Annotated in this window: 46 protein-coding genes and 1 tRNA gene (1 of these 47 running past the window's edge); 33 read left to right on the top strand and 14 right to left on the bottom strand. The window is 37.7% G+C overall.

Annotated features, from left to right (window positions below; all coding sequences use genetic code 11):
- Positions 1-338 precede the first annotated feature (338 nt).
- On the bottom strand, positions 339-2,297 hold the full coding sequence (locus MWU65_RS12055) for a putative porin (RefSeq protein WP_247078268.1): 1,959 nt from the start codon (positions 2,295-2,297) through the stop codon (positions 339-341).
- A gap of 303 nt (positions 2,298-2,600) precedes the next feature.
- On the opposite strand from MWU65_RS12055, the gene MWU65_RS12060 reads away from it, so the two are divergent.
- The 6 genes from MWU65_RS12060 to MWU65_RS12085 all read left to right on the top strand — a co-directional run bounded on the left by MWU65_RS12060 (position 2,601) and on the right by MWU65_RS12085 (position 12,034).
- Positions 2,601-6,869, top strand: coding sequence for a thrombospondin type 3 repeat-containing protein (locus tag MWU65_RS12060; protein WP_247078269.1), 4,269 nt, complete (start codon positions 2,601-2,603; stop codon positions 6,867-6,869).
- 6 nt (positions 6,870-6,875) lie between these two features.
- Positions 6,876-7,589 carry a hypothetical protein gene (locus MWU65_RS12065; protein WP_247078270.1) on the top strand — a complete coding sequence of 238 codons (714 nt, stop codon included), beginning with the start codon at positions 6,876-6,878 and terminating at the stop codon, positions 7,587-7,589.
- 52 nt (positions 7,590-7,641) lie between these two features.
- Complete coding sequence (locus MWU65_RS12070; protein WP_247078271.1) at positions 7,642-8,238, top strand: ribonuclease HII; 597 nt, start codon at positions 7,642-7,644, stop codon at positions 8,236-8,238.
- 40 nt (positions 8,239-8,278) lie between these two features.
- Entirely contained in the window at positions 8,279-10,732 is a 2,454-nt protein-coding gene (locus MWU65_RS12075; protein ID WP_247078273.1) for a ribonuclease HII, read from the top strand.
- A gap of 87 nt (positions 10,733-10,819) precedes the next feature.
- Positions 10,820-11,326 carry a hypothetical protein gene (locus MWU65_RS12080; protein WP_247078275.1) on the top strand — a complete coding sequence of 169 codons (507 nt, stop codon included), beginning with the start codon at positions 10,820-10,822 and terminating at the stop codon, positions 11,324-11,326.
- A 30-nt stretch (positions 11,327-11,356) separates the two neighbouring features.
- Complete coding sequence (locus MWU65_RS12085; RefSeq protein ID WP_247078277.1) at positions 11,357-12,034, top strand: DUF3108 domain-containing protein; 678 nt, start codon at positions 11,357-11,359, stop codon at positions 12,032-12,034.
- Here the strand turns inward: MWU65_RS12085 and lipB are convergent.
- Both lipB and MWU65_RS12095 read right to left on the bottom strand, forming a co-directional pair.
- Complete coding sequence (gene lipB / locus MWU65_RS12090) at positions 12,031-12,747, bottom strand: lipoyl(octanoyl) transferase LipB (RefSeq protein ID WP_247078279.1); 717 nt, start codon at positions 12,745-12,747, stop codon at positions 12,031-12,033. The two genes, MWU65_RS12085 and lipB, sit on opposite strands and share 4 nt — an antisense overlap.
- Before the next feature lie 15 nt (positions 12,748-12,762).
- Complete coding sequence (locus MWU65_RS12095) at positions 12,763-12,921, bottom strand: YqaE/Pmp3 family membrane protein (RefSeq protein ID WP_247078281.1); 159 nt, start codon at positions 12,919-12,921, stop codon at positions 12,763-12,765.
- Positions 12,922-13,045: 124 nt separating this feature from the next.
- On the opposite strand from MWU65_RS12095, the gene MWU65_RS12100 reads away from it, so the two are divergent.
- From MWU65_RS12100 to MWU65_RS12145, 10 genes are all read left to right on the top strand, one after another.
- Entirely contained in the window at positions 13,046-13,837 is a 792-nt protein-coding gene (locus MWU65_RS12100) for an SGNH/GDSL hydrolase family protein (RefSeq protein WP_247078283.1), read from the top strand.
- Between the two features lie 37 nt (positions 13,838-13,874).
- Positions 13,875-15,569: a lysine--tRNA ligase gene (gene lysS, locus MWU65_RS12105; RefSeq protein ID WP_247078284.1), complete on the top strand. Its 1,695-nt coding sequence runs from the start codon at positions 13,875-13,877 to the stop codon at positions 15,567-15,569.
- A gap of 182 nt (positions 15,570-15,751) precedes the next feature.
- Entirely contained in the window at positions 15,752-18,487 is a 2,736-nt protein-coding gene (locus MWU65_RS12110; protein WP_247078285.1) for a PSD1 and planctomycete cytochrome C domain-containing protein, read from the top strand.
- Between the two features lie 2 nt (positions 18,488-18,489).
- A complete protein-coding gene (locus MWU65_RS12115) occupies positions 18,490-19,995 on the top strand; it encodes a DUF1501 domain-containing protein (RefSeq protein WP_247078286.1) in 1,506 nt (501 codons plus the stop codon).
- Positions 19,996-20,008: 13 nt separating this feature from the next.
- On the top strand, positions 20,009-20,887 hold the full coding sequence (locus MWU65_RS12120) for a sugar phosphate isomerase/epimerase (RefSeq protein ID WP_247078287.1): 879 nt from the start codon (positions 20,009-20,011) through the stop codon (positions 20,885-20,887).
- Between the two features lie 8 nt (positions 20,888-20,895).
- On the top strand, positions 20,896-22,290 hold the full coding sequence (locus MWU65_RS12125; protein ID WP_247078288.1) for a c-type cytochrome domain-containing protein: 1,395 nt from the start codon (positions 20,896-20,898) through the stop codon (positions 22,288-22,290).
- A gap of 8 nt (positions 22,291-22,298) precedes the next feature.
- A complete protein-coding gene (locus MWU65_RS12130; RefSeq protein WP_247078290.1) occupies positions 22,299-23,729 on the top strand; it encodes a DASS family sodium-coupled anion symporter in 1,431 nt (476 codons plus the stop codon).
- A 388-nt stretch (positions 23,730-24,117) separates the two neighbouring features.
- Entirely contained in the window at positions 24,118-26,574 is a 2,457-nt protein-coding gene (locus MWU65_RS12135) for a zinc-dependent metalloprotease (protein ID WP_247078291.1), read from the top strand.
- A 328-nt stretch (positions 26,575-26,902) separates the two neighbouring features.
- Positions 26,903-27,079, top strand: coding sequence for a hypothetical protein (locus MWU65_RS12140; protein ID WP_247078292.1), 177 nt, complete (start codon positions 26,903-26,905; stop codon positions 27,077-27,079).
- A gap of 165 nt (positions 27,080-27,244) precedes the next feature.
- Positions 27,245-27,766, top strand: coding sequence for a hypothetical protein (locus MWU65_RS12145; RefSeq protein ID WP_247078294.1), 522 nt, complete (start codon positions 27,245-27,247; stop codon positions 27,764-27,766).
- Positions 27,767-27,804: 38 nt separating this feature from the next.
- Here MWU65_RS12145 and hemL read toward each other — a convergent pair whose 3' ends face one another.
- From hemL to MWU65_RS12165, 4 genes are read right to left on the bottom strand one after another with little or no spacing between them, the layout of a single operon-like run.
- Positions 27,805-29,085: a glutamate-1-semialdehyde 2,1-aminomutase gene (hemL, locus tag MWU65_RS12150; protein WP_247078296.1), complete on the bottom strand. Its 1,281-nt coding sequence runs from the start codon at positions 29,083-29,085 to the stop codon at positions 27,805-27,807.
- A gap of 9 nt (positions 29,086-29,094) precedes the next feature.
- Positions 29,095-29,949 (bottom strand): glucosaminidase domain-containing protein, encoded by an 855-nt coding sequence (locus MWU65_RS12155; protein ID WP_247078298.1) that lies wholly within the window; start codon positions 29,947-29,949, stop codon positions 29,095-29,097.
- Entirely contained in the window at positions 29,942-30,847 is a 906-nt protein-coding gene (locus tag MWU65_RS12160; protein ID WP_247078300.1) for a pyridoxal-phosphate dependent enzyme, read from the bottom strand. Before MWU65_RS12160 ends, MWU65_RS12155 begins: the two co-directional genes overlap by 8 nt.
- Positions 30,848-30,859: 12 nt before the next feature.
- Positions 30,860-31,189 (bottom strand): hypothetical protein, encoded by a 330-nt coding sequence (locus MWU65_RS12165; protein WP_247078302.1) that lies wholly within the window; start codon positions 31,187-31,189, stop codon positions 30,860-30,862.
- Between the two features lie 167 nt (positions 31,190-31,356).
- Between MWU65_RS12165 and MWU65_RS12170 the strand changes: the two genes are divergently transcribed.
- The 3 genes from MWU65_RS12170 to MWU65_RS12180 all read left to right on the top strand — a co-directional run bounded on the left by MWU65_RS12170 (position 31,357) and on the right by MWU65_RS12180 (position 34,035).
- Positions 31,357-31,518: a DUF5522 domain-containing protein gene (locus MWU65_RS12170; protein WP_247078304.1), complete on the top strand. Its 162-nt coding sequence runs from the start codon at positions 31,357-31,359 to the stop codon at positions 31,516-31,518.
- 57 nt (positions 31,519-31,575) lie between these two features.
- A complete protein-coding gene (locus MWU65_RS12175) occupies positions 31,576-32,127 on the top strand; it encodes a DUF4136 domain-containing protein (RefSeq protein WP_247078306.1) in 552 nt (183 codons plus the stop codon).
- Between the two features lie 156 nt (positions 32,128-32,283).
- Complete coding sequence (locus tag MWU65_RS12180) at positions 32,284-34,035, top strand: aromatic amino acid hydroxylase (protein ID WP_247078307.1); 1,752 nt, start codon at positions 32,284-32,286, stop codon at positions 34,033-34,035.
- A gap of 135 nt (positions 34,036-34,170) precedes the next feature.
- Here MWU65_RS12180 and MWU65_RS12185 read toward each other — a convergent pair whose 3' ends face one another.
- Genes MWU65_RS12185 through alaS form a run of 3 tightly spaced genes read right to left on the bottom strand, consistent with a single transcriptional unit; the run spans position 34,171 to position 38,379 of the window.
- Positions 34,171-34,797, bottom strand: a complete 627-nt coding sequence (locus MWU65_RS12185) for a DUF4230 domain-containing protein (RefSeq protein ID WP_247078308.1) — start codon at positions 34,795-34,797, stop codon at positions 34,171-34,173.
- Positions 34,798-34,799: 2 nt separating this feature from the next.
- A complete protein-coding gene (locus MWU65_RS12190) occupies positions 34,800-35,756 on the bottom strand; it encodes a GSCFA domain-containing protein (protein ID WP_247078309.1) in 957 nt (318 codons plus the stop codon).
- Positions 35,757-35,763: 7 nt separating this feature from the next.
- Positions 35,764-38,379, bottom strand: a complete 2,616-nt coding sequence (gene alaS / locus MWU65_RS12195; protein ID WP_247078310.1) for an alanine--tRNA ligase — start codon at positions 38,377-38,379, stop codon at positions 35,764-35,766.
- 105 nt (positions 38,380-38,484) lie between these two features.
- Between alaS and MWU65_RS12200 the strand changes: the two genes are divergently transcribed.
- From MWU65_RS12200 to MWU65_RS12220, 5 genes are read left to right on the top strand one after another with little or no spacing between them, the layout of a single operon-like run.
- Entirely contained in the window at positions 38,485-39,462 is a 978-nt protein-coding gene (locus MWU65_RS12200) for a M23 family metallopeptidase (protein WP_247078311.1), read from the top strand.
- Complete coding sequence (locus MWU65_RS12205; protein ID WP_247078312.1) at positions 39,462-39,791, top strand: MerR family transcriptional regulator; 330 nt, start codon at positions 39,462-39,464, stop codon at positions 39,789-39,791. The genes MWU65_RS12200 and MWU65_RS12205 overlap by 1 nt, the downstream gene beginning before the upstream one ends.
- Positions 39,792-39,826: 35 nt before the next feature.
- On the top strand, positions 39,827-40,429 hold the full coding sequence (locus tag MWU65_RS12210) for a LemA family protein (protein WP_247078313.1): 603 nt from the start codon (positions 39,827-39,829) through the stop codon (positions 40,427-40,429).
- 3 nt (positions 40,430-40,432) lie between these two features.
- Entirely contained in the window at positions 40,433-40,870 is a 438-nt protein-coding gene (locus MWU65_RS12215; protein ID WP_247078315.1) for a TPM domain-containing protein, read from the top strand.
- The gene (locus tag MWU65_RS12220) at positions 40,851-41,666 is read left to right on the top strand and encodes a TPM domain-containing protein (protein ID WP_247078317.1); all 816 of its coding nucleotides are present in this window, start codon (positions 40,851-40,853) and stop codon (positions 41,664-41,666) included. The genes MWU65_RS12215 and MWU65_RS12220 overlap by 20 nt, the downstream gene beginning before the upstream one ends.
- Positions 41,667-41,740: 74 nt before the next feature.
- Here the strand turns inward: MWU65_RS12220 and MWU65_RS12225 are convergent, their stop codons facing one another.
- Positions 41,741-44,509: an outer membrane beta-barrel protein gene (locus MWU65_RS12225; RefSeq protein WP_247078319.1), complete on the bottom strand. Its 2,769-nt coding sequence runs from the start codon at positions 44,507-44,509 to the stop codon at positions 41,741-41,743.
- A 106-nt stretch (positions 44,510-44,615) separates the two neighbouring features.
- A complete protein-coding gene (gene der, locus MWU65_RS12230; protein ID WP_247078321.1) occupies positions 44,616-45,920 on the bottom strand; it encodes a ribosome biogenesis GTPase Der in 1,305 nt (434 codons plus the stop codon).
- Between the two features lie 75 nt (positions 45,921-45,995).
- Here der and MWU65_RS12235 point away from each other — a divergent pair, with 75 nt between their 5' ends.
- On the top strand, positions 45,996-46,484 hold the full coding sequence (locus MWU65_RS12235; RefSeq protein ID WP_247078323.1) for a GTP-binding protein: 489 nt from the start codon (positions 45,996-45,998) through the stop codon (positions 46,482-46,484).
- 23 nt (positions 46,485-46,507) lie between these two features.
- Here the strand turns inward: MWU65_RS12235 and era are convergent, their stop codons facing one another.
- Both era and MWU65_RS12245 read right to left on the bottom strand, forming a co-directional pair.
- Complete coding sequence (gene era, locus MWU65_RS12240) at positions 46,508-47,395, bottom strand: GTPase Era (protein ID WP_247078324.1); 888 nt, start codon at positions 47,393-47,395, stop codon at positions 46,508-46,510.
- Entirely contained in the window at positions 47,382-48,746 is a 1,365-nt protein-coding gene (locus MWU65_RS12245; protein ID WP_247078325.1) for an alanine/glycine:cation symporter family protein, read from the bottom strand. The genes era and MWU65_RS12245 overlap by 14 nt, the downstream gene beginning before the upstream one ends.
- A 186-nt stretch (positions 48,747-48,932) precedes the next feature.
- Between MWU65_RS12245 and MWU65_RS12250 the strand changes: the two genes are divergently transcribed.
- From MWU65_RS12250 to MWU65_RS12285, 8 genes are all read left to right on the top strand, one after another.
- A tRNA-Met gene (locus tag MWU65_RS12250) sits at positions 48,933-49,005 on the top strand.
- Between the two features lie 226 nt (positions 49,006-49,231).
- The gene (locus MWU65_RS12255) at positions 49,232-49,627 is read left to right on the top strand and encodes a hypothetical protein (RefSeq protein WP_245574852.1); all 396 of its coding nucleotides are present in this window, start codon (positions 49,232-49,234) and stop codon (positions 49,625-49,627) included.
- A 117-nt stretch (positions 49,628-49,744) separates the two neighbouring features.
- Complete coding sequence (locus MWU65_RS12260) at positions 49,745-54,160, top strand: CusA/CzcA family heavy metal efflux RND transporter (protein ID WP_247078326.1); 4,416 nt, start codon at positions 49,745-49,747, stop codon at positions 54,158-54,160.
- 16 nt (positions 54,161-54,176) lie between these two features.
- A complete protein-coding gene (locus MWU65_RS12265; RefSeq protein ID WP_027126748.1) occupies positions 54,177-55,436 on the top strand; it encodes an efflux RND transporter periplasmic adaptor subunit in 1,260 nt (419 codons plus the stop codon).
- Between the two features lie 108 nt (positions 55,437-55,544).
- Positions 55,545-55,883, top strand: coding sequence for a P-II family nitrogen regulator (locus MWU65_RS12270; protein WP_027126747.1), 339 nt, complete (start codon positions 55,545-55,547; stop codon positions 55,881-55,883).
- 15 nt (positions 55,884-55,898) lie between these two features.
- A complete protein-coding gene (locus MWU65_RS12275) occupies positions 55,899-56,321 on the top strand; it encodes a transcriptional repressor (RefSeq protein ID WP_027126746.1) in 423 nt (140 codons plus the stop codon).
- 44 nt (positions 56,322-56,365) lie between these two features.
- Positions 56,366-56,728 carry an STAS/SEC14 domain-containing protein gene (locus MWU65_RS12280; RefSeq protein WP_027126745.1) on the top strand — a complete coding sequence of 121 codons (363 nt, stop codon included), beginning with the start codon at positions 56,366-56,368 and terminating at the stop codon, positions 56,726-56,728.
- Positions 56,725-57,671 carry the start of a heavy metal translocating P-type ATPase gene (locus MWU65_RS12285; RefSeq protein ID WP_247078327.1) on the top strand. 1,582 nt of this gene lie beyond the right edge of the window, so 947 of the gene's 2,529 nt are visible here — the first part of the coding sequence; its start codon is at positions 56,725-56,727; its stop codon lies beyond the right edge, outside the window. Before MWU65_RS12280 ends, MWU65_RS12285 begins: the two co-directional genes overlap by 4 nt.

Below are 57,671 nucleotides of genomic sequence, written 5' to 3' on the forward strand. Positions count from 1 at the left end.
ACTTTTAAAACCCTGCGTTTTCCTGTTAGCGGGTGCAAATATACACCCCTTTTTGTTTCTAACAACCCTTTTTAAATCTTTTTTGAAATTAATTTCTAGCGGCTTATTTACCACCCTATTTATCAGTCACTTAAAACGGATCTTTTTTGTTGATTTTTGATACCTCAACCGAAGCTGTGAACTATATCATAGCTTTCGCTTGCCTTGTATCTCTTTTAGAGCGTACTTCTACCCCTAAAAAAATTACTAAGCTACCCTATATATATACCTAATATATATACCTATTGAATAGAAAAGGGTGTTGAATTAGACGCAACCTCTATAATACAGCCTAGCAGTTAGGAAAAGAAGTTCCATACAAGTCCAAAACGGATTACAAAATCACGATAGGGGTAATTTGGCGCCGCGTAATAGTTGTAGCCCGTAAATGAAGAATTAAAATGTTCTGCCTTTAGATATATGCGAGTTTGCTTTACCTTACCATTGATAAAGAAATCGAACATTGGATACCCTCCCAACTTTTCTTTATCCTGTGCATAAAACTCGCCTAATGCAGGGTTATACGCATTCATATGATAGGCAGTAAAGTACTTAAAGGTAACGCCAGTTTGCAGAAACATAGCTCCTTTAAAAATAGTTTTTGAAAAATACAAGGTATTTCTCGTTACAAACTGTGGCACATTGAGTACATTATTTGTTTGGGAAACATCTTGATACATGATCGTATTATCTAATGCAAAGGCCCCTTTTTTAAACTCTTTGTTATACTTTAACTTCATATATCCAACAGCATCCCCTTCTTGATAAGGTTTAATAAATGCATTTTCTTGTCCCGCATCTATTTGTTCTTGCGTGGCTTCAGAAGCAAAATAGGTGTACTTACCTAAACTTGTATACTTTAAAGACAAACCTCCAATAAGGTCAGAACGATATTGAAACATCAAACTATTTACAGTTTGCTTTTTAAAGGCAGCTGTTGTATTCCAATTGTAGTTTTCATAATTACTCTGATGCAACAAATAATTAAAGTTTGGCATCTTGGACTCGTTATGGATTGCAAACGTAAAATTGTGCTTATTCCTAAATTGATAACTCGCTTCTGCATTCACCAAACTACCCCCCAAATCTCCAGACAGATTATAAGCCGCTTCACCTGCCAAGTTAAAAGCTCCTATTCTTTTCTTATAGGTTGCCCCCAAAGAAATCTCATTGCCGCTCAACTGATTGCCAATTGTTCCTGTTGGCGTAATTAATACACTATTAAAATAATAGTGATACTTATAAAAGCCGATATACCCCTTTAAAGTACCCAGTAGGGTATTGTCAAAGGTTGCATTTAATTGATTGTAGGTAGTTTTTAAGTTCGCCTTATCATGTGTTTCTGATAAAAAAGAATTTCCAAAATAAGCATTCTCCGATGCCTGTCTAAATTGGGAATACTTAGTCTCATACGTAAACTGATGCCCTAATACTATAGAGGTAGCAATAATACTGGCAGAATCTTTTGCTTTTCCCACGAGTTCATAGTGGTGATCTAAAAAATATCGTTTCCCTGATACAACCGTACTAGCATCTTGAAACATCAAATCTATGCGATCTCTATTTTTAAACTCAGGGTCACCCAATTCAAATTGCTCTTCTTTATTAGACAAGCCTCCATTCTCTTCAAACGTAATATCTTGAGATGCAATATGCCCCATCATTTGATATTTAGCATTCTTAGTTTTGTAATTGGTTGAAACTATAAAATTACCCGACTCCGCCTGGTCATAGTTGTATTTACCCAAAGACCGAAACCCCTTATAGCCAATTGCAAAGTTAAGTTGGCGCGATGTATTAAAAGTTAATAAAGCATCTAACAACTGCCCCTTACCCATTGTTGTTTTAAACATTAATTCCGTTAGCGGCGTAGGCACATTATAATACCTCATATCCTGCAATTCTTTGTAATTGGCATGCAATGCCTTTGCTCCAATGGATGGATACATACTTACTGCATTAAAATCTACACCCAAATTATTGACAGGTTTACCTATGTTGGCAAATGGCATTGTTTCAAAACCATCAGTTCTCAGGTAATTATAGTTGTATTCCTTTTTAAGACTTAGTGTTGTATCTAAAAAAACAGTATCCCTTTTGTATGAAATTATTTTATAATCTTCAATACGAACACTATCCTTTGTTTTACCACCCTGTAACTTTTGCTTAACAGGCTTCATAGGCTTTATTGGCGGAATGGAATCTTGTGCAAAGACAACAGAGTTCCATACTAAAAAAACAACTAAAATATATCTCATTTAAAACAAATCTAAGACAAAGGTAATTTTTTGCGTTTAATTATTCTGTGAAAGTTTTGTTAGGTTTATTATAAAGGCTTTTAAATTCAGGCTGAATGGAACAACTGAACATCTAGACAACCAGCTCCATCACTTAAATATAACTACTATATCTATACCCATATCTATAAATTTAATTCTTATAAGCGAAACATTTCAGATGAAGTTCGTATTTTTATCAAATAAAAATTGTGTTAAATTTAACATTGAACTTTTATATCGTTACATTTTTACGCAAACAATAACGCGATTAACATATCCTGAATGACAAAAAAATTACTTTTATTTTTCATATTGGCAACGACATTCTCCTACGCTCAATTTAATGAATCTGCTCCTTGGATGAGCAGCCTAGCAAAGGAAACGAACAAGTCAACTTCTAAAACTTCGGAAAACGCCTACTCTATTGAAGACATCACTGCATCTTTTGACAACTATTGGAAAAACAGAGATAAAAACGCAAAAGGTAGCGGACACAAGCCTTTTATGAGGTGGCGTAATTATTGGATACACTTTACAAATGAGAATGGTATCATACCCTCTTCAAAAGAATTATGGCAAGCATGGAAGGACAAGGAAAATAGAGCAGGAAAAACAGTAAACCCTACTAGTTCATGGTCTACCGTTGGTCCATCTACTAGCAATGCCTACCCTGGCAGACTCCCTGGGGCAGGGAGAATTAATGCCATTACCGTAGATCCAAACAACGAAAACACCTGGTATGCAGGGCCACCAGCAGGAGGTTTATGGAAATCTACAAACGCAGGAATGAATTGGGTAAATCTCTTTTCAAATTTTCCACAGACCGGAGTTTCGGGCATCGCTATAGACCCAAATAATTCCAATATAATCTATATCTCTACAGGGGATGATGATGCCGCAGATTCTTACAGTATTGGAGTTTTTAAATCCCTTGACGGCGGTAACACTTGGAATGAAACCGGTCTCAATCCCAATAGCCCAAGTGTAAACAACAGTTTTTTAACCAATGAAATCACTATAGACCCAGCCAACAGCAATACCATTTGGGTAGGATCTAACAAAGGGCTATACCGCTCTTTGGATGCAGGAGATACATGGGAAATTAAACAAACAGGAAATATTACAGATTTTAAATTAAAACCAGGAAATAGCGCAATAGTATATGCTGTTTCTTCAAACAACTTTTACAAATCTACCGATAGTGGAAATTCATTTTTATCTACAAGCACTGGTTTACCAGCTTCTTCAGGCAGACTTGTTATAGGGGTTACTCCTGCCGACCCAGAAATGATTTATATACTAAGTGCCGCAACAAATTACTCGTACCAAGGGATATACAAGTCTACCGATAGCGGCCTTACTTTTGAAAGAACTTCTAATGAAACAGATATTTTAGAATCGGACCAAGCTTGGTTCGACTTAGCTATTGAGATTTCTACAACGGACCCAAATGTCGTCTTTGTGGGATGTTTAAATATTTGGAAAAGCACCAATGGAGGTAAAGCCTTTAGCAGACGAAACAATTGGAATCAGAAAACAAATGCATATACCCATGCAGATATACACACCTTAAAAATGTTTAATGGTAAGTTATTCTGTGGTAGTGATGGCGGACTTTATGTATCCTCTGATAATGGTTTTACTTTTGAGGATGTAAGTAATGGGATGTCTATTGGGCAATTTTACAGAATATCTGTTGCAGAAGATGACGCATCTAAAATGATTGGGGGCTTACAAGATAATGGAGGAAATGTTTTTAACAACAACCAATGGAATAATTACCATGGGGGTGACGGTATGGACAATGTGATAGATCCAAACAACAACAATTTAGTTTACGGATTTACTCAATATGGAGGATCTTTAAACATTTCTACAAACTCAGGTGAAACTATTGGGCAACTTGGTCCTCCGAAAAATTCTTCAGACGAAAACATCCAAGGCAATTGGATCACTCCGCTTGCCATTAACAGTGAGGGAGAAGTTTTTGCTGGCTTTGATGCTCTCTATAAACTAGAAGGCACCAAATGGACCAAATTATCGGAAAACATTGGGTCAGGAAACATCGATGACCTAGAGATTGACCCTAATAATTCTAATATAATCTTTGCCGTAAATGGAACTTCAATTTACAAGAGTACGGATGGCGGTGTCTCTTTTTTTGACTACCAAACCTTATCTTCTGTGATTTCTGATCTCGCTATAAATGTTTCAGACAGCAATATTGTGTATGTTACTACATCCAATAGGGTTGGAACCTCCTTAAATCAGCAGCCAACCTCACGGGGCATTTTTAAAATTACATCAGATGGCAGCAATATAACCCAAGAAGATATCACTTTAAACCTCCCTACAAATCAAGCCTTTTTTAGCATAGCACACCAAGGACTCCACGAAGACAATCCCATTTATGTGGGCACCAGTTTGGGCGTTTATAGATTGGACGACACCCTAACCGAATGGGAAGAGTATTACACGAATTTGCCTAGTGTGGCAATTGGGGACCTCGATATTAATCTAAATAGCAACGTAATTACGGCGGCCACATACGGCAGAAGTGTTTGGCAATCTCCAATTCCTACAAAAGAAATCGCAAATGAGATTAGCTTAAACTCCATATCTCCAAAGGTAAATTCTATTGTTTGCGGGGAGTTAAGTCCGGTAGCAGAGGTTAAAAATTTAGGCACAAATCCTATTACCGAAATCACCCTGAACTACGGCTTAAACAATACAAACGAAAGCTTTGTTTGGAATGGAACACTCAATTCAAATGAGACTATTTCCATTATTTTACCCAACCTAATTACTACAGTTTTTGGTAAAGCAACTCTAAATGTAGAGGCAAACATAATGAATGATACATTTAGCAACAACAATAATGAATCTACTCTTGTATACATAAACAAAGAAGGTCCAGGAGGCCTTGTAAATACTTTTGAAGCCAATGAAGACGAATTACTCACTTTTAATGAGTCTAGTCAGGAATTATTGTGGGAAAAAGGAACCCCTTCCGGAACACTTTTAAATACTACCGCCACTGGAACACAAGCATATGCCACCAATCTTTCAGGTGAACACCCAAATAATACGAAAGCGTTCTTAATTAGTCATTGTTACAATTTATCTACGATTACCAATCCAATATTAAAATTTAAAATGGCCTATGACCTGGAAGCCAATTGGGATATTACCTATGTTGAATACTCTACTAATGAGGGAACGGATTGGACAGTGTTGGGTAATATAGATAGTCAACCCAATTGGTATACTAGCAACAGGACCAATGCAAGCTCTGGAGCTGATGATGATTGCCAAAATTGCCCTGGAGCACAATGGACGGGAACCAATACCACACTTGCAGAATACGCTTATGATTTTATAGCCAATGCGGCGGCAGGAGAACCTAATTTAGCCATTGAAACTAGTGTTGTTTTTAGGATTGTATTTCATTCAGACGCGGCTGTGACTCAAGAAGGAATCGTTATTGACGATTTTGTTATTCAAGGAGAACAAGATGATGAAGATGATGACAACGATGGCATTTTAGATGTTGATGATAACTGCCCTACCATTGCAAATGCGGATCAGTTAGATACGGACGGAGATGGTATAGGTGATGTTTGTGATACAGATGATGACAACGATGGTGTTTTAGATACAATTGACAATTGCAGCCTTATCCCTAATACGGACCAAGCTGATGATGACAATGATGGGATTGGGAATGTATGTGATAATGACGGTGACAATGACGGGGTTCTAAATGATGTCGATTTATGTCTAAATACCGAGTCTAATGCTGTTGTTGATGTAAATGGATGTGCTGTTTTCTCTCTTCCCGTTTCTAATTTTAGGATTTTAACAACCGACGAAACTTGTATTTCTAGTAACAATGGAAGCATACAAATTACAGCGGAGGCCACCACCTATAATTACACGGCTACTATGAGCGGACCAAAAGTTGAAACAAAAGCATTTACAACCAACACTTCTTTTGACAATTTAGCTTTTGGAACATATACCGTTTGTATAACAGTTGAAGGAGAAAATGATTACGAAAACTGTACCACCATATCAATTTCAGAACCCGAGGCACTATCTGTTTCTTCTAAAGTAAATTCTGTTGCCAACAAAGTAACCTATAGCCTATCCGGAGGAAACTCATATACGATCCAAGTAAATGACAAAATATTTACCACAACAAGGAATGAATTTACTGTTCCACTCGAAAAAATAGAAAACAACATCCTTATAACAACAGATAAAGACTGCCAAGGTTTATACGAGGAAACAATTATCTCTAGTTCAGACATATTTATTTACCCCAATCCTGTTTCTAGTGGTGATTTAACGATTCAATTAGGGAAATTAGCCAATGATAAAGTTGAAATTTCCTTATTTACTGTACAAGGTTCCCGGGTTTTTAGAAAAGATTTCCCGACACCTAATGGAGTCGTTCAATTTAATGTGGATTCCTTATCCAAAGGCATTTATATCTTGAATATCAAGACAAAGCAAACATTACTAACCTACAAGATCATTAGAAAATAATAAAAAATGAAGACCATTCTATATAACCTAATAGGTATCAGCGCATTTTTATTAACATCTTGCGGAGGCGGAGGTGATGATACTAGCGGAGAAACCCCTACTCCAACGCCAGTTACCTCGCCAAAAGCAACCACACTTGTGTTTCCGAACAACAACAGTGAATGTACTGAAGGCACTGTTATAAGTACTTCTGAGAGCACAGTTGAATTCCGTTGGAATACATCTGAAAACACAGATACCTATGAAGTAAACCTAAAAAACCTAGCTACAGGAGGTGTCCAAAGAAAAACAGTGACAACTACAAACGAAAGTTTTACCATAGAGCGGGGAACTCCCTTTGAGTGGTTTGTCATCTCTAAAGGAAACGGAACATCAGAAACAGCATCAAGTAGTATTTGGAAATTTTACAACCAGGGATCTGGGGTAACTAACTACGCTCCATTTCCTGCTGATGTATTAAGCCCCCTTCGGGGATCAACAATTGCCAATGCTACTACGGTTTCTTTAAGGTGGACAGGTAGTGATGTGGACAATGATATTACGGAATATGAAGTGTTTTTTGGAACTTCAAAAACAACGCTTACAAGCATAGGCCAAACGACAGAAACTTCTATAGAAGCAACAATATCATCTGGTGTTATCTACTATTGGAAAGTAATTACAATTGACAGTAAAAACAATACATCTTCATCAGAAACTTTTGAATTTAAAGTAGGTTAACCCAATTAACTGTCGATATTGACTTAGATTTAATAATATTCCAAAATTACACGTGCTCACAAACTATCTCAACTGTATAAATGAAGCCGGCACTGATGAAGCCGGAAGAGGGTGTCTTGCAGGCCCGGTAACTGCTGCTGCCATTATATTACCCGAAAATTTTAAAAACAATATTCTCAACGATTCCAAACAGCTTTCAGAAAAAAAACGAGACCTATTAAAACCCATTCTAGAAAGTGTCGCTATTTGCTTTGGTGTTGCCCATGTATACCCTACTAAAATAGATGAAATAAATATTTTAAATGCGTCCATACTCGCCATGCATAAAAGTATCGCAAAACTAGAATTCACTCCAGAATTTATCATAGTAGACGGCAACAAATTTAAGCCCTATAAAGACATTTCACACGAGTGTATTATAAAAGGGGATTCTAAATTTATGAGTATTGCTGCTGCCTCTATTTTAGCCAAAACCTCAAGGGATGCTTATATGGAAAAGATTCATTTGGAATTCCCCATGTACAACTGGAAAAAGAACAAGGGGTACCCAACTAAAGAGCACCGAGAGGCTATTCGGAAATATGGAATTACCAAATACCACAGAAAAAGCTTTAGGCTACTCCCTGAACAATTAAAATTGAGCATATAATTAATAAAATACTATAACTTTGTAAGTAAAGTTAACCTTTATGAAATTAAGAATTGTAACAGGTATCCTGTCTTTATTGGCCGTAGCTTGTGCTCCGGATATAAAAACGGAATCCTCCTTATTAGACTACCTTCCTAAAAACACGACCGCATTACTGAAAATTAATGATTTTAATAGTGTACAAAGTGAAATTAAAAACAATGCTTTTCTAAGTAGCTTTAAAGCAACTAAGGCGTATGAGGAAATAAAAACGAAAACCAACATTCTTAAACACATCGCTCCTGCTTCTAAAAGCATTTTAGCGTTTAGCACCACAGACAGTACGGCATTAGACCTATACTTTATCACCAAAGACTCCTTGCTTTTTAACACTAGATTAGACAGTATTACAACCGAAAAGAAACAAATCACCTATAACAATACTTCCTTTTATGAATTAACAGTAGACAACACCATTTACTATTGTACAGCTATAGACAACCACTTTATAATTAGCACTTCTAAAATTTTAATTGCAGCCGTTTTAGGTACTGAAAAACATGAGGAAGATTGGGTCCTTAAAAAATTATACAATACAGCCAACACTTCTAAATCTGGAACGCTTTTTATAAACACTACTAAGAGCAAACTTTTATCTAACAGCTATAGTTCAAATGATTCTATCAATACAAATTTTATAAGTAATTGGGTATCCCTAGACTTAAATACCAAACAATCTCAGTTAAACCTAACAGGTATTAGTCTGGTTAATGACTCTTTACCAAGCGTTATAAATCTATTTAAAAATACAACGGCAATAACCAATACCATTCAAGAATATGCGCCTGATACTGCTGAAGGCATACTTTCGTATACCTTTAATGATTATTCAATTTTTGCAAAAAATAGAAAAAAGCTACTTCAATCAAACCAGGCGTTAGACACTATTTTTAATACGGTTGAAGAAATTGGAATTATATACCTCGAGGATAAAAGGGCCGTAATGTTACAAACGTACGGATCTGACAATATCTATGAATACTTGAATACCCACTCAAAATCTGAAACCAATTTCAATGGAAATCAAATTACAACCCTCGCAAAGAACGACCTCTTAACTGAAAAATTTAGTCCAATCCTAAACAATTTTGAATCGAACCATTACACCATCATAGGCAACGCCTTTCTCTTTTCTGAAGATATAGAAACGCTTCAAAAAATTATTAGCAGCTACAAAAACGACACCACCTTTAACAAAACGGCAATCTATACCTCTGCAAAAGAAACTATTGCCAACGAATCTTCAGTGCTTTACATTAATTCAAAGCAACTAAAAAACGATTTAAGCAGAAGCCTGCCAGAAAATTTTTCCAGTGATTTTAAATCCGTTTCCGTTTCTGATTATTTCATTGCGGGTCAAATGGTGGCCGACAACAATTTCTATCACACTGCACTAACTATTCAAAAAACGAAGAAAGAAAACAAAAGCAATACCACCTCTTCTATCTTTACAGTACAGTTAGATAACGACCTTGCTACAAATCCGCAGTTTGTACTAAACCACAGAACCAACAAAAAAGAAATTGTAGTTCAGGATACTGAAAATCAGCTCTATTTAATATCAACAACTGGAAAAGTAATTTGGAAAAAGCAGTTGGAAGGCAGAGTTCAAGGCGACATAGCCCAGGTAGATATTTATAAAAATGGAAAGTTACAATTGGCTTTTACCACCAACAATCAGTTTTTAATTCTAGATAGAAATGGTGAAAAAGTTGAACCTTTTACACTAAAATATGATGGCGGAAACTTAAACCCCCTTGCCGTCTTTGATTACGAAAATAACAAAGATTATAGGTTTGTAATTACTCAAGGGCAAAAAATTTACATGTACAACAACAAGGCTAAAATTGTAACAGGATTTACCTACACCCAAGCAAATAGCGCAGTGATTCAGAAACCAGAACATTTTAGAACCAACAATAAAGATTATATCACATTTGTTTTAGAAAATGGAGACCTAAAGATTTTAAACCGAACGGGTAAAGACCGTATAAAAACAACTAAAAAAATAGATTTCTCTACCAATGAAGTCAAGCTTTATAAAAACAAATTTTCCATAACGGATAAAGAGGGTACTTTGCATCAAATTGCATTAAACGGAAAAACCACGCAAACAAAATTTAACAGCAATAAAGACCATGGATTTGATGCCACAAGCAATACTTTGGTTTTAATGAATGAAAACAGTTTAACAATAAAAGGTGAAAAAGTAACACTTGAGGTGGGTGTCTATACCAAACCTCGAATATTTTACATTAATGACAAAATTTACATAAGCGTTACTGACCTACAAAATCAGAAAATTTATTTATTTGACAGCAACGCCAAACCCATTCAGAATTTCCCAGTATTTGGTAGCTCCATCATTAATCTTTCGGATATGGACAACGATAAAAAATTAGAATTGGTATCAAAAGATTTAGACAATTCCATTATTGTTTATAGATTGTATTAAACCATTAACACATCATTTTCAACCTTTTACACACACTTACTTCTGAAGTACGTTTTTTTATGTATATTTATTTTCACACTATGACCAATGAAAATGATTGTAAAAAACCACTCCTTATTTCTAGTTGTACCCACCTCAAAAAAAAGCATGTTAACCATGTTTTGCCTCTGTGTTTGTCTCCTAATTTCATCCGTACAGCTAAATGCACAAACCAAGAAAATAAACAGACCAAAAAGTACTTTAGGGATTTCTAGTGTCGACAATTTTGTAGGCGAATCTTTTAATTTATACGACAAGGTATACAAGTATGATGCCTATGCCAAAACAGAAACTCCACTAGAGGATGAAGATGTAGATATCTTAGAAGATGCCTTAACTAATATCACCAATTTAAGTGAAAGTGCACCAGATATACTTGCTGATTTGGATGGTTTAAGTGTATTAAAGCAAGCCAAGGCAACACTTCAGATAAACAGAGCTAAAAAGGCCTTAAAGTACAGTATAAAAACCACCAAGGAATTGCTATTAGGCACTACAGAAAAAGAAGAAGATAATTCATCTGAAAAAGAAAAACCAATAGAAAACGAACAATAATTGCGCTATATAATCTTAAAATATATCCTTATGAAAAAATACGCTTTCGGTTTTTTACTTTTAATCTTTACTTCAAATTCTCTAATGGCACAAGGAGATTGCAGCAGCTATTACCCCTTTAAAGCTGACGTAAAATCTGAAATAACTATTTATGACAAAAAAGATAAAAAGGAAGTCGTTGTAAATTATACGGTCACTGAGGTTTCAGAAAATAAAGCGACCTTAACCTCTGAAGTGTATGATAATAAAGGAGACTTTGTTCTCAATAGCGAATATGATGTACTGTGCAATGGAGATGGTGTTAGCATCGATTTTAAATCCATGATAGACAGCCAAATGTTAGAGCAGTACAAGGATATGGAACTTGAAATAACTGGAACTAATATAGACTTGCCCAATCATTTAACCACAGGTCAAACTTTACCAGATGCATCTATGGATATGGTTATAAATTCTGGACCAATAAAAATGAAGTTATTTGTAAAAATGATGAATAGGAAGGTAGTAGGCAAAGAAAAAATTACAACCCCAGCAGGCACTTTTGACTGTATTATCCTAACCTATGATACCGAGTTAAAAATGGGTATGAAAAAAACAATCAATCACAAACAATGGCTGGCAAAAGGTGTTGGAATGGTAAAAAGCGAGGATTACAATAAATCTGGAAAACGCATCAACAAAAGCATTCTCACCAAATTTGAAAATTAGTCCTTAGTCTGTTTTACCACAATTGAAGCTTTAAACAGTGTACTAAAATGCTTGACTAGTCGTTCCTGCACTTCACTTTCGTTTACTTCTTTTTTACCTAGCTCTACATTTAAAGAGGTAACGGCTTTGTCTTTAATACCACATGGGATCATTAAATCAAAATACCCTAAATCTGTATTCACATTTAGTGCAAAACCATGCATGGTAACCCACCTACTTGCCCGAACGCCGAGTGCGCATATTTTGCGTGCAAAGGGGGTGCCAACATCTAACCAAACCCCGGTTTCTCCTTTAGATCGTTCTGCTTTTAAACCGTAATCGGCCAAGGTAAGAATCACCATTTCTTCAAGTAGCCGTAGGTACTTATGAATATCTGTGAAAAAATTATCCAAATCTAAAATTGGGTACCCTACAATTTGCCCAGGTCCATGATAGGTAATGTCCCCTCCTCTATTTATCTTATAGAATGTTGCCCCTTTCTTAGAAAGTTGAACCTCATCTATAAGCAAATTAGACATATCACCGCTTTTACCCAAGGTATAGACGTGCGGATGTTCCACAAAAAGAAAATGATTTGGTGTTTTTAACCCGGTATCCTCTCTCCTATTCTTAATTTTAATGGCTACGGTATCCTTAAAAAGAAGTTCTTGGTAATCCCAAGTTTCTTTATAATCCCTTAGTCCTAAATTTTCCAGAATTACTTCTTTATTCATTCTGCAAAGATACAATTATCTGTCTGGATTATTCAATATGATCAACGCTGCAATTGTACCAGGAACCCAACCACATAGCCATAACAGAAAAACTATAAATATAGACCCACAACCCTTACCAATTACTGCCAACGGGGGACAAAATATAGCTAAAACTACTCTCCAAAAACTCATATTTGATTGATTAATTATTTAATTGATGTGCTCATAAGACGCTTCAACTAGGACTTTGTTACTACTTTAAGTTAATTTTTTTTATCTTTTAGAACCCACACGCATCTATTTGCGTAAATAGTATATGAAATCAAAACAAATGATCACTTCCTATTCGCTAGCACTATTCTATTTCTTTGTTTCTTGCAGCACGCAAGATCAGATGGAAAACAAGCTGTTTGAGAATCAGGTCACAAACAATGGGCCTCAAAGCGAGCCATACAATCCTCCAAATACAAACAATACTACAACAGCCAACTATCCCAATTATATATCCTTTAATTATTTGGCATTGGGAGATAGCTATACCATTGGCACTAGTGTTACCTATGAAGAGAGTTATCCCTATCAATTAGCCAAAAAATTGAAGATAGCACTTACCACAGAAGTAAACCTAACCACCATTGCCACCAATGGATGGCGGACCGATGATTTACAAAGAGCCGTAAATTTAAATACCACTTTACCTACTTATGATTTGGTGACCTTGCTTATTGGCGTAAACAATCAATTTCAAGGAAGGCCTTTTTCACAATACGAAAAAGAATTTCCTGAACTATTGAATACTGCATTAAAATTAGCCAACAACAATACCAGCCATGTAGTTGTTATTTCCATACCAGACTATGCCTATACTCCCTTTGGCAGCAGCCAAAACAGAGAAATCATATCAAAAGAATTGGATGCGTACAACGCCTTTGCCAAAGAAATAGCGACACAGCAAGGAGTTACTTTTATAAATATAACCGACATAACACGTAGGGGGTTAAGCGAAAAAGACTTGGTTGCCAACGATGGTTTGCACCCATCTGGTCTTGCCTATAAAAAATTTGTGGAACGTTTAACTCCAATTATCCTTTCACAGTTGAAAGATTAGCACATTGTAACTATATTTGCAGCCTTAATATAGATTTATGCAGCTTTCGGAACAAGAAATCATCAGAAGGGAAAAATTAGGCAAGCTAAGAGAAATGGGAATAAACCCATATCCAGCAGACCTTTATCCAGTAAATACAACCTCAAAACAAGTTAAGGAGAATTATGAGGAGGGGAAACAGGTGGTTATTTCTGGACGATTAATGTCGCGCAGAATTCAAGGAAAAGCATCCTTTGCTGAACTACAAGATAGTGAAGGTAGAATTCAAGTTTACTTTAACCGTGATGAAATATGTACGGAAGAAGATAAAACATTGTACAATGATGTGTACAAAAAGTTATTAGATATAGGTGATATTATTGGTATTGAAGGCCAATTGTTTACCACACAGGTGGGTGAAAAAACAGTAATGGTAAAAAACTTTACCTTATTGAGTAAATCGCTACGCCCTTTACCTTTACCAAAGGTTGATGCCGATGGCAAAGTGTTTGATGAATTTAACGATCCAGAGATGCGTTACCGTCGTAGGTATGCAGATTTAGTGGTAAACCCGCATGTAAAAGAGGTGTTTGTAAAACGAACTAAGTTGTTTAATGCCATGCGAGACTTTTTCAATAACGCTGGTTATTTTGAAGTTGAAACACCCATTTTACAACCAATTCCGGGTGGTGCCGCAGCCAGACCGTTTATTACGCATCACAATAGTTTGGATATTCCCTTGTACATGAGAATTGCAAACGAATTGTATTTAAAGCGTTTAATTGTTGGTGGGTTTGATGGTGTATATGAGTTTTCTAAGAACTTTAGAAACGAAGGGATGGACAAAACGCACAATCCAGAGTTTACAGCGATGGAAATCTATGTGGCCTACAAAGATTACAATTGGATGATGGATTTCTGTGAGCATTTACTAGAACATTGTGCTATTGCTGTTAACGGAACAAGTGAAGCAACTTTTGGGGAACATACAATTAGTTTTAAGCCTCCTTATGCTCGGGTAACTATGGCAGATTCTATTCAGCATTTCACTGGATTTGATATTGCAGGAAAAACGGAAGCTGAAATAAGAGATGCCGCTAAAGGTATGGGCATAGAAGTTGACGAAACAATGGGGAAAGGCAAGCTTATTGATGAGATTTTTGGTGAAAAATGTGAAGGAAACTATATACAACCTACCTTTATTACAGATTATCCAAAAGAAATGAGTCCGCTTTGTAAAGAACATAGAGATAATCCTGAATTAACAGAACGCTTTGAATTGATGGTTTGCGGAAAAGAAATTGCAAATGCATATTCTGAACTCAACGACCCTATTGACCAAAGAGAACGTTTTGAGCACCAATTAAAATTAGCTCAAAAAGGAGATGATGAAGCCACCGAATTTATCGATAACGATTTTTTACGTGCGCTAGAATACGGAATGCCTCCAACCTCTGGAATGGGGATTGGAATGGACCGATTAATTATGTTCTTAACAAACAACCAATCGATTCAAGAAGTGCTTTTCTTCCCACAAATGAGACCAGAGCGCAAGGCGGCTGCCTTAAGTGAAGAGGGCAAAGCTGTACTAGATATTTTAAAAACATCTGGAAAATTGGATTTAAACGATTTAAAATTGAAGTCGGGCTTAAGCAATAAAAAATGGGATAAAACCATTAAGGAGCTAACTAAAAATAATGCAGCCAAAGTTTACAAAACCGAAGAAGGGTTATTTGTTGAACTACTATCCTAACTAGAATTGGGAACCTATTAAAAAAGGAGGTGACATGAAAATGTCACCTCCTTTTTTTTGGTGCTATTTTATTAAAAAAAATGTTGCACTAAAGTTGCATTAAAGTTCGTTTGTATCTCTATACAATTATCATATCTTTAGAACTTAATACATCTATTTTTAGATATAATGAAGTGTATAAAATGAAAAAAAAGGCAATTACGGCTTCGCTCTTGTTACTCGCTATTATTTTAATAGCAGCTGTATGGCAATCCCTTAAACCAGAAGAAAAAGTAGATTATAGTCTCCAAATTAAACCCATCTTAAACAAGCATTGTATTACCTGTCACGGGGGGGTTAAAAAGAGTGCCGGTTTAAGTTTTTTGTTTGAAGAAGAAGCATTTGCCAATACAGAATCTGGCCACCCCGCCATAATCCCTGGCAATGCAGAGAAAAGTTCTTTTATTCAGCGGCTAAAAGAGAAAGATCCAGAACTTAGAATGCCCTATGAAAAAGCAAAACTCTCAGACGAAGAAATAGATTTGCTAACACGTTGGGTAGACCAAGGTGCACAATGGGGCAAACATTGGGCCTACAGTTTACCAGAAAAAGTAAAAGTACCTAATACCACAGAAGAAGCTGGGTTTTCATCATCAAGTGAGTCTTCATTTATTAAAAATGATATCGACAAATTTATTTTAGAAAAATTAGAAGCCAACAACCTACAACCAAACAAACAAGCAGAGAAAGAGGTCCTAATACGCCGACTAGCTTTAGATATTACCGGCCTACCACCAAGCGAAAACCTTTTTAATACTTGGATGCAAGGTGCAATATCTTATGAAGCCATGGTAGACACTTTGTTATCTAAGGAATCATACGGTGAAAAATGGGCAACATGGTGGTTAGATTTAGCCCGTTATGCAGACACCAAAGGGTATGAGAAAGATGGCTCTAGATCTATGTGGAAATATCGAGATTGGGTGATTCAATCTTTAAATAAAGACATGCCCTATGACCAATTTACTATAGAGCAATTGGCAGGCGATTTATTGCCAGATCCATCTATAGATCAACTCATTGCGACAGCCTTTCACAGAAATACAATGAACAATGATGAGGGAGGCACAGATGATGAAGAGTTTAGGGTAGCCACTGTGATAGACCGGGTAAATACCACCTTTGAAGTTTGGCAGAGTACAACCATTGGGTGTGTGCAATGTCATAGCCATACGTACGACCCCTTTAAAAATGAAGAATACTATAAATTAATGGCATTCTTTAACAATTCCATGGATGAAGATACTCCAGATGAAGTGCCTGTGCTAAAATTTTACACAGAAAAGCAACAAAAAGAGGTTGACAAAATAAACGCTTGGGTCGCAAAATACGGCGATAAAAAGCTCGCCAAGGAGTATCATGATTTTCTGCTGTACTCACATCCAATGTACCAAACTCATAGGGCTTCTAATTTCAAAAATGGACAGTTAGCAGATGGCAAATATTTAGCCTTGTGGAATAATGGCTCTTGTGTAATTAAGGATATCACAACCAATGAAGCAAGTTCTATTTATCTAAAATATTGGGCTTCCTATGATGGCACAAAAATGACCATAAAAGAAGATAATGAAAATGGTGAGCTATTATCTGAATTTACCATCAATAAAAGCGGCAATACAATACACAAGTTTCCTTTCAAAAAAACCAAGGAAAAGGTGAATTTATACTTTGAAGCCAAGAATGATAAACTACCACCACAAGCAAATACGAGTAGCATTAGCTTACTAGGTTTTATAAGAGATTTACCAGGAAAAGATGCCCCTGGTTATGAGGAAATAAACACGGCTTTCCTCACCATGATTAACTCGCCAACAACCACGGTTCCTATCATGGTTGAAAATCCCGATTACATGGAGCGTACCACACAAGTTTTTGAACGTGGCAATTGGCTAATGAAAGCAGATACAGTTCAACCAGCAACACCGGTTGTATTAAATCCTTGGAAAAAAGAATGGCCAAAAGACCGGTTGGGATTAGCGAAATGGATGGTAAGTAAAGAAAATCCATTAACAGCAAGAACAGTTGTAAATAGAGTATGGCACCAGATTTACGGAGTTGGCATAGTTGCTTCTTTAGAAGATATGGGGTCACAATCAGATGCACCATCGCACCCAGAATTATTAGATTGGTTATCCCTACGCCTCATGAACGAACACAATTGGAGTATAAAAAAACTAGTTAAAGATATCGTGTTATCGGGTACTTATAGACAAAGTTCATTAAGTAGTCCGGAATTAAATGAATTGGATCCTCATAACGAATTGTATGCAAGAGGTCCGAGAATACGACTTGGCGCTGAACAAATTAGAGATCAGGCCTTAGCCATTTCTGGTTTATTGAGTGCTAAAATGTATGGTCCTGGTGTTATGCCTCCACAGCCTACTGGCGTATGGCAAACTGTATATAGCGGTGAAAGTTGGACTACTAGTAAAGGTGAAGACAAATTTAGAAGAGGTATTTATACCTTTTTAAAAAGAACAAGTCCATACCCTTCATTTATTACTTTTGATGCAGGAAGCCGAGAAGTTTCCACGGTTAGAAGAACCATTACCAACACACCGTTACAAGCCTTGGTTACCCTAAATGACCCTGTATATTTAGAAACGGCCTATCATTTGGCCAAGTATATGGATACTGAGAACAACACTTCCAAGGGTATCACAATTGGATATCACAAAGCCTTGTATTCAAATATTAGACCAACGACCTTACAAATTTTAGAAGAATTATACACTGATGCCTTTACAGAATTCAGCAATGATGCAACGGCTACAAAGAAATTCCTCCCTTTTGAAAAAGATCCGAATGCAAATCTAGCAGCCCTTACGGTTGTTGCAAATGCTATTATGAATTTAGATGAGTTTTTAACCAAATCATAGCTATGGACAATATAGAAAAACTGATAAAAGAAAAGCTAGACAAGGAAATACAAACAAAAACACGACGGCACTTTATAAAAAACTGTGTTACCGGGATGGGCGGCTTGGCCTTAGGTTCTCTATTTATGGGCTGTGATCCTTTTGGCAAAAGTGTTGCGCCTAATTTAGGCATGAACAATAGGAGTTTAAATCCTTTGGCTCCGTTGGCGCCACCATTTTCACCCAAGGCTAAATCTGTGATACATATACACATGGCGGGTGCACCGTCTCAATTGGAGTTATTTGATTACAAACCTCAGCTCACAAAATTACACAATCAGGCTGTTCCTCAATCTTTTATTGAAGGTAAAAAATTTGCTTTTATTCGCGGCACTCCCAAACTTTTAGGGCAACAAGCAAATTTTAAAAGAGAAGGTCAGTCTGGACAATGGGTTTCAGATTACATTCCTCATTTTAAAAAAATTGTGGATGATGTTGCACTCCTTAAGGCCGTACATACAGATCAATTTAATCACGGTCCTGCTCAATTATTTATGCATACCGGATCTCCTAGATTAGGAAGACCAAGTGTTGGTGCTTGGGCAACTTATGGGTTAGGTTCTGAAAATCAAAACTTACCTGGTTTTGTGGTCTTAACATCAGGTGGCAAAACCCCGGATGCTGGAAAGAGTGTATGGGGAAGCGGATTTTTACCCTCCGTATACCAAGGTGTACAATGTAGATCTAAAGGAGACCCTGTACTTTACCTAGACGATCCAGATGGGGCAACTAGAGACATCAAAAAGAAAACCATTGATGCTATTAACAATATCAATAAAGAAGAATATACAAAATATACCGATCCTGAAATTCTAGCTAGGATTAACCAGTATGAAATGGCATACCGCATGCAAATTGCTGTTCCAGAAGTAATGAATATCAATGACGAACCGGAACATATCAAAGAAATGTACGGTGTAGAACCCGGGAAGGAGTCCCTTGCCAACAACTGCCTTTTGGCGCGTAAATTGGTAGAAGATGGCGTTCGTTATGTACAGCTTTTTGATTGGGGTTGGGACAGCCATGGCACAGGACACCAAACTGCGATTGATTTAGGCTTTAGAAATAAATGTAAAGAAATGGATAGACCCGTAACCGCCTTAATTTTAGATTTAAAACAAAGAGGATTGTTAGAAGATACCTTGGTGGTTTGGGGAGGCGAATTTGGAAGAACTCCGATGCAAGAAAACAGAGAAGGAAAAGAAATGGCATTTAAGGGGCGCGATCACCACGGTGATGCATTTACAATGTGGATGGCCGGAGGCGGAGTTAAAGGTGGTGTTTCTTACGGACAAACAGATGAAATTGGTTTCAATCCCGTAGAAGGCAGGGTCTCTGTACATGATGTACATGCTACAATGATGCATTTATTAGGCTTTAACCATGAGCAATTTACCTATGATTTTCAAGGTAGGCCGTTTCGATTAACAGATGTTGAAGGGGAAGTAATTAGAGAAATATTAGCTTAAACAAAAATTTAGAATGAGATTATATACGTTAGTGTTTATTATTTTTATTGCAGTAATTACCCCTGCAAAATCACAGAACAAAGTACAGTTTTTTCAAACCAATTGGGGTAGCTCATTAGGCTGGGATCAATTTTGCCAAAAAGCAAAAGCATCTGGTTATGACGGTATTGAAGTTTGGATGCCCAATGGAGCGGATAGTCAAAATGAATTAAAAAATGCCCTTGAAAAACACAAACTGGCCATCATTTTTTTACACGGCACCTCTAAAGGCACAACCTTCAACGAAAGTCTCAAAAATTATTCACAGAAACTAGAAGCTATATTGGAATGGAAACCTGTAGCTGTAAATTGCCATACAGGGAGTGATTTTTTTACTACAGCACAAAACAAGGCTTTTATAGACGCTGCAAATAAAATCAGTAAAAAGCACGGAATTCCAGTATATCATGAAACGCATCGGGGTCGCTTTAGCTATAGCTTGCCCGAAACTCAAAAATACCTATCCTTAATTCCTGATTTAAAATTAACCTTAGACATTAGTCACTGGATGGTGGTCCATGAATCTCTATTGCAAGGAAAAGAAAAAGAATTACAAGAAGTAATACACAGATCTGAGCACATACACGCTAGGGTTGGTCATGCAGAAAGCCCCCAAGTAAATGATCCTGAAGCCCCTGAATGGAAAGGTGCTTTAGATAGACATTTAGACATTTGGGAGGAAATAATCTTAAAAAAATGGAAAGAAGGGCATGCCGTTTATACAATTACGACAGAATTTGGCCCACCCAATTATATGCCAACCTTACCGTACACAAAAGTACCCGTTGCAGACCAATGGAAGGCCAATGTATTTATTATGAATGCCATTAAAGAGCGCCTAAAAATTCAGTAAAAATTCATATGGAAGTCATTACGCAATTACTAGGTCGTTTGCATCCCTTGCTCGTACATTTACCAATAGGTTTTATTATTTTCGGGTTGCTTTTTTTGTTTCTTGATCGCAAGCAAAAAGACTATACAAAACCCATTTCCTTCGCTTTTTTATGGGGTGGTATTATCGGTGTTTTCACTTGTATTAGTGGTTACTTGCTTTACCTCAATGAAGGGTATGCTTTTGATACCATTAAATTTCATTTATGGATCGGAATAACCACTACTGTTTTCTCATTTTTGGTTTACTTAAAACTACAAGACAAGTTTACGATTGCATTTTTTAAGCGGGTACCTACCATGGTATTTTCTATTCTAATGTTTGCGCTAATTTCAGCAACCGGTCATTTGGGCGGCAATATTACTCATGGCGAGGATTTCTTAACCGAACCCTTGCCTAACGGACTCAAAGCAGCACTAGGGATTGCAACCAATGAAAAGAAGGAGATTGTCTTGGATGAAGAAAATTGGCAAGACACTAAACTCTATGCCGATGTTGTTCAACCCATACTCAATAACAAATGTGTAAGCTGCCATGGCTCCAAAAAAGCAAAGGGAGAACTGCGTTTACACACACCGGAAGCTATTTTAGCTGGGGGAGAAAATGGTGAAATTATTAAAGCAAACAATCCAATTGAAAGTGATTTATTGGTTCGCTTGCATCTCCCCAAAGAAAATGAAGATCACATGCCACCCAAAGACAAAACGCAACTTAGCAAAGAAGAAATAGCCCTATTGGATTTTTGGGTAACCCATGGCAGTGATTTTGAAAAAACAGCAAAAGAATTACAGCTTAAAAAAAGTCTATTATCAGCCTTCTTTCCTGTGCATACAACCAATGATTTTCCTGATATTGAGGTTGCTGAAGTAACAGATAACATCCTACAAGGAATTCGCAACAAAGGCTTTTATGTAGAAAAAATAAGCGAAAACACCAATTACCTTAGAGTAACTTGCATTAACCTACCCTCCTTTAATGATGAAGATTTTATAGTATTATCCGATATAAAAGAACAAATAGCCATCCTAGATTTAGGAAATACAGCCATTACAGATGCTAGTTATGCCGCCGTGGCGGGCTTCCCAAATGTTACCGTCTTAAAACTAGACAATAACAATATTAGTGGTACTGAAATTGAAATCCTCGCCAATTGCAAGCATTTAAAATCTATAAATTTGGTGAAAACGCAATTTACCGATGTTAATCTTGAAAAGTTAAATTTAATTCCTAGCTTACAGACGGTATATTTGTACGATTCTAAAGTTAGTACAGAAGCCATAAAGAAATTAGACCCAAACAAAATTTCTGTTGAATACGGCAATTATAAAATGCCCATAATAGCATCAGATAGTATACTATATTAATTACAACGATGGCATTAAGCAAAAAAATAGGATTAATCTTAGGGCCTCTAGCTTTCTTTGCAGTGCTATTTTTTCCGGTTACACTTCTTTCAACCAAGGGCGATGCGGTCATCGCCGTGGCCCTATGGATGGTTATTTGGTGGATTTTTGAGGCTGTATCTATATCAGTTAGCGCTTTATTACCTCTTATTCTATTCCCTCTGCTCAACGTAATGCCCATAGACGATGTGGGCGCCAATTACGGCAGTAAAATTATTTTCCTATTTTTTGGTGGTTTTGTATTGGCATTGGCTCTCGAAAAAGTAAACTTACACAAACGAATTGCCTTAAACATCATAAAAATTACGGGTACAACCCCTAACAAAGTGGTCTTGGGTTTTATGATTGCAACCGCTTCCCTAAGTATGTGGATTAGCAACACGGCTAGTACAGTGGTTATGCTTCCTATTGCGGTATCCGTTATAAAACTATTGCAACATGATGAAGACGGCTTTACCAAAAGTGACAAAAACTTTGCACTTAGTGTTATGCTTGGCATCGCTTTTTCTGCCAATGCCGGTGGAATCGCAACCATTATTGGAACACCACCCAATTCTGTTTTAATTGGTTTATTGGAAAAGCAATACCATATCGAAATATCATTTTTAAAATGGATGACGATTGGGCTGCCAATTTCCATACTCTTACTTATCATTATTTATTTTGTGCTGGTAAAGTGGATGTTTCCCAACAAGCAATTAGAGTTTTCTGCATCCAAAGAGATCATAGCACAGGAACTCCACAAACTAGGAGCTATTAACAAAAGAGAAAAGATGGTATTGACCATTTTTGGAATTACTGTATTTCTATGGATTTTCAGAACATTGATCAATTCAATTTTTCCAAATCTAGGATTGTCCGACACCGTAATTAGTATGATAGCAGCTATTTCTTTGTTTGCAGTTCCCTATAATTTAAAAAAAGGAGATTTTATATTACAGTGGCAAGACACAGAAAAATTGGCATGGGGTATTTTAATTCTTTTTGGTGGCGGCTTGGCATTAGCCAATGGTATGGCTACTACCGGTATTGTCAATAAGGTCGCTGAAATCATTTCTACTAGCAATCTACCGATACTTTTCACAGTTTCGCTCTTACTATTCCTGGTACTTTTTATGACAGAATTAATGAGCAATGTGGCTTTAATTACTATAGTAGCTCCTATTGTGGCTGGGATTGCTATTGGCTTAGAAATACCCATGTTATATGTATTAATACCGGTAACTATTGCTAGTAGCTGTGCCTTTATGCTTCCAATGGCCACGCCACCCAATGCCATCGTTTTTGCTAGTGGTTTTATTAAAATAAGTGAAATGGCCAAAGTAGGTGTCCTACTAAATCTAATCTCTGTAGGCTTGCTTATTCTAATGTATCAATTTATAATGCCTTTATTCTTTTAGCCCCAACCAAACCACACCAGAGCTTCTAAAAAGTGGATGGTTTATAAAAAAGAATAGCCACTGCATTGCAGCGGCCATTCGATTGACTAATCCAAAAAACACAAAAGACGTATTGTTAAGCTGTTCGCATTGATTGTTATTATAAAGGACGCTTAAAAACCCACTTTTGTTACAAAAAAATTAAGGTTTAACAAAAACAAAATAAATAGCATGATTTTGTGACCCAAATGTTAATTTATGTTAAAATTACAGTAATGTACTGAATTTAAGCAGCTTAAAAAATACCGCCTTTTGGCTTATGGCATCGCTCTTATGATTTTGTTAACATATATTTATGTTTTTTTCCAGTTATTTGTGGAACACTTTAAAAAAAATAAACCAAACACAAATGATTAGAAATTTACTTACCAAATTATTATTGGTCGTTTTCCTTGTCGCTTCCTTTACTACGGTGGAAGCACAATCTAAAAAGAAGAAAAAAAATAGTAAGAAAGACGAAAAAACGGCTGAAGCAGCTGCTGCTCCAAAGCCAAAAAAAGGTGATATTTTACCGTATGACAAAGTAATCACCAAAGACGCAAAAACAGATGAAGGTCTATTTAATGTGCACGAAGTAGAAGACAAGCGCTATTATGAGATTCCTGATTCCTTGTTCAACAAAGAAATGTTGATGGTTAGTAGAATTTCTAAAACTGCTTCCGGTTTAGGATTTGGCGGTGGCAAAATTAACACACAAATGTTGCGTTGGGAAAAGAAAGACAAAAAAGTACTTTTGCGTATCATTTCCACGAGTATCGTTGCCGATGAAGAATTACCGGTATATGAAGCGGTAGTAAATTCTAATTTAGAACCTGTTTTATATTCTTTTGATATTGCTGCCTTTAAAAAGGATTCGCTTGCACCTGCAACGGTCATTGAAATTGGTGATTTTTTTGAAAAAGATGTAAAAACAATTGGTTTACCGGAACGTGCTAGAACACAATATAAAGCAACGCGCTTGGATGAAAGCAGAAGTTATATTGAAAGCATAAAGAGTTACCCTTTAAATATTGAAGCCAGGCATATAAAAACCTATTTTGCAGGGAACCCTCCTTCCAATTCGGCTTTAGGGTCTATTACCATAGAAATTAACAATTCTATGATCTTACTACCCAAAGAGCCCATGAAACGACGTTATTTTGACGAGCGTGTAGGTTGGTTTGCTCGGAATCAGGTAGATTACGGTTTAAGTGCACAAAAAAGTAAATCGGTTACTTATTTAGATCGATGGAGATTAGAAGTAAAGGAAGAAGACATCGAAAAATTTAATAATGGTGAGCTTGTAGAGCCTAAAAAACAAATTGTTTACTATGTAGATAGAGCAACTCCAGAAGAGTGGGTTCCGTATATTAAGCAAGGTATTGAAGATTGGCAAGTTGCCTTTGAAGCCGCTGGTTTTAAAAATGCAATAGTTGCAAAAACACCACCGACAAAAGAGGAAGATCCAGATTGGTCTCCAGAAGATGTTCGTTATTCGGTTGTTCGTTATTTAGCTTCTCCAATTCCAAATGCAAACGGTCCTCATGTAAGTGACCCAAGGTCTGGAGAAATTTTAGAATCGGATATTAACTGGTATCACAATGTTATGACCCTATTGCGCAACTGGTTCTTTGTGCAAACTGCTGCTATTAACCCAGAAGCAAGAGGTGTTGAATTTAAGACTGAAATAATGGGCCGCTTAATTCGTTTTGTTTCTTCGCATGAAGTAGGCCACACCTTAGGTTTACCTCACAATATGGGGAGTAGTCCTGCTTATCCTGTAGATTCTTTACGATCAAAATCTTTTACTGCAAAGTATGGCACGGCACCTTCCATTATGGATTATGCACGTTTTAACTATATTGCTCAACCTGGAGATGAAGGTGTTGCTCTTATGCCAAATATTGGAATATATGACAAGTATTCTGTGAATTGGGGATACCGTCCTATACTAGACAAATCTGCAAAAGATGAAAAAGAAACTTTAGACAGCTGGATTTTAAAACATGCTGGAGATCCATTGTACCGTTTTGGAAGACAACAAGGAAGGGTTATTGATCCTAGTTCGCAAACTGAAGATTTGGGAGACGATGCAATGAAGGCAAGTGCCTATGGTATTGCTAACCTAAAAAGAATAGTGCCAAACCTAATAGAATGGACTGCGGAAGACGGAAAATCTTATGAAGATTTGGATGAATTATACGGTGAAGTTCTGAGCCAATTTAACAGGTATATGGGACACGTTGCCAATAATATTGGTGGGGTCTATGAAAATTACAAAACATACGACCAAGAAGGAGCAGTGTATACCCATGTGGCTAAAGAGAAACAAAAAAGAGCCATTGAATTCCTATCCGACGAATTGTTTGATACGCCAGAATGGTTAATAGACACCAACATCTTCAACAAAATAGAAAGCTCAGGTGCCATAGCACGAATTAGAAGCACACAATCGAGAACTTTGAGTACTATTTTTGACACGACTAAAATGGCTCGCCTTATAGAAAGTGAAGCCTTATATGGTAATGATGCCTATTCGTTATCTACTATGATGTCTGATGTTAGAAAGGCTGTCTGGAAAGAATTAAGTACAGGGCGTTCTATTGACACCTACAGACGTAATTTACAACGTACTTATATTGACCAAATGGAGTCTTTAATGACCAACGACGATGCCAGTCAATCTGATATTACAGCAGTTGTTAGAGCAGAATTAAAAACGCTACAACGATTAGTACGATCTGCCTCTTCCAATGCATCAGGAATAAAAAGAGCGCACTTACAAGATATCTTAGAAAGAATTAATCTTATTCTTGACCCTAAGTAATTAGAAGTCACTATTCTAAATTTAAAAGCCGTGTTGTACACTTAAGTACAACACGGCTTTTTTTTCAACCTAAATTTAACAACAAAAGACTTTGTAGTACAACTACAAAATAATGAAGATAATCCCTTCATTTTGTTAAAAACAGTGTATTTCATCGATAAAATATGTCTTTTATCTTGTTTTTCTAAAGAAAGTTTCTATATTGCATACATCAAACAACACAATTGGCTGTTTACACAACTATATTGTAGTGTTTACACAACATGAATAGAATACAAAATAAAATTACTGTCTATCTTTGTTAAAGATATAAAAAAAACCAAATCTTATGTCCTATAAAATTAAAAGCTTAATTTATTTTTCTTGTCTAGTTGTTGCGATTTTTGCCTATAACGAAATTGAAACAGAACAAGTAGCTCAAAATGCAACGGTTGTTGAATTAAATGATATGGATGTTAAAACCAGCCATAACGATCAATTGGTTCAATTATCGGAAGAAGAGTAAACCGCAGAAAAAAATAGTATAAAGTGTGAAACCATAACGGTTTCACACTTTTTTTTTGCCCAAAAAGTAAGTTTGGCTAATGTTAAAATTCTACCAAAACAACAAACTTGTTTAAACTTTTAACACAATTGCGTGTCCAAGAACTGTAACATTTAAAAAAACAAAATGAAAAAGATCACTTTTATAATGGCAGTAATGCTAGGGATATTCATGAGTTCTGCGCAAGAACACAGTAAAGAATACAAAGAACGCAACCAAAAAGAACATCGGAAATCGAATCCCGATGGCTTAAAGATGAGAAAGGCTCACATGGCAAACTTCTCTCCTGAACAGCTTGCCACCTTGCAAACTAAAAAAATGACATTGGCCTTAGACCTAACGGCCGCCCAGCAGTCTAAAGTTCAAAAACTGAACGAGGCTAATGCGAAATTACGTCAAGAAAAAATAAAGGAATTTAAAGCCAAAAAAGAGGATACTCAATTATCATCTGAAGAACGCTATAAACGAGCTTCTTCTATTTTAGATCATAAAATTGCTCAGAAACAAGAAATGAAAAAAATTCTTTCTGAGGATCAATATGATACCTGGTTAAAACAAAATAAAGGTAGAGAACATGGTGCAAAAAAAAGAATAGGTAAAAGAGGTTCTGAAACGAGGCAAGACCGAAAATCAAGACATAAAGAATAATAAAAAGGGGAGATTTTAAAATCTCCCCTTTTTGTTTATTAAAGCGCTACCTCTTCCAAGGCGGTAATGGTGTCGTCTAGATCTTTATAGGACAAAGCATCATTTAAAAAGTAACTTTCAAAAGCACTGGGTGGTAAGTAAACACCCTTGTTTAACATGCCGTGAAAATACCTTTTAAAGGTTTCGTTATTTCCGGTGGCAGCAGAAGCAAAATCTACGACAGGGGTATCGGTAAAATGAACAGAAATCATACTTCCAAATCTATTTATTTGGTAGGGTATTCCCTTTTTATCCAATGCTTTTTCAAAGCCCTTGTGCAAATACTCTGTTTTTTCGGCTAGGCTTCTAAAAATTTCAGGCTTGGCATTTAGAGCTGTTAACATTGCCAAACCAGCACTCATCGCTAAGGGATTTCCACTTAAGGTCCCTGCCTGATACACCGGTCCAACAGGTGCTAAATAATCCATTATTTCATTTCTGGCAGCAAATGCCCCCACAGGCAATCCGCCTCCAATTACCTTTCCGAAGGTTACAATATCTGCAGCGACACCCAATACTTCTTGAGCTCCTCCCCTAGCCAAACGGAAGCCCGTCATGACCTCATCAAAAATTAACAAAATACCTTCTTGGGTACACAGTTCGCGTAGTCCTTTTATAAATTCTTCGGTAGGTATAATACATCCCATATTGCCGGCTACTGGTTCTACAATAATAGCAGCAATTTCTCTTTTATTGGCTTCAACCAATGTTTTTACACTCTCTAAATCATTATAATTAGCAAGTAAAGTATCCTTGGCTGTTCCTGCTGTCACTCCCGGACTATTAGGGCTACCAAAAGTTACGGCTCCACTACCGGCTTCAATTAAAAAAGAATCTGAATGGCCGTGGTAGCAGCCTGAAAATTTGATGATTTTATCTTTGGCGGTAAAACCTCTTGCCAAACGAACAGCACTCATACAAGCTTCGGTACCACTGTTTACAAATCTGATTTTATCAATATTAGGCACCATTGAAACCGCTAATTTTGCCAATTCAGTTTCTATTTCTGTTGGCATCCCAAAGGAAGTCCCTTTTTTTGCTTTTTCTATGACTGCATTGATAACCGGGTCATAGGCGTGGCCTAAAATTAACGGCCCCCAAGAGGCGATATAATCTATAATTTTATTGCCATCTTCGTCATAGAGGTAGGCCCCTTTTGCTTCTTTTACAAAAATAGGATCTCCGCCAACAGCATTAAAGGCGCGTACGGGAGAATTCACTCCGCCCGGTATATACTTTTTTGCCTCTCTAAAGAGTGCACTGCTTCTTTGATAAATCATTCCTTCTGATTAATTTTTTATAGATTTCACAATTAATTCTTGCCCAATAGACAAGCTTGTGCTTTTTAGGTTATTGAGTTCCATTAAATCTGGAACCGCCATAAAATACATCCTAGATATGGCGTATAAGGTTTCTCCTGCCTCTACGGTATGTCTTTGAACCACATATTGTTTGGGTGGTTTTGGATAGGTTTTAGGTACGGAACTATCGTATTTGTCCAATCCATATTTTTCTATCAAATAAATTAACTTCTGTGGGTATTTGGGATCCGTGGCATAGCCTGCTTTTCGTAATCCTTTGGCCCACCCTTTATAATCTTCTGAATCTAAATCGAATAAAAAAGCATAGCGGGCTCTTGTAGTTAAAAAAACACTGTGATCTCTAAAAGAGTACATGGGATGGTTGTATTTTCTAAAGCACTCTCCTTTTTCATCATCATCGTGAAAATCGTATTCACCCTCCCAACCCGTATGGCATTTAATACCAAAGTGATTGTTGGTTTTACGTGCTAAATTCCCTTTTCCAGAACCGCTTTCTAAGATCCCTTGCGCTATGGTAATACTAGCAGGTACGGCATACGCCTTCATTTCATCCTGTGCCAAACCCGCAAAGGTTTCAATATACTCGGCTGTATTTTCAATGGGGAAATTCACAAATACCCCATCATCTTTGGGCAAGGCATACATTTGCCCATTGGTATCATAGGTCGCTTTTTGGGGAGAAACGGTAGTAATTTTAGTATGTTTTCTGCCTTTATCGGCAACACTTCTTTTGGCCTTACAACTGGCAAATACAGTTATTAAAAGTACAACGCCAAGTCTAACAAACGTTTTTTTATAGGGTTTCAATGGTATACTAATCATGAATTAATGGTAAATTTTTCTTTTTCAACAAATTATTCATTCCTTCTATTCCTTGCAAGCCTCCTGTATGAATGGCAAGAATTTTAGTGCCCGGTTTAAAATAATCATTCCGGATCAAATCTAACACTCCAAACATCATTTTACCCGTGTACACAGGATCTAATTGTACATTGGTTTGTTTTTTAAATGTATTTATAAAGGTAATCAACTCGGTTGTTACCTTTGCATACCCTCCAAAATTAAACTGATTGTTCAGGTCCCAATTTTTATTTTGTGCAAATTTACAAATATCTTCTTTTAAAAAATCACCTTTTAAGGCAGGAAAACCTAAAACCCTTTGCTGTGGTTCTGCAGAATTAATAATCCCTGCAATTGTACCTCCTGTTCCAACAGCACAACAAATTACATCAAAATCCCGATCGGCCGCTGTTAAAATTTCTTCACACCCTTTAATAGCCAAGGCATTTGCGCCACCTTCAGGTAAAATATAACATCCTTTATAGGCTGCTTTGAGTTGATTTATAAATGCTACCTCATGCTTTTTTTTATACACCTCTCTAGAGACAAACACCAACTCCATTCCTTGGGCTTTGGCAAAAACCAAAGTTGGATTTTGTTCCCATTTAGCCTCCAGTTCTTCCCCCCTAATAATTCCAATTGTTTTTATGTTGTTTTCTCTACCTGCGTAGGCCGTAGCCGCAATATGGTTCGAAAATGCACCGCCAAAGGTGAGCAGGCAACGCGACTTACTGTCTATTGCTTGTTGCAGGTTGTATTTTAGCTTTCTGTATTTATTCCCCGATATAAAAGGGTGTATCATATCTTCTCGTTTGATAGCGAGCGATACCTTCTTTTGCGTTATTATAGGAAGTTCAATAGACTGATTTAAAACATTCACGCCTTACAATTTTCAGCGCCAAAGATATTTAATAAAACTGAAGGGTTTACGTTCGTTTAAATAATTAGGATTATCTTCATTATAATACGCTTCTCTCTCAAAACTAAGATTCTGATACGCTTTATAACTATCCCAATAACACAAACATCGCACAGCAAACTCTAAGAGGTAAAACACATAAAAAGGTAGTACCAAAAGTTCTAATTGTTGTTTTAAATGTATTTTTTCGTGATTAATTAAGGCCTCGTCTGCCTTGAGATCATCATTTTTAAGAATGATAAAAGGCCATAAGGAGAGCCCTACATAGTTCTTTCTAAAAAAAAGTTTTGAAACTAAAATCATTCAAACGGATTAATTAATAAGGTCAAATTTAATACGTTAGCGCACAAGTTATGCCAGTTTTGCTTCTAAAACCGTTTAGAAACGCAAATATTCGATTAGCAACGAGAAACCAGATTTTAATCCTTTGAAATTGAATAGTTCAGCAAAAAATAATTAATTTTACCCGTATGAAAAAAATTCTTCAACCCGAAGAAGGTGACTATTACCTTTCCAAAGAAGGCTATAGAGTGTTTACAGAGCAATACCACATCCGTAGAGGCTATTGTTGTGAAAGCGGGTGCCGCCATTGTCCGTATGGGTATTCCGCAAAAACCAACTCTCGAGGGTAGATTTTATAAGGACGGCACAGTTTTTGTGATTATAATAGTAACTAAAACTTCAAAAATATGAAAGCAATAAAATTAGCGATAGTACCCATACTAGCCTTGTTCCTTTTTAGTTCTTGTACTTCAGTACGAGTCTTATCTGATTATGATAAAGAAGCAAATTTTGGAACCTATAAATCGTATGCTTTTTATAAAACGGGTATAGACAAAGCTCAAATATCTGATTTAGACAAGAAGAGAATTCTAAGAGCTATAGAATCAGAAATGAGTACTAGAGGCTTTGTAAAATCAAATACGCCAGATGTATTGGTTAGTATCTTTACTAAAGAAAAAGAACGTGTTGATATTTACAACAACTATTGGGGTGGACACTACGGTTGGGGATGGAACCCTTATTACTGGGGTGGTATGCGTGGCAGCAATGTATCTACAAGTACCGAAGGGTCTTTATACATTGATCTTATAGACGCAAAAAGTAAAGAATTGGTATGGCAAGGAAGAGGTGTAGGTACTTTAAACAATACGCGTAATATTGAAAAGAAAGAACAACGTATACAAGAGTTTGTTTCCGAAATTCTTGAAGCCTATCCTCCTGAGATGGCTTCCAAGTAAAAGACAATTAAAACCGCTATCAGTAGCGGTTTTTTTTATGCTTTCTACGAAACAGCCTTGTGTTTGAGCAGTGATATTCCCCCAATAAGTATAAAAAATCAAAGGATGTTTTTTGTACTTTTATACACTTAAACATTTAAAACAGCGCAACTTGCTATGTCTTACGAAAGCAATTACATCCTTGACAAACTACCAAAGCACCTGAAGCAGTATATTAAGGCGCAAAATTATGAGGATTACACCCCCATAAATCAGGCGGTTTGGCGGTATGTAATGCGTAAAAATGTAGATTACCTCAGTAAGGTTGCCCACGTTTCTTATTTAGAGGGCTTAAAAAAAACAGGCATCTCTATTGAGCAGATTCCCAACATGTATGGGATGAACCGTATTTTACAAGCTATTGGCTGGGCTGCTGTTGCGGTAGATGGTTTTATTCCGCCCTCTGCATTTATGGAATTCCAAGCCTATAACATCTTGGTCATTGCTTCAGACATCAGACAACTAGAACATATAGAATATACCCCGGCTCCCGATATTATCCACGAAGGTGCTGGTCACGCCCCAATCATAGCAAATCCGGAATATGCAGAATACCTAAGGCGTTTTGGGGAAATTGGCTGCAAGGCCATCTCTAGCGGCAAGGATTATGAATTGTATGAGGCCGTAAGGCATTTGTCCATTATAAAAGAAGCGGCTGGCATTGATCAAAAAGAAATTGAGAGTGCCGAAAAACTGGTAGAAGATTTGCAAAATAATATGGGAGAACCCAGTGAAATGGCTTTGATTCGCAATTTACATTGGTGGACCGTAGAATACGGTTTAATTGGCAGTCTTGATAACCCTAAAATTTATGGAGCAGGATTACTCTCATCCATTGGGGAGAGTGCTTGGTGCATGACAGATCAGGTAAAAAAACTAGCCTACTCTAGTGAGGCGGCACATACGTCTTTTGATATTACCAAACCACAACCACAGTTGTTTGTTACCCCTGATTTCGCTTTCTTAAGTCAGGTTTTGGAAGAATTTGCCAATACCATGGCCTTACGTACCGGTGGCTTAGATGGGATTCAAAAGCTTATCACCTCCAAGGCATTGGGAACCGTAGAGCTCAGCACAGGATTACAAATATCTGGCATATTCGCTAGCGTAATCACATACAAAGGAAGGCCCGCCTACCTACAAACTACGGGGGAAACAGCATTATCTTACCGGGAAAAAGAATTGGTAGGCCATAGCACAAAACACCATGCCCATGGTTTTGGCTCGCCTATTGGCAAGCTTAAAGGCATTAATTTAGCCATAGAAGATATGAGTCCGCGCGACTTAAAAGCCTATAATATATTTGAATCTGAAAACGTTTCCTTGGAGTTTGAGGGAGGTATTACCGTTACTGGAGATATCGTTACGGGTACTCGCAACCTAAAAGGAGAAATTGTACTGATAACCTTTGATAATTGTACGGTAACCCATGGCGAAAAAATACTGTTTTCACCCCATTGGGGATTATACCACATGGCCGTTGGTGAACATATTGTCTCCGCTTTTAATGGCCCGGCAGATTTAAACAGTTTCAACTTAATAACACATAGCATTACCGTAGCAACGATAAAACAAAAGCAAACGGAAGCAAACCACCAATTGGAGCTACTCTACAAGCAAATTCGTGAATTTAGGGAAGGAATAAATACCACCATTTCTAGAAATAAGGTTTTTCAAGAGCTTAAAAAGAAGTTTCCCACAGATTGGTTACTCGCCGTAGAATTGTATGAATTGGCAAAAACTAATGCTGATGACGATTTTGCCGAAGAAATCCTGACCCATCTCGAAACCGTAAAACAAAACAATCCTAGGCTGGGGCATTTGATTGATGATGGCATTGCCTTGGTGGCAAAGCACTTGGTCGTTTAAAAAGGTGTTGGGTTTTGGGTAAATGGTTGATGGATAAATACAAAAAAAACAGTGCTTAGTGAATGAAATTGGAGCATTTAAATAATCCCATGGGCTCTTTTTTATTAGAATCCAAGGAACATATAAGCACCAACGCTATTGCAGTTCCAATGCTTCCATCTGTTTAAAGTCCTCCAAACTCTCAATGGGTTTTTCCTCATACTGCAAGGTCCACCCCAGGGAATTGGTTAAAATATAAAACTTCGAAAGTTCGCTCATCAACCTATTTTTTGCATTCTTCTTTAGGGAGGAAGCGGCTATCTTTTTTTGAAGCGAAGCCGTGACATTCTTCTTAATCTTATTGTAATCTTCTGCCCCAAACTCTGAAAAATAGTCGGCCGTAACATCATAATATTCAAAATCGGGATGCATCTGTATTTCAGGTTCTGGAATACTGAGTATGTGCAAAATTTTATGTTCTTCATCTACCTTAAAGACAATCTTCTCCAGATCATAAACCACATTTACATCGGCATTAACTACGACCAATGCCTTTTTTGAGGCGGTAAACAAACTCCCAAATACCAACTGTGAATCTCGGTAATTGTACACCTCTGCAAAATGACCTTCAGTAACAATCAGTTTGGAAACATTTTGTATTTGCTTCTGAATAAGCATGGAACTCTCTTGCAGTATACTTTTTTGTTCTTTTTTATCAGAACAGGTTTTAAACACCAATAGCGCAACCAATACAATGATAATACCGATAAGGATTCTCTTCATAATTAAAAGGTCATAAAAGGATATTCTTTTTGAAGATACGCAATTTTTTCTTCTAAGGCTTTTACAAACTTCTGATGGCTATCCGATGCTACATTAAAGGGTCTGTGTTGTAATCCTCTTTGTACAACCGCCACCTTCTCCATAGTTGTTCTAGCCCCCTCAGCGATCCAAACCGCTGCAAATTTCTCCCAAATATAATCCACAGCCAAGGGGTTAGGGTGCAGCATATCGGTAGTGTAAAAACGATAATCGCGCAACTCATCCATCACAATTTCATAACTCGGAAAATAAGAAGCCACCGCTTTTATACGGTCTTTATTTAAAACGGTGTGGAGTGCTGTTATTAAGTGCGACTTACTCCTTTGGTTTTCTACAAAACCATCTTTTATATGGCGTACTGGCGAAACGGTAAAAATAAACTTAGCCTTAGTATTTACAGTCTGCACCAAAGCGATCATCTGTTCTATGCTCGCTTCAATTTCCGATACAGTTAGTATTTTTTTCGTGAATTCTTTTTGAGGTACCTTATGGCAATTGGCAACAATGCTATTTAAACGATTGTGCTGATACACCCAAGCCGTACCCAAGGTAATCACAATATGGGTTGCAACCTGCAACTGTTCTTGGGTTTGCGCTACCGCTTCCTTTAAATTCTGAAGCAATTGAACCTTAGAGGCAGCGCTTAGACTAGAATGTGCATTAAAACTATGCCAACGTTGCTCTAGTTCAAAAACATCCTTATCTGTATCTATTGTGCCTTGCACTGCATTTTCCAGTACGGTTTCAATGGCTTTGGGATGAAACAATATCCCAAAAGGATTGGTGCCGGATTGAAACTTAAAACACGAAAATTTATCGCCTATATTTTCCGCAAAACAAGAACCCAAAAGGACTACCGTACTCTTATAATCAATCTGAAACGCAGACGCTTCCAATGGAATTTTAGTTTGCAGTTTCATCTTCTGTTTATTTTATATAAGCCATTGCCTTTTCCAAAGCTTCTGGAATGCCCGCTGGGTTTTTACCCCCTGCTGTTGCAAAAAATGGCTGTCCGCCACCGCCACCTTGGATATACTTGCCCAATTCGCGAACAATAGTACCTGCATTTAAGCCTTTCTCTGCTGCCAACTCCTTGGAAATATAACAAGAGAGTGTGGCTTTGCCGTCGTTTTCTGCTGCAAAAAGCAAAAACATATCAGTAGTATTGGCTCCCATTTCAAAAGACAAATCTTTTATTCCTGCAGGATCTAAATCTATTTTTTTTGCTAGAAACTGTACCCCATTTATGGCTGTTAGCTCCCCTAGCAAATCGCCTTTTAAGTTTTTAGCCTTGGCTTTTAGCAATTGCTCTACTTCTTTCTTTAGCTTGCTATTTTCTTCCTGCAAGGACAAGACAGCCTTTACGGGATCTTTAGCATTGTTCAGCAGATCTTTTATCTCGTACAAACTGCGATTGTTATCAAAGTAAAAACCTTTGACTGCATCTGAGGTAATGGCTTCAATTCTTCGTATTCCGGACGCCACAGCACCCTCAGATTTTATTTTAAAATGCCATATTTCGCCAGTGTTTTGTACATGAGTACCGCCACAGAGTTCTATAGACTGTCCAAAGCGAATGGCACGTACAGCATCGCCATATTTTTCTCCAAACAGTGCCATTGCCCCTTCATCTAAGGCTTGTTGCATGGGGATGTTACGTTTTTCTTCTAGCGGCAAATTGCCTTCAATTCTAGCATTGACAAAATCTTCTACTTCCCGCAATTGGTCTGTTGTTAATTTGGCAAAGTGAGAAAAATCGAAGCGCAAATATTTAGAGTGTACCGCAGAACCTTTCTGTTCTACATGGGGTCCTAATATTTCACGTAATGCTTGGTGTAGCAAGTGGGTTGCCGTATGGTTACAGGCAGTTCTTTGACGTTGTTTTTTATCTACAACAGCCTTAAATGCATCCTTCGTATTGCGAGGTAAGTTCTTGGCTAAATGATAAATTTCATTGTTCTCTTTCTTGGTATCCAAGATATAAATTACATCGCCGTTTGAAGATTCCAAATATCCTTTATCCCCTACTTGTCCGCCTCCTTCTGGATAAAACGGAGTCATGTTAAATACAAGCTGATACTGCTCCCCTTCTTTTTTAGAAGTAACCTTTCTATACTTTACCAATCTTACATCGACCTCTAAAATATCATAGCCTACAAATTCTTGTTCCGCATCGTCTAGTAAAACCTCCCAGTCTTCCTTAGAAACTTCAGAAGCAGACCTAGATCGGTTCTTTTGCTCCTGCATGGCTTTTTCAAATCCGGCCTCATCCAAATCATAACCACGTTCACTTAAGATTAAGGCGGTTAAATCTATAGGAAAACCATAGGTATCGTACAATTCAAAAGCTTTTTTACCATTGATTGTCTTGGTGGTTGCATTACTGATAACGCTATCTAACAACACCAAGCCTTGGTCTAAGGTCTTTAAAAAAGAATGCTCTTCTTCTTTTACTACATTTTCTATCAGTTGCTTTTGTTCTTTCAATTCAGGGAAAGCATCGCCCATGGTCTTGGTTAATATTTGCACCAACCTGTACATAAAAGGCTCCTTGGTATCTAAAAAGGTAAATCCGTAACGAATGGCCCGTCTTAAAATTCGTCGTATCACATAGCCAGCACCTGTATTGCTCGGTAACTGTCCGTCTGCAATAGAAAAGGATACGGCTCTAATATGATCTGCAATAACGCGAATTGCAATATTTGTCTCTTCGTTTTTATTGTAGGTAGCATTGGTAATGGTTTCTATCTCGCGAATAATGGGTGTAAAAACATCGGTATCGTAATTAGATTGCACTCCTTGTAACACCATACAAAGTCGCTCAAAGCCCATCCCAGTATCCACGTGTTTTGCCGGTAAGGATTCTAGATTTCCATTGGCTTTACGGTTGTACTGCATAAAAACCAAGTTCCAGATTTCTACCACCTGCGGATGATCCATATTGATCAGCGTTGCCCCAGAAACTTTCTTTTTTTCTTCATCAGAACGGATATCCACATGTATTTCAGAACAAGGTCCGCAAGGTCCTTGATCTCCCATCTCCCAAAAGTTATCCTTTTTATTTCCAAAAAGTATCTGTGATTCTGGTACAATGTTTTTCCAAATATCCAAGGCTTCCTGATCCATACTCAGTTTATCCTTGTCCTCGCTGCCTTCAAAAACAGTGACATACAAGCTTTCTTTATCGATCTTAAGCACATCTACCAAAAGTTCCCATGCCCAAGCAATAGCCTCTTCTTTAAAATAATCGCCAAAACTCCAGTTCCCCAGCATCTCAAACATAGTATGGTGGTAGGTATCCTTACCCACTTCTTCCAAATCGTTATGTTTTCCACTTACTCTAAGGCACTTTTGGGAATCTGTAACCCGATTGTTTTTTATTTCACTATTTCCAAGAAAGAATTCTTTAAACTGATTCATTCCTGCATTGGTAAACATTAAAGTAGGATCATCTTTAATAACCATAGGGGCAGAAGCAACAATTTTATGGGATTTGTTCTTAAAAAATTCTAAAAATTGAGCTCTTATTTCTTGAGATTTCATAGTAAATTGGTAAGCTTTTAATAAATTTAACTATTTCTGCAAAACAATTTTTATATTTGTTTGTTTTGATACTATAGAAGTGCAAAAATAGGATAAATTCCCTTTATGTCTAAAGTTAAATATTATTATGATCCAGACACTCTATCTTACAGAAAGGTAGAGTATAAAAAGTCTAAAAAATACAGGAATGTAGCCTTGCTTATTTTAGGGGCAGCCATCCTTGGTTTTTTAGGCCTTATCTTGCTTTTAAATACCAGTATTATAAATACACCCAAAGAACTATCCCTACAACGAGAATTACACAACTACGAGTTTCAGTTTGAGTTATTAAACAAAAAAATGGAACAAATGGAACATGTATTGGCCAATATCGAAGATCGAGACAACAATATTTACCGTTTGTATTTTGAGGCAAACCCTATTCCTGAAGAACAACGGCATGCTGGTTTTGGCGGTATAAATCGCTATAACTCTTTAGAGGGGTTCAACAATTCTGAAATGATTATTGGCGCTACCCAACGCTTGGAGATTATCCAAAAACAAATGGTAATCCAATCCAAGTCTTTGGATGAAATAACAAAACTAGCGGAGGAAAAAGAAAAATTCTTAGAAGCCATCCCAGCGATACAGCCTATCGCCAATGAAGATTTAAAGCGCATGGCATCGGGATACGGTTGGCGTTCAGACCCATTTACCAAAGTGCGTAAAATGCATTGGGGAATGGATTTTACAGCACCTAGGGGCACACCCATTTACGCTTCAGGCAATGGAACAGTTACCCGTGCCGACGCAAGTTCTACGGGTTACGGAAAGCACATCCGTATAGAACATGGCTACGGTTATCTTACGCTTTATGCACATTTAAGCAAGTACAATGTCACCAAAGGTCAAAAAGTAAATCGCGGTGACCTTATTGGCTTTGTAGGCAGCACAGGAAGATCTGAAGCCCCACATTTACATTATGAGGTATGGAAAGATGACGATCGAATTAACCCGATTAATTTCTATTACGGCAACCTTTCTGCTCTAGAGTTTGAAAATTTACTAAAACACGCATCACAAGAAAACCAATCATTGGATTAATGCATATAGACCTTCCAGAAAAAAGATATTATGGTATTGGCGAAGTAGCCAAGGCATTTAACGTGAACACCTCGTTGATACGCTTTTGGGAAAAAGAATTTGATGTTTTAAAACCCAAAAAGAATGCGAAGGGCAACCGGAAATTTACGCCCCAAGACATTAAAAACCTGCAATTAATTTATCATTTGGTAAAAGAAAGAGGTTTTACGCTAGACGGTGCAAAAACGCATTTAAAAGAGGAGAAGCAAAAAACACTTACTAATTTTGATATCATTCAAAAACTAGAAAATGTAAAAACGGAACTCCAAAAAATAAAAGAACAACTCTAATTAACGCTACAAACACAAATTAAACACACACTATTATGAAAAAATGGTTACTTCCTATACTTATTATTGGCGGACTTGCGCTCCTGTTTGGCGCTTGGTACGTAAATACAAACAATTCTTTGGTTGAAATGAAAGGCCAGGCTACCAAGCAATGGGCTAATGTAGAAAGCTCTTACCAACGTAGAAGCGATCTTATTGGCAACTTGGTAAAAACGGTACAAGGAGCGGCAGATTTTGAAAGAGGAACGCTTACCGATGTTATTGAAGCCAGAGCAAAAGCAACCGCAATTACTATAGACCCATCAAACATAACACCAGCGCAATTGGAACAGTTTAATCAAGCGCAAAGTGGATTAAGTGGGGCACTTAGCAAACTATTAGTATCTGTAGAACGCTACCCAGAGCTAAAAGCCAATCAGAACTTCTTAGAACTACAATCGCAATTGGAAGGTACTGAAAATAGAATCAACGTAGAACGCAATAGGTTTAATGACCTGGCGGGGGAATACAATATAAAAATTGCTAAAATACCGACCAATATCATTGCTAGTATTGCCAATTTTGATCCTTTGGCCTTGTTTTCTTCTAAGGCTGGGGCTGAAGATGCGCCAGACGTAAATTTTGAATTCAGCAACTAAACTATGTCAAAGGTTGAAGATTTTTTAAGTGCTAGCGAGGAGCAAGAGATTGTTGCAGCCATCCTAAAAGCAGAAAAAAATACTTCTGGTGAGATTCGGGTTCATATTGAATCCCAGAGTAAAATAGAACACTTTAAAAGGGCGCAAGCCGTTTTTCATTTGCTGAAAATGGACAATACCAAAGCAGAAAATGGAGTGTTGATCTATGTGGCTGTAGCAGACAAAAAGTTTGTCATCTATGGTGACAAAGGTATTGACAAGGTGGTGCCTCCCGGATTTTGGGATACCACCAAAGATACTATGCAAGCTGAATTTAAGGCGGGCAATTTTAAACAAGGAATTATTAATGGTGTCCTAATGGCGGGCAAGGAACTGGAAACCCATTTCCCCTGGCTACACACTGACACCAATGAATTGAGCAATGAAATATCTAAAGGGTAGTATTTTTATAGGGTTGTTATGTTGTGTTACACTGAGCACAGCACAATACAACATCCCAGAAAAGCCTGCAATAGAAACAAGTGTCTACGATTATATTAAGCTATTATCAGCTACTGAAAAAACCACACTCGAACAAAAACTTATTCGGTATTCAGACAGTACTTCCACCCAAATTGTAGTGGCGATAATCGCGAACACTCAAGGCGAAGAAATAAAATATTTAGGCGCCCAATGGGGTCAAAAATGGGGTATTGGACAGGAAGGTAAAGACAATGGTATTTTAGTACTCCTAGCCAATGACGATCGGCAGATAGCCATCAATACGGGTTATGGTGTTGAAGGGGGATTAACCGATGCCCTGTCTCGTAGAATTATTGAATCTGTGATTATTCCTCGCTTTAAACAAGGGGATTTCTACGGCGGACTCAGCAATGGATCTGATGCTATTTTTAAGGCATTAAACGGGGAGTTTACAGAAGACCGATCGTTTTCTGAAAATGACTTCTCTATAAAATCTCTCTTACCCTTCCTTATCTTTTTTGTCATTTTTCTTATCCTTTCCAATAGAAAGAATAGAAACGGTGATGGAAAGGGCGGCAATGGTGGAAAAAACAGTACTGGAATCGATTTATTAGACATCATTATCCTAAGCAGCTTAGGACGTGGCGGATCATCTAGAGGTGGTGGTTTCGGCGGCGGCGGCTTTGGAGGCGGCGGCTTTGGAGGCGGTGGTGGCTTTGGAGGCGGATTTGGTGGTGGCGGCTTTGGCGGCGGCGGCGCTTCCGGAGGTTGGTAATACGATAACACATAAAAAAACACCCTTGCTATTTTAAAATAGCAAGGGTGTTTTTTTTAGCTCAAAAGTTACCTCTATGGCGTTCCTCTTCTGTAGTGTCTAGACCCACGATCATCAACTTCACCAGCCTGACCTAAGCTATTAAATTTCCAACTGAAACTCAGCATAAAGTACCGTTGCAGTACCGTACTCTGCGAATCTTGAATATAGTTCCCTGAAGCAATACGCCTTGCATTTGTATTCTGATTGAGTAAATCGTAGGCTTTTAAAGAAAGCATACCATTGTTGTCTATAATAGAATACGACAAGGTAGCATTCCAAAACCAGGCACTTTTTTGAAAGTCGTCTGCAATGTTTGGATTGTAATTGTAATTGATATCATTACGCCATTCAAAGTTTTCAGGCAAAAAGGTAGCGGTGTTTATTCCCAAATTATGGTATTTAAACTCTTGGGTATTAAACTGCTCTAAATCGAATTTATTCTTCGTAAAAGAAACGGAGTAGCGCGGTGTAATTTCCATCACATCTTTCCAAGTAAAGGTCACGTTTAAAGAAGGACTTAGCGATGTATTTGTTGAAGCGTACTCCACATCGTTGTTAAAGTTGATGGATTTATTTAAGTTTCCAAAAAGTCCCACTCCCACTTTTATGGTCTTTACGGTATCAATCCGTTTTGTTCTACTTAATTCTCCTCCTCCACGAAGGCTATAAGTACCATCTACATTGGCATAGGTGGTATTCCGTACAAAGTTTTCATCTATGGTTGTCTTTGAAACCACTTGATTGTTATCTATATCCGCTCTAATGTAGGTGAAAAAATTCACCCCTTTTTGATAATCGTGATTGTTGGCATACAGACTAAAATCATGTGAATTTCGCGGTTTTAGGTTTGGATTACCTACTACGGTATTCAAGGGATCGGATACATCTACAAAAGGTTGTAGTTGACGAACACTTGGCGGACTATTATCTAGGGAATACCGAAAAGACAAGCTGGCTTTAGGACTAAACCTGTAGCGAAAACGTGCATAGGCTTCCACCGCTTTAAACTCTCTTTTTAAACTGAGTTCTGGCCGCAATTCATCACTATTCTCTAAGGTTCTAAACAAATAATCTCCACCCCCACTTACACTAATCTTATCCTTTCTATAGCTTAAACGCAAACCGGGTACACTTCTATTGTTCTTGTATTCATAATCAGTACTCAAGGCTGTGTTAAAATCGTTGAACTCCTGTGTAGCATCATCAAAATCATAGGTGCTCTCTGTATTGTTTTGTCGTTCTGCAAAGTAAGTATACCTAATATCCAAGGACAACTCTTCTCCTTTTAAGGGCACTCGATACGTTAAATTGGTCGTTAGCTTATTCATTTCCTCTACACCATCTGTATATTGGTTTCGGGTAACAGACTCCGGCGAATTTCCATAGACTTCTGTTTGAGAATTTAGAAAATCATCGGAAGTGGTTTTGCTAATTTCATTATCGATCCCCACTCTAAGAAATGCCCCTTTGTTACCGATCCTTTTGGTGATATCAAACTCATTTCTAAAATTGTTTCCAATATTTTCCACAAAGGATTCAGAATTAGATTCGTTGGTCACTACCCCATCATCATCTCTAGATTCTTCATCACGCGCATAGGAGCGACTGTTTTTAGAGGATGAAAACGAAGGTTCAATATCGATACGCAGGGTGGTATCTAGCTCTACCTCTAATTCTACATTGGCTCTATGGCTGTAAGTATCGTTAAAAGAACTGGAATTTGAATCTGTAAAATAGCGATTGTCGGGAATGATATTCTCTCTTTGTGTGGAATTTTTATCTTCAGAATGGCTATTGCTATAAAAATAATCGGCAGATATTTCTACCTTCTTACTTAAGTCATCCGCATAGTTAAATCCGGCATTTTTTGAGGTTGTTATTCCTGAACCGCCACCAAAGGAGCGCGAATTCAAACCACCACTACCGCCAAACATTTTTTCTATCTCTCCAAAGCTAAAACCAACAGAATTGGTATTGTTACCACCGGCCAAAATACTGATGCGTTGGTCGTTATCAAACAAATTAAGCATTCCTGCACCTTCATAGCGGCCATCTGTACCACCACCAGCTGAGACTCTTCCAAAAACACCCTTGTTTTTATCTTCTCGAATGGTTAGGTTGATGGTTTTATTTTCAGAATCGGACTCTTCACCCGTAAATGCTTGTGCCTTGGTTTTAGTATCGGTGATTTGCACCTTTTCAATCATTTCTTTGGTAAGACTACGCGTCGTAATGGTAGGATCATCACCAAAAAACGGCTTCCCATTGACATAGATATTACTTACATCCTTGCCATTGGCTGTTATTTTACCGTTCTCATCTATTTCTACCCCTGGTAATTTTTTAAGCAAGTCCTCAACATTGGCATCTTTTTTTGTGGTAAAGGACGCCACATTAAATTCTAAGGTATCTTTTTTTACGGTGATGGGTGCTGTAGCTTTTACAATAACTTCATCCAATAGATTGTCATCTACTAGCAAATTAATCTGCCCCAATTGCTGTATTGGTTCTTCCAAACTGATGCTTTGGGTATAGGTTTGGTAACCGATATAGGAAATAAACAGGTTTAGTGCTGAATCAAACGAACTGCCTTCTAGGGTAAACGCTCCTTTTTGATCGGTAATGGTATAGGTCACTAAAGCGCTATCTTTTACCCGCTGTAAATAAACGGTTGCCGCTTCTAATGGCACGTTATCATCTGCCGTGATCAGGGTTCCCGATACTTCAAATTGTTGTTGTTTGGATTGGGAAAAACCAGCAATGGAAGTAACTAAAATTGCTAGTGCTACTAATTTTTTCATAAAACTTAAAACTGTGTGTTAAGGAAATACGAATATACCGCTAACACACAGCTTACATCCTTAAATAAAACTTAAAACTTAAGGGATGTTCTTAAAAAAATCTTAATTATTTTTTACGCATGAATACCGAAATTGGTACTCCTTCAAAATTAAAGTTCTCGCGTAATTTATTTTCTAGGAAACGTTTGTACGGATCGCGCACATATTGCGGCAGGTTACAGAAAAATGCAAACTGCGGATAAGGCGTAGGCAATTGGGTACAAAACTTAATTTTTACGTATTTTCCTTTGTATGCTGGTGGCGGATTGTTCTCTATAATAGGCAACATAACGTCGTTAAACTTACGGGTCTGTATTTTTCGTGCTCTGTTGTTGTACACCTCAACGGCAGTTTCAATGGCTTTAAAAATACGTTGCTTGGTGAGTACCGATACAAAAATAATAGGCACATCAGTAAAAGGCTCAATGGCTTGTTTAATTCTAGTAGTGTATTCTTTAATGGTATTGGTTTCTTTGTCTTCTACCAAATCCCATTTGTTTACCAAGATTACAATTCCCTTATTGTTACGTTGTGCCAGCCAGAAAATATTTTCTACCTGCCCATCAAACCCACGGGTTGCATCTAAGAGTAAAATACATACATCAGAATGCTCTATAGCTCTAACTGAACGCATTACCGAATAAAATTCCAGGTCTTCTTTTACCTTGGCTTTTCTACGAATCCCCGCAGTATCTACCAAATTAAATTCGAATCCAAAACGATTGTATTTGGTATCAATACTATCTCTAGTAGTACCGGCAACATCGGTTACAATATAGCGTTCTTGCCCAATTAGGGCATTTATAAAGGAAGATTTCCCAGCATTTGGTCTTCCTACTACGGCAAACCTTGGCAAATCATCGTTTTCTTTTTCTTTCTCTGGCAATACTTTTACAACAGCATCAAGCAAATCTCCGGTACCACTACCATTGATACTAGCAATAGTAAAATACTCACCCAAACCAAGGGAATAGAATTCCACGGCATCTTCGGCACGCTTTCCATTATCCACCTTATTTACTACTAAAAAAATAGGCTTGTCTACCTTGCGCAATAGTTTGGCAACGTCTTCATCCATTCCGGTTACCCCAGATTCTACATCGACCATAAAAATAATGGCATCGGCTTCATCAATAGCTAATTCTACCTGCTTGTCTATCTCAGCTTCAAAAACATCATCAGATCCCAAGACGTAACCACCGGTGTCAATTAATGAAAATTCTACACCATTCCAATCGCTCTTTCCGTAGTGACGATCTCTGGTAACACCACTTATTGCATCTACAATAGCTTCCCTACGCTGAATTAATCTATTAAAAAAAGTAGATTTCCCTACATTCGGTCTTCCAACAATAGCAACAATAGCACTCATTCTTTTATTTTTTGCAAAAGTACTACTAATATCTGAAGAAAAACAGTATCTTTTTGTTTACTATCTGTTTACACTATGAAAACGCTTCCGAATGACATTGTTTTGCGACCTAGATTCCATCTAGAATTGCAGCAATCTAGCCATCAAATTCTTGCCAAATTTAAACAAACCACTAGTGAAGGTATTGTTTGCAACTGTTTGGACGAACATGTGTTTTTAAAAATTAGACCCCAACATCTTCATTTTTGGTCACCACAGCTGCACTTAGAGATCGATGCTATTGACGAGGAGTCTTGCCAATTGCAAGGTATTTTTGGGCCCAACCCCTCGCTATGGACATTTTTTATGTTTATCCACTTTGCCATTGCCCTCTTTTTTATCGTTTTTGGCGTATGGGGGTATTCCAATTGGGCACTACAGAAACCCTATACCCTACAAATAATGACGATGGTATTGATGACGCTTGTTTGGGTTTCCTTGTATCTATTTGGTAGAATAGGCAAACAGAAAGGCAGGCCACAAATGCAAGAACTCCATGCTTTTGTGCAACAAACTATTGGCTGATGCCCCGATAAGAAAAGATAGATTTAGCCTTTGTTGTAACCAAAGCGTTTTAACTGATTGGCATTACTACGCCAATTCTTATTCACCTTTACATACAACTCTAGATGTACTTGTTTGTCAAAGAATTTCTCCAAGTCTTTCCGTGCTTCTACACCCACTCGTTTTAGAGCAGCTCCTTTATGGCCAATGATGATTCCTTTTTGAGAATCTCTTTCTACCATAATTACAGAACGCATTCTAATAATTTCATCGTCTTCAAAAAACTCTTCCGTATCTATTTCTACGGCATAAGGCACTTCTTTTTTATAGAACTGCAATATTTTCTCGCGAATGGTTTCGTTTACAAAGAAGCGTTCGGGCTTATCTGTTAATTGGTCTTTAGGATAGTATGGGTGAGAAATGGGAAGCAATTCTATAATCCGAAGAAAAACTTCTTTTACATTAAAATTCATCAAGGCAGAAATAGGGTGTATTTCTGCTGTTGGCAATTGTTCATGCCAATAGGCCACTTGTTCCTCTAAAACCCCTTGTTCTGAGGCATCAATTTTATTCAATAATAAAAGTACAGGGATTTTGGTATTTTTCAATTTATTAAAGAAGGCTTCATCTTTAAGGGCCTTCTCTCCTATCTCTACCATATAGATAAGGATATCTGCATCTTCAAAAGCTGTTTTTACAAAATCCATCATGGAACTTTGCAACTCATAGGCGGGTTTTATAATCCCCGGGGTATCAGACAGAATGACTTGAAAATCATCACCATTCACAATCCCTAAAATACGGTGTCTTGTAGTTTGTGCTTTGGAAGTGATAATGGATAATTTTTCACCCACAAAGGCATTCATCAAGGTAGACTTCCCCACATTGGGGTTTCCTATAATATTTACAAATCCTGCTTTATGCTCTGTCATTTTTTACTTTTACAAAATAGGTTTTCATGGCTTTGTTTACTCTTGGCGCCAAATACAATACGGCAATCATGTTCGGGATTACCATAAGGGCAAAGGATAAATCGATTAAATTAATTACCAAATCTACCGATGCCACCGCTGCAAAGGTAATACTCCCAACGTAAATGAAATTATAAAACTTCCCAATTTTAGCATTGGTGATAAAAGATAAGCATTTTGTACCGTAATAAGAGTAGGTAAATAAGGTAGACAAGGCAAAGGCACTAACAACCACCATTAATAAAACGCCACCGTAGGGAATAGAGCTCTTAAAGGCATTTAGGGTCATGGCGATACCATTGGTTTCTGTATCTAGATGCGCACCACTGATGATAATCACAATAGCGGTAAGGCTACATACAATAATAGTATCTATAAAGGGGCCTAACATGGCCACCAAACCTTCTTGAATGGGTTCCTTGGTTTTTGATTGTCCGTGAAACATAGGTGCGGTACCTACACCCGACTCATTAGAGAAAACGGCTCTACGAATCCCGATTATAATTAAGCCCCACAAGCCACCGGTGACTACCGTTTTAAAATTAAAGGCTTCGGTAAATATCAATTCTATGGAAGGAAAAATATTAGCAGCGTTCGTAAAAAGAATATAGACTACAGCCAGGAGATACACGAGCACCATAAAAGGCACTATAGCGGTTGCTACTCTGGCAATTTTTTGAAGGCCTCCAAAAATCACAAAGGAAGTAATGATAGAAAGGACGATACCGATACCGAGTTTCCAATTAAAATCACCCAAGACCATGAAGGCTTCGTCTGGTTGTATCACTGTCATTAGGGTCTGGGTAAACTGGTTGGTAGTAAAAGCGGGCAGTACACCAAAGAGGCCGGCGATACAAAAGAAGACCGCTAGGGGTTTTGCTTTGGGGCCAATACCTTTGGTGATATAATACATAGGACCACCTTGCAGCTTGCCGTCTGAATCTTCACCTCTATATAAGATGGAAAGGCTACAGGAATAAAATTTTATACACATGCCAATGATGGCGGTTACCCAAATCCAAAACACAACACCGGGGCCACCCATATAAATGGCGATGGCTACTCCGGCAATATTTCCCATGCCTACGGTAGCGGCTACGGCAGAAGAAAGGGCTTGTAGGTGACTAACTTCACCTGGATCGTTAGGATTATCATACTTCCCACGGGTAATATTTAGAGCATGTCTAAAATACCGATAGGGTAATAATTTGGAATAAAAAACAAGGAACAGCCCCCCACCGATAATCAAAAAAAGCATAACCCACTCAGTATAAGGTAGTATGCTTGATAAAAACTTATTTACAACTTCCATTTAATTTTAAATAATGTAATGAGCGAGTAATTTAAGCATTTTAAAAAAGAATGCTGTGAAAAATATTTATCAATTTATGTTTTGATAGTATGAAAAAAGCTTCGTATATTTGCAGTCCAAAATAAATCAGTCGGCATTATGAACCGAGGAGTTAAAAGCTAGGATGATTGTTTTGGAAACCCATATCGCGGGATAGAGCAGTAGGTAGCTCGTCGGGCTCATAACCCGAAGGTCACTGGTTCGAGTCCAGTTCCCGCTACTAGTAAAGAAAAGGCTTTGCAGAAATGTGAGGCCTTTTTTTATTTCCAATAGTACAGAATAAGTACAGAATATTCCTATTTTCAAAATTCAATTCTATTTATGCTCATTTGCCTTCTATTGATAATAAGTAGTATCAAATATCTAAATAGTGTTTGGATATAAAGGTGAACATTCTTTCTTTGCACAACCTGTGCATCCATTATTTTGTATCTTTGTCAAACTTTATGAAAATATTCGTTTCCATATCAATGTCGTTCCTATTCCTTTTTCAAGGAATAGCGGCCAATATGGAAGTTTGTGAGCAGATTGAAGAAATATCGCATTTTATTGCGCATTATCAAGACCACAAGGAAGATGATGGATATTCTTTTTTTGAATATGTTTATGAAGATTATATAAACGACGATGGAAAAGTGGACAACCACCATCCAGATTCGGAACACGATGATGCACCCGTACATATAAACCACCAATGTTGTCAACACTTTGTGTTCTTTACACCTTTTCAACCTACGTTAATAAATACGATTTCCCCCGAGGCTAAAAATCAGTATAATCATTACACTTTCCAATTAAATTCCAGATATCTGGAATCCCCATTCCAACCCCCAAAAGTATAATTCAGTTTTTTTAAGGACAGCTATGTCCTAACGTGATGCTTTTCAAAGTAGGCATTGCTTTATAAATACGTTGCACCTATACGCATCGTAAGTTTTCAACTGAATTAATACATATTTATGATTAATAAAATCATCTCATTTTCCATTAATAATAAATTTATTATTGGGCTCTTTATAGTGGTACTTATAGGTACTGGTATTTGGTCTATGGCCACTATAAACTTGGGTTCTGTACCCGATATTACCAACAATCAAGTTCAAGTTATAACAACTGCTCCCAATTTGGGAACTGAGGATATTGAACAATTTGTAACTTTTCCCGTAGAATTGGCAATGGCGAACCTCCCCGACGTTATCGAGCTGCGCTCGATCTCTCGTTTTGGTCTGTCTGTAGTAACCATTGTTTTTAAAGACAAAGCAGGCACTTACCTTCCCCGGCAACTGGTACAAGAAAAGTTAACTGAAGTAGCCGGAGAAATTCCTGAAGGTTTTGGTACACCATTTATGGCTCCAATTACCACGGGTTTAGGGGAAATCTACCAATACACCCTAAAAGTAAAGGAAGGTTATGAAGAAAAATATGATGCAACGGAGCTCCGTACCATACAGGATTGGATCGTAAAACGTCAAATGGCATTAGTCCCCGGAGTTGTTGAAGTAAATGCTTTTGGTGGTTTTGTAAAACAATATGAAGTTGCTCTTAATCCGGATAAACTTAAAAGCTTCGGCCTCACTATGAGCCAGGTTTTTGAAGCATTAAAGGTTAATAACGCAAATACTGGAGGCGCTTATATTGAAAAAAACCATCAGGCCAATTTTATACGTGGCGAAGGCTTGGCGCGTAGCATTTCAGATTTGGAAAATACAGTGGTCACTACACAAAATGGAAGCCCTGTTTTAATCCGGGATGTGGCTGAAAAAGTAGGATATGGCAGTCAAGTGCGTTATGGTGCTTTTACACAGGATGGCCACGAAACTGTAGGCGGACAAATATTAATGCTGAAAGGCGAAAGTCCAAGCACCGTTATAGACAATGTTGAAAAGCGTATAACGGAAATTCAAAAATCCCTGCCTGAAGGCGTGTATATCGATACGTTTTTAAGCCAAAGCGAGCTTATTGAGAGAACTACAAGTACCGTAAAAACAAATCTAATTGAAGGGGCGCTTATCGTCATATTCGTTTTGGTGCTCCTTTTGGGAAGCTTTCGTGGTGGATTGATTGCTGCTTCGATAATACCCTTATGCTTATTATTTGCATTTATTTTGATGAAACAATTTGGCATTTGGGCGAATTTAATGTCCTTGGGAGCAATAGATTTCGGAATTATTGTAGATGGTGCTGTGATTATTGTGGAAGGAACGGTTTTTCAGATTCATCAACGGATGAAAAAATCCAATGCTATCATAGGACAATCCGAGATGGATGAAATCGCCTATGACTCTTCAAGTAAAATGATGAATTCTGCCTTCTTCGGTCAACTAATTGTTCTTATAGTTTTTACGCCTATTCTGTTTTTGACCGGTGTGGAAGGGAAAATGTTCCGACCAATGGCGTTTACATTTGGTTTTGCCGTTTTAGGGGCAATTATCCTTTGTCTTACCTACGTACCGGTGATGTCGTCATTATTTTTAAAACCTGCCAAAAACCAAAATAGTTGGTTTGCTAAATTTGAAAATAAGATTGATAGAATCAGTAATAAAATTATGGGTGCTTTGAATCGTGCCTATCTTCCCATATTAAATTTTGCACTTCGTTTTAAAGCAGGAGTCGTTATAGGGGCGGTTGCGCTATTCTTGATTGCAGGATTTCTTTTCAGTAATATGGGAGCAGAATTTGTCCCGAAATTTGATGAAGGCGATATTGCCTTTCAAGCATTGATAAAACCGGGGAGCAGTCTTACAGAATCGATTGAAGCTTCAGAGAAACTTCAGAATTTAATCAATGAATTTCCGGAAGTAAAAACGGTAGTTTCAAGAATTGGTGTGGCAGAAATACCGACAGACCCAATGCCTATGGATATTGCAGATAGTTACATTATTCTTGAAAAGGACAAGAGTAAATGGACATCCGCAGAAAGTAAAGAAGAACTCATAGAAAAGATTCAAGAAAAAATTTCAGTAGTTCCCGGCGTAAATTTCGTGTTTACCCAACCTGTGGAACTTCGTTTTAATGAATTGCTGACTGGCGTTCGTGAGGACGTGGCTATCAAATTGTACGGAGAAGATTTGGACGTGTTGGCAGACAAGATACAGGAAATCGCTGCGGTAATACGTAAAGTTCCGGGTGCAGCAGACCTTAATGTAGAGGCTACAAGTGGTTTACCCCAAATGACCGTGGTTTACAACCGTGCAAAAATGGCACAATACGGTGTTACTGTCAATAAACTGAATGATTATGTAAGTGCTGCATTTGCTGGAGAAAAGGCAGGTGTCATATTTGAAGGGGAAAAGCGCTTTGATGTGGTCATTCGTTTGGCAGAAGAATATCGACAAGATATCAACAGCTTAAAAGATCTTTATATTGATTTGCCAAACGGTGCACAAGTACCCTTAAAGGAAGTGGCTGATATTAGCTACAAACCTGGGCCAATGCAGATTTCAAGGGATAATACCTCGCGGCGTATTTCGGTAGGGGTCAATGTTCGTGGACGCGATGTAAAATCGATGGTCGAGGAAATTCAGCAAAAACTGGAAACGGAAGTAAAACTGCCCCCAGGTTATTATGTTACTTACGGAGGGTCATTTGAAAACCTGCAACGAGCATCAGACCGATTGATGATTGTAGTCCCAATCGTTCTATTAACAATATTTGTTCTGCTCTACTTTGCTTTGAATTCATTTAAACAAGCTATGATGATCTATATGGCAGTGCCTTTGGCGGCCATTGGTGGCGTGTTCGTCTTGTTGATTCGAGGAATGCCATTCAGTATTTCCGCAGGAGTCGGGTTTATCGTACTCTTCGGAGTTGCCGTATTAAACGGACTCATACTCATAAACAAATTCAATGAACTAAAAGACAGTGGAATGACAGATTTAAAAAAGCGGATATACGAAGCTACGCACGAACGTTTACGTCCAATTTTATTAACAGCCATTACAACAATTATGGGTTTTATCCCAATGGCGATTTCCACCTCTGGAGGTGCAGAAGTACAACGCCCTTTGGCAACAGTAGTCATTGGAGGAATGATTACGGCAACATTTCTGACTTTGGTGGTTATACCTATTCTTTATTATTGGCTTGAATCGAGAAAGGAACGAAACAATGCTGGTGGAGATGTAAGCTATATCAACAAATCAACGAACATTGTAACCGTACTATTGATGGTTGGTGGTTTGATGGCTTCTGGAACTGCGTTTGCCCAAAACACCAGTCCAAATGGCACAATTCCAAAAACCTTGACCGTAGATGAGGCTATTGCGATGGCAAAGCAGAATTATCCATCGCTTAAGGAGAGTCAGGCATTTATTGAACGGGAAAAGGCACTAAAGGGAACGAGTTTTGACCTTGGTAGCACACAAGTTTTCACGGGCAAAGAAGAATATGGCAATAATCTTCCTGGCGTACAGACAACCGTTGGTGTGCAACAAGGCAACATTGATTTGCTTTCAGGATTTTCAAAATCCAAGTTTTACAAAGAGCGTATTGTCTTGGGAGAAAAGTTTTATGTAGCCAATGAACAACAGTTGGTGCGCAATGTGATGCAAGCCTACGATCAAATTAATTATTACAAGGCACAGTTGCGTTTTGCAGACCAATTGGACAGTATTTATGCCAATTTTAAGTCCGCTGCCCAACTTCGGTATGACACTGGAGAAACAGGCAAGTTGGAATTTATTTCAGCCTCTTCCGAATTTCAACAGATTCAAGTGTTGAGGCAACAAGCTTTTGATGATATTGAAATTGCCAAACGTGCCTTAAAACAATATTTGGGAACGGATGAAACCATCGAGACGGTAGATGGTTTTTACGAGCCATTGGATTTTATGGCGACATTGGATTCAACTTCGGTTGCCAATAACCCAATGTTGCAATATGCCTTGCAAAATGCCGAAGTAAGTAAAGCAAATGTGGGCGTTGAAAAATCGCAATTCCTACCGAAATTCAGTTTATCATATGGCAGGCAGGTTGTGGATGATGTTTCAGGGTTTAATACCTATCAGGCAGGTATTAGTATTCCGTTATGGTTTTTTCCGCAGAAGTCAAGGGTTAAGGCAGCCAAGGCAGACGCAATGGTAGCAGAGAATCAATATTTGGAGCAAAAAGCGGTTACAGAAAGTCGTGTTTCACAATTGACCAAATCACTCGAAAAAACAAAGAAGATTTTGCAATATTACGAAGAAGGCGCACTATTGTTGGCAGAAGAACAAATTACCACAGCGCAGTTGGCTTCTAAAGAAGGCGAAATAGATTACGTCAATTATATCACCATTCTTAATAGTGCCATCCGTATTAAACAAAACCATTTACAATACATCAATCAGTATAACCAGCAGACCATTGATATGCAATATCAATTGGGCAATTTATAACCTTAAAAAAAGAGAAATGAAGAATATACTATTAGTTAGTACCGTATTATTTACACTTATGTTTATGAGTTGTAATGATGCCCAAAAATCTGAACTTGGACATAATGAAGCCGAAGGTGTATCAAAGACCAATGAAGTTGGAGAAGATGCACACGGCGAAGAAGGCCACGTTGAAGGAGAGGAAGAAGGTGGTCACAGCGAGGAAGAAGGCGTTGTAGAACTTACAAAGCAACAAGCTGAAACCATCGGTTTGGAAATGAAATCTTTGGAGGAACGGAATTTAGGGAACAACATTAAGGTAACAGGTACGCTGGAACTTTTCCCACAGGATAAGGCGAATATCAGTCCGTTTGTTGGTGGAAATGTGAGTTCCATAAAAGTAATACCTGGAGATAATGTAAGTAAAGGACAGGTATTGGCATATATAGAACACCCAGATATCATTGCAATGCAACAGGAATATCAGGAAAAAAATGACGAACTGGTCTTTTTGAAACAGGATTTTGAGCGCAAGCAGACTCTTTATGACAAAGGTGTTTCTTCTGGAAAGGAATTTCAGATGGCGCAGTCAAAATTTCGTTCCACAACATCCAGCGTCAATGGTTTGCGGTCCCAATTGAGACTGTTGGGCATTAATCCGGACAAAGTGGCTGAAGGCCAAATATATTCCGCTGTTCCCATTACCACACCCATAAGTGGCTATGTGGATGAAGTAATGATTAGCCTTGGCGATTACGTGGCGCAACAATCCAAAATGTTCTCAATAAGCGATAATTCAAAGATTTATGTCAACTTCAAAATATATGAGAAGGACATAAAGCAAATCAAGAAAGGACAACAGATATATTTTTCTACGGCCTCTCGTCCAGATGAACTGCTTAAAGCAACCGTTCGGTCTGTGGGTAAAACATTTAACACCGACCCAAAAGCTTTGGAAGTTCTGGCAGATATTGAAAACGAGGATAAAAACCTATTGCCGGGTATGTACGTGGAAGGGCGAATAGTGCAAGGTGAGAAAAAAGGTTTCGCCGTACCGGAAGCCGCCGTTATAAAAGAAGGCGAGCAATCCTTTATTTTTATTCTGGATGAAGATGGAGAAATGGAAGCGAACAAAATGAAATTTAAAATGATACCCGTAACGGTTGGTATTACTGATTTAGGCTTTGTTGAAGTCAATCTGCCTGCCGAAGTTTCAAAGGACGCCAAAGTTGTCATAAACGGAGCTTATAATCTCTCTTCGGAAATGGTTAAAGGCGAACTGGAACACGGACATTAATTCAATAATAATCAAAGATTTTGATTCCGGGTTTGTTTATCGTCTTAATTAGTTAGTTAAAAATTAGAAAACAGGCTCGGTTCAAAATTGATTTAAAATATTCATAATATGAAGGAAATAAAAGCATTTATAAAACCGAACCGAATCCAAAGAGTCATTGAAGCACTATCAGATAATGGATTTAAAAGTATGACCCTTTCACAAGCAGAAGGAACTGGCGCCTTTAAGTCAAAAGGTGCAAGACCGTCGTTGGATTTTCACGTGACAGATAGTCCAGTGGTTAAGTTGGAACTGGTCTGCCAAAATGAGGAAGCCCAAGTGGCCATTGAAACAATTATAGCCAACGCCAAAACCGACGGACCTGGAGATGGTATTATTTATATAGCAAATATTGAAGATGCCTTTCAGATTAAATCTGGAGATTCCTTAAAACGGTACGACCTATAAAACACTTTGTTGCAAATGGAAAAAATAGTCCAACTACTTGAAAGCAAAGGGATACGACCTACGGCTATGCGCCTAATGACTTATAAACGTTTGGTGGAATTAAAGGTAGCCATCAGTCTTGGCGATTTGGAAAAGGATTTTAAGGTCAGTGAAAGAAGCACCCTATTTAGGACTATGAAAGCGTTTGAAGAAAAAGGTATTGTGCATCAAATTGAGGATGGGACAGGTGTTATAAAATACGCCCTTTGCGAAGAAAATTGTGAGTGCGAGGTCGGCAACGACCTTCATTTACACTTTCATTGCAACAATTGTAATGAAACTGTCTGTTTAACAGAGCATAAAATCCCTCATATCAACTTACCTGATGGCTATATTACCGAGGATATCAACTTGGTGGTAAAGGGCATTTGCGAAAAATGCAGCGACAATCTGGATTAAACGTTTGGTTTTTAAATTCAATTATCATTTATAAATAGTGAGCAATGATAACAATCTATAAAAAAGAGGCTACTGTATATATGGTGGCAGAGAATAAGCTGGATGCCAAGGATTATGAAAACTTGATACCGGTCTTAACAGAACATATAACTGCATATCAGGAAGTTTCCTGGTACATTGAAATGCAAAATTTTGAAGGCTGGACGGTAAGTGCCTATTGGAAGGGCATTGAATTAAATCTTCCGAATGAAACGCATTTAAAGCGTGTTGCTTTAGTGGGTAGCGTTAAATGGCAGGAGCAATTTACCGAGGCATTGCTTCCTTTTTCAGAAGCTCATATAAAATTTTATAAGCCAGAAGAAAAAGACGATGCCAAAGAATGGATAAAAAAAAATAGTAAAAAATGAAAAAAATACAACTAAAAATTCCAGTTATCCTTCCGCAAGTTCCAAACGAAAAAGATACTTGTGTTGAGCGGCTTATAAAAGAATTACAGGCTAAAGAGGGCATCGAAAAAGTACACGTTGCCGATACAAAGGAAGATGACACACCACAGCTCTGTTTTCATTATGACCCCGATATCATTTCTATAGACCGCATTCAATCCCTCGCCGAACGGACTGGTGCTGAAATTACCGAAAAATACGGGCATTTGCTCATTGAGGTTAAAGGAATCAGACATACAAGACAGGCACGTTCCATAGAGAAAAGTCTTTTGGCAATCAATGGGGTTTTGGAGGCTTCCGTTTCGGCCTCTGGAATGGTGCGCCTTGAGTTTGATAAAAAGCAAACAAATTTTGATGAAATAAGTAAACAGATTGAAAAGGAAGACCTTCAGGTTAAGCGGAGTTCTTCAAACGAAAATAATTACACCGAAGCATCCAAAAAAAAACAGGAACGTTCAAAGAAGGAAGATACTAAAGAGCAAACTTCCACAGAGGGCCACGAGCACAAGGAGGGCGAGACCCACGAGGAAGGAGAAGAGCACGCCCACGGTGGGGTTTTCGGTAAAAATACGGAGCTTATTTTTTCCATTATCTGTGGGGCACTTCTCGGGATAGGTTTCGGGCTTTCTTATGTGGAATCCATCCCGGATTGGGTCAGTCTTACTTTGTACATTGGCGCGTACTTTTTCGGTGGTTTCTTTACGGCCAAGGAAGCGGTTCAAACTGTGGCCAAGGGTGGTTTTGAAATTGATTTTTTAATGCTGGTCGCTGCCATTGGTGCCGCCATTCTGGGAGAATGGGCAGAAGGTGCACTGTTGTTGTTTTTATTTAGCCTTGGGCACGCCTTGGAACATTACGCAATGAACAAAGCAAGAAAAAGCATTGCCGCGCTTGCAGACCTTGC

Source organism: Cellulophaga sp. F20128 (genome assembly GCF_023015805.1).
GTDB lineage: Bacteria > Bacteroidota > Bacteroidia > Flavobacteriales > Flavobacteriaceae > Cellulophaga.

Coding starts and splice junctions, on each gene's coding strand:
- hemL (WP_247078296.1), bottom strand. CDS start 29,085: ATGATTTATCAAAGAAGCAGTGCACTCTTTAGAGAGGCAAAAAAGTAT.
- MWU65_RS12245 (WP_247078325.1), bottom strand. CDS start 48,746: ATGGAAGTTGTAAATAAGTTTTTATCAAGCATACTACCTTATACTGAG.
- MWU65_RS12145 (WP_247078294.1), top strand. CDS start 27,245: ATGAAAAAGATCACTTTTATAATGGCAGTAATGCTAGGGATATTCATG.
- MWU65_RS12210 (WP_247078313.1), top strand. CDS start 39,827: ATGAAAAAATGGTTACTTCCTATACTTATTATTGGCGGACTTGCGCTC.
- alaS (WP_247078310.1), bottom strand. CDS start 38,379: ATGAAATCTCAAGAAATAAGAGCTCAATTTTTAGAATTTTTTAAGAAC.
- era (WP_247078324.1), bottom strand. CDS start 47,395: ATGACAGAGCATAAAGCAGGATTTGTAAATATTATAGGAAACCCCAAT.
- MWU65_RS12205 (WP_247078312.1), top strand. CDS start 39,462: ATGCATATAGACCTTCCAGAAAAAAGATATTATGGTATTGGCGAAGTA.
- MWU65_RS12180 (WP_247078307.1), top strand. CDS start 32,284: ATGTCTTACGAAAGCAATTACATCCTTGACAAACTACCAAAGCACCTG.
- lysS (WP_247078284.1), top strand. CDS start 13,875: ATGCAGCTTTCGGAACAAGAAATCATCAGAAGGGAAAAATTAGGCAAG.
- MWU65_RS12255 (WP_245574852.1), top strand. CDS start 49,232: ATGAAAATATTCGTTTCCATATCAATGTCGTTCCTATTCCTTTTTCAA.
- MWU65_RS12135 (WP_247078291.1), top strand. CDS start 24,118: ATGATTAGAAATTTACTTACCAAATTATTATTGGTCGTTTTCCTTGTC.
- MWU65_RS12265 (WP_027126748.1), top strand. CDS start 54,177: ATGAAGAATATACTATTAGTTAGTACCGTATTATTTACACTTATGTTT.
- MWU65_RS12100 (WP_247078283.1), top strand. CDS start 13,046: ATGAAATCAAAACAAATGATCACTTCCTATTCGCTAGCACTATTCTAT.
- MWU65_RS12275 (WP_027126746.1), top strand. CDS start 55,899: ATGGAAAAAATAGTCCAACTACTTGAAAGCAAAGGGATACGACCTACG.
- MWU65_RS12280 (WP_027126745.1), top strand. CDS start 56,366: ATGATAACAATCTATAAAAAAGAGGCTACTGTATATATGGTGGCAGAG.
- MWU65_RS12175 (WP_247078306.1), top strand. CDS start 31,576: ATGAAAGCAATAAAATTAGCGATAGTACCCATACTAGCCTTGTTCCTT.
- der (WP_247078321.1), bottom strand. CDS start 45,920: ATGAGTGCTATTGTTGCTATTGTTGGAAGACCGAATGTAGGGAAATCT.
- MWU65_RS12235 (WP_247078323.1), top strand. CDS start 45,996: ATGAAAACGCTTCCGAATGACATTGTTTTGCGACCTAGATTCCATCTA.
- MWU65_RS12165 (WP_247078302.1), bottom strand. CDS start 31,189: ATGATTTTAGTTTCAAAACTTTTTTTTAGAAAGAACTATGTAGGGCTC.
- MWU65_RS12225 (WP_247078319.1), bottom strand. CDS start 44,509: ATGAAAAAATTAGTAGCACTAGCAATTTTAGTTACTTCCATTGCTGGT.
- MWU65_RS12110 (WP_247078285.1), top strand. CDS start 15,752: ATGAAAAAAAAGGCAATTACGGCTTCGCTCTTGTTACTCGCTATTATT.
- MWU65_RS12200 (WP_247078311.1), top strand. CDS start 38,485: ATGTCTAAAGTTAAATATTATTATGATCCAGACACTCTATCTTACAGA.
- MWU65_RS12095 (WP_247078281.1), bottom strand. CDS start 12,921: ATGAGTTTTTGGAGAGTAGTTTTAGCTATATTTTGTCCCCCGTTGGCA.
- MWU65_RS12190 (WP_247078309.1), bottom strand. CDS start 35,756: ATGAAACTGCAAACTAAAATTCCATTGGAAGCGTCTGCGTTTCAGATT.
- lipB (WP_247078279.1), bottom strand. CDS start 12,747: ATGAATAAAGAAGTAATTCTGGAAAATTTAGGACTAAGGGATTATAAA.
- MWU65_RS12085 (WP_247078277.1), top strand. CDS start 11,357: ATGAAAAAATACGCTTTCGGTTTTTTACTTTTAATCTTTACTTCAAAT.
- MWU65_RS12060 (WP_247078269.1), top strand. CDS start 2,601: ATGACAAAAAAATTACTTTTATTTTTCATATTGGCAACGACATTCTCC.
- MWU65_RS12220 (WP_247078317.1), top strand. CDS start 40,851: ATGAAATATCTAAAGGGTAGTATTTTTATAGGGTTGTTATGTTGTGTT.
- MWU65_RS12270 (WP_027126747.1), top strand. CDS start 55,545: ATGAAGGAAATAAAAGCATTTATAAAACCGAACCGAATCCAAAGAGTC.
- MWU65_RS12155 (WP_247078298.1), bottom strand. CDS start 29,949: ATGATTAGTATACCATTGAAACCCTATAAAAAAACGTTTGTTAGACTT.
- MWU65_RS12115 (WP_247078286.1), top strand. CDS start 18,490: ATGGACAATATAGAAAAACTGATAAAAGAAAAGCTAGACAAGGAAATA.
- MWU65_RS12075 (WP_247078273.1), top strand. CDS start 8,279: ATGAAATTAAGAATTGTAACAGGTATCCTGTCTTTATTGGCCGTAGCT.
- MWU65_RS12125 (WP_247078288.1), top strand. CDS start 20,896: ATGGAAGTCATTACGCAATTACTAGGTCGTTTGCATCCCTTGCTCGTA.
- MWU65_RS12260 (WP_247078326.1), top strand. CDS start 49,745: ATGATTAATAAAATCATCTCATTTTCCATTAATAATAAATTTATTATT.
- MWU65_RS12065 (WP_247078270.1), top strand. CDS start 6,876: ATGAAGACCATTCTATATAACCTAATAGGTATCAGCGCATTTTTATTA.
- MWU65_RS12215 (WP_247078315.1), top strand. CDS start 40,433: ATGTCAAAGGTTGAAGATTTTTTAAGTGCTAGCGAGGAGCAAGAGATT.
- MWU65_RS12185 (WP_247078308.1), bottom strand. CDS start 34,797: ATGAAGAGAATCCTTATCGGTATTATCATTGTATTGGTTGCGCTATTG.
- MWU65_RS12170 (WP_247078304.1), top strand. CDS start 31,357: ATGAAAAAAATTCTTCAACCCGAAGAAGGTGACTATTACCTTTCCAAA.
- MWU65_RS12130 (WP_247078290.1), top strand. CDS start 22,299: ATGGCATTAAGCAAAAAAATAGGATTAATCTTAGGGCCTCTAGCTTTC.
- MWU65_RS12080 (WP_247078275.1), top strand. CDS start 10,820: ATGAAAATGATTGTAAAAAACCACTCCTTATTTCTAGTTGTACCCACC.
- MWU65_RS12120 (WP_247078287.1), top strand. CDS start 20,009: ATGAGATTATATACGTTAGTGTTTATTATTTTTATTGCAGTAATTACC.
- MWU65_RS12055 (WP_247078268.1), bottom strand. CDS start 2,297: ATGAGATATATTTTAGTTGTTTTTTTAGTATGGAACTCTGTTGTCTTT.
- MWU65_RS12140 (WP_247078292.1), top strand. CDS start 26,903: ATGTCCTATAAAATTAAAAGCTTAATTTATTTTTCTTGTCTAGTTGTT.